Below are 57671 nucleotides of genomic sequence, written 5' to 3'. Positions count from 1 at the left end.
TCTTTTTGCATAGTTGAATAGTCATGCATCACTTCTCCGCGGAAATTACGAATCATTTTGTCTTCATGAAGCCCTATTATGGCATCTTCCCTGTCTGCGTTTAGGTCAAGTGCTTTGTTTATATCAATGTAATACCACCGTTTGATTTCCTTGTTTCTTGGGTCACGAGTCACTGCCGGCTTGCCGGAGAACAACGACTGAAACAATGATGTCAAACGCTGTTGACCATCTAATATAAGCCGTTCGGGTTCCGGGGGATTAGCTAAATTGACTCCCTCCACAACCCTAGGCTTAAACCGAACCTCTTCGTTTCCATTTTGTAGCATCATCACTGCTCCAATTGGGAAAGACAACGATATACTCGCCAGCAAGCTTCTAATATGCTCATCGTCCCAGACCCATCCGCGTTGGAAATCAGGAAGCTGCGTCTTGCCTTCCTTAATACTGCGGAGAAGGTCAAGGAGCGATTCTTTCGTACTATCAAATGTTGTTGCTGAGTTCATCGATTATTATCCCTCCGTTCTCCATTATTTCTTAACATATTTATCCGCAGGGGACGCCAATACCTCCTCTGAGCTGAAAAAAGATGGGCAGATATTCCCCTCCGTTAGCGGTCATTTATTACAACTTGGTCAGAGGTATATTCACAAGGACAGGCTCAACACAAATATATAAAGCTGTCATTCAGTAGATACCCGCGCTTCGCGCTAGCATGGTATCAAAATGCCTTTATATAGTTACATTTCCATATAAAATTCCCGGTGTACTAGGCGTAATGTTAAAGCATTTTTTACGCCGTTTGGTGCCTCACCCCTCATACAAACCTAGTTAGTTCCTTTATTGGAATCTATCTAGGTTTTTCATTTTACAGCGAGGACTTCTGAATGGTGAGAGGCGTTCAATTAGATTGGAGGTGAGAAATCTATGAAACAATTGAAACGGCTAATGCCGACTTTTAGCGCTTAAAGAGAAACTAAACAGCAAAGCAAACTTGAATTCAAACGAAGGCATGATTATGTCAAGCTTCTTGTCAAACTTGTCTTGCTAGAAATGGCAATTGAGTCACTTACACAAAAAAGTGCGCTACTAGGAGCACACCAAACAACAGCACACAACTATTTTAAATGAATCAATCAACGAAAAACAAGGAGGGGCGAAGAGCCCCTCCTGTTTCATTTTCAGGAGGGTTTTGGCCATGAATAATGTATACAATATTGCAGTCTTCAGAACATTGTTAGCGAACACCTTGCGTGAAAAAACCAATGGTTACTTGGTCAATGAACTTTTCAACCGTTTCTCATCGATTCAAGAGCTTTTGGATGTAACAGAAGAAGAGCTAATGGCTATCAAAGGTATCGGTCCAGTCAAAGCACAACAAATCATTGCTGCTTTGAAATTAGCCAGAATGCTTCCAGTTCCCTCAAAAGACACTTATATCATACGGTCGCCGCGTGATGTTTTTGAGTATGTCAAGGACATGCAGTTTTTAACTCAAGAACATTTCGTCGTAATAGGACTGAATACGAAGAATCAGGTTGTATTTAAGGAGACCGTCTTCATCGGCTCACTTAATAGCTCAATTGTGCATCCTCGTGAAGTCTTCAAACCATTAATTCGGAAAAGCTGCGCATCTGCTGTTGTAATTCATAATCACCCAAGCGGCCAACCGGAACCGAGTCGAGAAGATATTATTGTCACGGAACGTCTGCAAAAGGCCGGTGAAATTATTGGTATCGACATTCTCGACCATGTAATCGTTGGCTTCGAATGGTTCTATTCATTTAAAGAACAGGGGAGGATTTAAGATGATTGGTTTTGGTTGTTAAGATGGCACTTTGCACTCCCTTTTAAGAACATCCCAGTCCTACCGCGGTTTTAGATGTACTAAGCGGGTAGAATATACAAAATGGTTTGTACCATTTATTGAATCTCTTATATATACATTGAAATAATAGTTTTGTAACATATACCGTGTGGGTACATGATAATAAAGTGAACACCCAGCCCCCTTCCGTCCCCCAAAGGGGGAGACGCAGGGATTACCACCCCTGCACCCCTTCACTCGGCGTGAGCCAGCCCAGCAATGACTTGCTGGGAAATCAAAAGTGTCGGAGATATGATTCGCCTGTCAAGGCAAAGAACGTACCTTGACAGGCTTCCTTTTTTCTTGATTACTACATCGTTGTCGTCCGATGAAATCTATGAACCTCTGTAGAATTTCAACATTTCTTTCTTGTAGTCACGCCTCTTCTTGGTAGCGGTTCTCTCTGGTTCTAAATCTTTACGGTTAGCCTCCGTGTCCAAAAAATTCCGTTTTCGAATCTATGCTACTTATCTTGCTACAACAGCATCAAGGATTTTCTCTCTTATTTTGACATCACTGATTTCAATACAAGGAGTGTTCCTACCCTCTGGGATAGGAAAGATAATCCTGTACTCACCTGTGTTAAGGTTACGAAGCAATTGAATTCCCTTTATGGTTAAGCCATCTGTTTTCACTTGTGCTGTTGCCAGAATATTATGTTTAGGATTTAGCTCTGTAATTTTGGCTATTACACTCATTTATGCACAGCCTCCCTTCCTTGATGATATGCTTCTCATTTGGTTTTCATGGTTTAACCACTTATTAAGTTGGTCTTGAAATACGAGCGCAATGTTATTGTTTCCATAATTACTTTCGATTACTTTTACAAGTGCCTTTCTTTGGTAAGTACTCAAGCTTTTGAGTGTCTTAATCACACTATTTTCAATGATGGACTTTCCGAACTTCTTGAGACAAAATTGGAAATCGGGACTATTCACATTTACCAGATACGCGCCCTCGAATGGATTGTATGTAATCAGGGTCGAACAGAAGTCATTAAATGTTAATCGTTGACCTTTTTTAAACCGTTCACGCGTTTCAATCCTGGTTAAAACAAAGGGCAACTTTGATTCCTTCGTTTTGTTGTACACTACTCTTTGCCGCTTTCCTCGCCTACTCCCCATGTATAGTGTCTCGCCTGAATACCTTGAATCATCAAATTTTCTAAAGCCCGAGCACCAGAAACTGTTAATGCACTCACTTGTTTCGAAGCCTAGCATGTCTACTTTGAAATCCACCCTATAGACCAATACATTTTGTATATTTCCGCAAATTAAATCTAACCAATGGCTAATTTGCTCTAGTGTAAGACCAGCGTTTGATGGGTTAATCTTTATCATTACCTGCGGTATGTTTGTAAATCTTGGTCTTTGAAAGACACGTACTGGTCCCAGTGAAATACATTGGTCATACATTGACTTATTGCGGCAGTATTTATGATGGATTCCAAACTCACTTAGCAAAGCATAAAAATCAGACGCAACAGGGCCTTCAAAAAACAGCATAATTCCGTCAATAGGACTCTCCCATAATTCAGTCCTTTGTTCAAATAGTTTCCTGTACTTCATGTAGCCATGAGGATGTTGCTGCACCTTCTTATTCCAATAGGATGATACTTTCACATGAAATTACTCCTTCTGGGAGTAGCGATTAACCTTTTTATTGGTTATCTCCCCCGAAGGTGCAACAAGTATGGGGAAGTGGATTACTATTTCCATCCTCTGTAAATTTTAATATTTAGTGCTTATAGTTATGGGCGCAACTAAATTCCTCCTTATCAAGTTAGTGCTCAGTTAGAATTTAGACATCTTTTATCTACTTAGGTCACAATCACAGTATGATGTAAATTTAAAATCATACAATTTGTTATTTTATATTATCAAACCTGATATAAGTATGTAAAGTTAAATTCGAACATGATATAATAAATGTAGAGGTGATTACATTGAACTTGAGTCAAGAATTACGAAACCGTAGAAATGAACTTAATCTTACACTTCGTCAACTCGCAGAAAAAACAGGTGTTTCTCATACTCACATTTCGGAGATTGAAAATGGGAAATGTGCACCATCATTTGAAACAACTATGAAATTGGCTAAATCATTGGATATGAATCCAAATTCAATCGTTGTAGATACATATCAAAGTCAACTAAGACAGATGCTACTGGAATTTATTAAGGTGTGCCATGAAAACAATATTAGGATTCCTTATGAACAATGGGTAAAAACAAACCTACCGCTCCAACCGCTATCACTGGATGAAAATATTGTCCACGATGCGTCACTAGAAATTGCCACAAAGCTTTACCAACAAGCTGATAAGCCCACCGCAGAATTAAAACTTGCCTTGATAAAACAGCTTCTTGAAACGAAAACAGATGCCTCTGTGATACAACTTCTTATCAATTTGATTCAACCCTTATACCAAGCAGAACTACTACTTGGCAAGATTACAGTCAATGCTGAAACTAAAAAATTTATTGAGGAATTAAACCGCCTTCAACAAAATTCACTTAATAAATAAGGGAATGGAGTGGTAATATGGACCATTTATATCTATCAAAAGTGACCTATAACAGTAAAGTAAATCTTCCGACAAACATTGAGCAAGGTGAGAAACATAAAGAACAGTTCGTAAAGCAACTTGCCAGTATGGTCAATAAATTAAGTCAACAAACAATGAATAGAGAGGAGAAGGTTACATGAAAGAGCTTAGAGCAGCAATTTACGTGCGTGTAAGCACAGAAGAGCAAGTAAATGAAGGCTTTAGTATACAAGCGCAGCTTGCTGACCTACATCGTTATGCCGAAGTTCATAATATGGAGGTTGTGGAGCAGTATGTAGACGAAGGGTATAGCGGTAAAAGCATTGAGGGTAGACCTCACATGCAGCGTCTACTACAAGACAGCAGGCAGGGTAATTTCAATGTTGTTCTGGTATACAAAATTGACCGCTTGGCGAGAAAGCTTAAAGATGCTCTCGAAATCAACGATGAGTTAGAAAAAAACGGTGTCCAGCTTGTGAGTATTAATGAAAACATAGATACAACAACACCGATGGGGAGAATGGTCTTTCAAATGGTTGGTTCCATTGCAGAAATGGAGCGTAACACCATTGTAGGTCGGGTAAAAATGGGGATGACCGAACGTGCGAAACAAGGGAAGTTTAATGGAGGAATTTGCTTAGGTTATCACTCTGTAAATAAAACTCTAGTAGTAAATGACGAAGAGGCTCCTCTCATTCGTGAAATCTTCAACCTTGCTGAACAAGGTCTCGGGTATAAGGCAATTGTCGGTCATCTTAATGTAAAAGGCTATAAAACCAAAAAAGGCAACGCTTTTTCTGTGATTGCTGTTAAAGATATCTTGAGCAATCCTATGTATATCGGGAAAGTCCGCTTTAACCAGAAGGAGAACTGGTCAGAAAAACGGCGCAAAGGGAGAAACAAAGAATACTTAGTGGTGGAAGGTGAACATGAAGCCATTATTTCTGAAGACCAATGGGAGCGAGTCCAAAGTCTACGCAATAAACGCTCCTACAAACCATCGCGCTCAGAAAAACCATTTGTCTTAAGTGGTCTTCTCAAATGCCCCATGTGTGGTTATGGAATGGTTCCTGGCTATTCTCAAGGTTCAGAAGGTACTAGGTATCGCTATTATGTGTGCGGACAACACCACAACAAAGGGAAAACCGTTTGTAAGGCCAACTCCATACGTGCAGACATTGCAGAACAAGAAGTAATGTCCCACCTGTCCTTCCTTGTTTCAGACCCTGTGACACTAAAGATGATTGTTAACCAGGTTAACGCACAAAGAGCCAATGCAGAAAAGCCATTCTACCAAGAGCAGAAATTAGTTGAATCGAAACTAAAGCAAATTGACAAAAACACCAATAAGCTGCTTGAAGCGTTACTTGATGAATCCATGCCAAAAAACATTATCAGCAAAAAACTGAATGAGCTTGAAGAGGAGAAAACGCAACTGGAATCTCGTTTTCGACAACTTCAAACCGAGCTTTCTGATGCCGACACCAAACCAATTGATTATGAAGCGCTTCGCATTCTATTGTCTGATTTTCAAATGGTACTTTCCAATGTGGTACCCGAACAACAAAAAGCGCTCCTTCGCCTCGTAATCAAAGATATTACCGTAAGCAAAGAAGCGCCTCGGGGCATTGGTCGCCGAATCGAGAAAATCAATCTCCGCTTTGACTTCACGATTGATGCAATGGAAAACACCTATGAGTTGCTGAAACAGCTATATCCTAATGTTGAAGAACAGCTCCAACCTTGGAAAAAGCGTAAGTCGAGATACAACATTAACGTGGGGGAATTGTTTAATTCCCTCCCCATTTTACCCTTAACGATGATACGGTTCCCCCCGACTAATCCGAAACGCCCGATAAACCTGCTCCAACAACACCAACCGCACCAGCTGATGCGGAAACGTCATCTTTGAAAACGACAACAGCGCATCCGCACGCTTCAGAACCGTGTCTGCCAGTCCCAACGATCCGCCGATCACAAATGCCACCTGGCTGCGCCCGTGCAGGGCCAGCCTGTCCAGCTCCGCCGACAGCTTTTCCGATGACCACATCTGTCCCTCGATCGCCAGCGCGATTACGTACTGGTCCTGCTTGATCTGCGCCAGGATGCGCTCGCCTTCTTTGCGCTTCACCTGCTCCATCTCGGCGGCGCTCATTTCTTCCGGGGCCTTTTCGTCGCTGACTTCGATTACTTGCAGCTTGCAGTAGGCAGACAGGCGCTTGCTGTACTCGTCGATGCCTTCGCGCAAATATTTTTCCTTTAGTTTGCCTACCGTAATGATTGTGATTTGCACGTTCGTCTACATTCCTTTCTCTTTCAAAAGCGCAATCTGGCCTGGCTCGCCGCACACCCGGCAGCGCTTGTCTGCTGCATCGTCGTCAATTGCTTTTGCCGGATAGGTGTCCGGCGCTGCCTCGAAGTCGTTTACGTAGTCGTCCAGCTCCTGCTCCACATGCTCCATGCAAGAAAACCGCACCGGAAATCCCGCCTCCAACTCCACCTTTTGTCCATCTATTTGAATGCTCTCCATCATTTTGCCTTTGTCCATGTCCATTGCCTCTTTTCCGCGCATTTTCATGTCGTTTCCTATTCTACCCCAGAACGCCCGCAAAACAAATCCATCTGCTTCGAACCGAGCTAAGCTGACTTGTCATCGTGGACGCTCCGTCACGTCATAACCTAGCCCGTAGCCCGCGCCAGAGCACTGGACTCCCAGCACCTCCTGAACCATAAATAAAGATGCACGGAAGAACGCGAAGATACCCCAGCACAAACATGTTAAACAGCAAAAAAAGAGAGCGCCGATCTCAGCTCGACGCTCTTCAATGAAGGGATCTATTTAAAAATAGATAGAGGGGGGAACATATATGCAAACGGGACAAATTCGTCCCGGAATTGCCACCAATGATTGCTCGTCTTGCGGGCTTTTCATGCCGCCACAAGCCACCAGCACCAACATACTGCCTTCCTGCCGCAACGCTTACACTCACACGGCCTGGCTTACATATGCCATCTGTCTGTCTCGCTTGAAAGAGGAACGGCATCCGGCTTACATCTACCATCCGTCTCTCCTCGCTTGAAAGAGGAACGGCATCAGCTTACATCTACCATCCGTCTGTCCTCGCTTGAAAAAGGAGCGGCATCCGGCATACGTAAGCCATCAGCCGCCATAGCAAGCGCGGGTCATTTCACGAGTCATTCCAATCGATGCTTTGCCTCTACTTACTGCGGTGTTTTCGTCAACTTAACTGTAGCTGTCTTCTTAACACCATCGCGATAGTAGGTAATGACCACCGAATCGCCTGGCTTTTTGTTCAAGGTCAAGAATTTGCGCAACTGGGCGCCATTCGAGATGTCCTTGTTGTCCAGTTTGACGATGACGTCGTATTGCTTCAGGCCGACTTGCCCTGCTGGCGAGAATTTGCCTACTTCGCCTTGAACCACTACCCCTGCCTGCACATCGTCCGGCAGATTCAGTGTTTCTTTCCAATGCACTCGCGGCACGTTTGTCAGGTCGAATGGCTGCACGCCGAGGTAAGCTCGCTCCAGCTTGCCTTTTTCCATCAGTTCGCTGACGATGACTTTTACATCATTGATTGGGAGGGCAAAGCCCAAGCCTTCCACGCCTTCTTTGGAAATCTTCAAGGTGTTGATTCCGATGACCTGGCCTTCGATATTGACCAGTGCGCCCCCGCTATTGCCCGGGTTGATCGCGGCATCCGTTTGCAAAACGTCCAGCTCCCAGTCGTCCTGGCCGTCTTCGTTAAAGTCCATTGGCATCGAGCGTTCCAGCGAGCTGATGATACCTTGCGTCACTGTGCGGGAAAACTTCATTCCCAGCGGGTTCCCGATCGCGATGGCCGGCTCGCCTACTTGCAGCGTGGAGGAATCCCCAAGCTCAGCTACTGTCGTTACTTTCGCTCCATCGATCTCCAGAACAGCCAAGTCAGCGTACGGGTCGGCACCCAAAACCTTCGCGTCTACCTTTTCACCAGTTGGCAAAGCAATTTGCAGCTTCTGCGCCTGATCGATTACGTGGTAGTTGGTGATGATGTGGGCTTTTCCGCCCTTTTTCTCGAAAATGACGCCAGAGCCTTCGCCCTGCTCGACATCTTGTGTATTGCTGAACCAGTTGGTTCGAGTTCGTCCGATATTAATCACGCCGACTACTGCGTTCTCCACTTTTTTCACTGCGTTGACTGTACCCGTTTCCACCTTTACAGAGACAGGCTGGGCAAACAGGTTGGCTGCCGGGTTGCTCATGACATTCGTTGTCCCTGGCTTGACCATGTTGATATATCCGGAGTTGGAGAGAGTCGGCAGCATGAGCAGGACGACCATTCCCCCAATCACCGCTGACGTTACTGACGTCAGAACAGTACGACCGATTGAACCGCTTCGTTTTTTCCGCTCCACATGAGTCAAATCATCATAGTACCCCATGATTCACACTCTCCTTCTTCCTCTACTAATACTAGGGTTACAGGTTTGCGTTACTCCTATACACCTGTATCACAGGTTTGCATGTATGAGTTCTGGTTGACTGCTTCCTTTTGACACCCTTAGTATACGTCTTGGTTTCGGCAAAATCGCGTGAGAAATATGGAAAGGTTGTGGAATGCAAAAAGCCCTCGGAATATTTCACCGAGAGCCCGGATATGCTAGATTAGAAGCTTTTTACGACCCCATCCAATATGAAAGGGTTGATAGATATGAAAGAGGTACAGATCATCGCCAAGCTTGCCGATCTGCAAGAAACCGATTACCACAACACGCTTGTCCTGCACGCTCTCATCGATATCCTCGTTGCCAAAGGCTTGCTGACACATGACGAACTGACAGAAAAAGTGAACGAGCTGGATAGTCAACTGAGCTTTCAACTCGATACGATCGCCCAGCTTTCGAACGCCATCAGCCGTCGCCAAACCCAGACCAAACCGCTCCTATAGCTCTTCCAGCTTGGTCGGCCGATCAGGGTATGTATCGCGCAAATGCACATCGTTGCCGACCGCCAGACCTTTTTCCTCCAAAATGTTTTTCACCGTCAGTCTGGCGAGGTCGATCATGTTGTTCTCCTTGCTCAAGTGGGCCAAATACACTCGCTCTGCTCCCCCTGTGAGACAATCGATCAGGGCGTCGCCTGCCGCTTCATTGGACAAGTGGCCCACATCACTCAAAATGCGCCGCTTGATGCTCCACGGATATTGCGACATGCGCAGCAGCTCCACATCGTGGTTGGATTCAAATACGTACGCATCCGCACCGCGAATCGTCTCCTTGATCCGATCGCTGACATAGCCCAGGTCTGTTGCGACACTCAGCTTTTTTTTGCCATGGTAAAAGCAAAAGCCCATCGGCTCCGCCGCATCGTGCGAGATGCCAAACGATTCAATGCCCAAATCCTCAAGCTCTTGCTTCTCTCCTACGGCAAAGAGCCGCTTCTGGTCTTCCTTGATCGTGCCGATCTGCCCGTTCAGCTCTGCCCACGTTTTTTCATTGGCGTAAATCGGCAGATCGTATCGCCGCGCCATCACTCCGACCCCTTTGATATGGTCGACGTGCTCGTGCGTAACGAGAATCGCACTCAAATCGGCTGGATTGACGCCGATCGTCTGGAGCGCCGCCTCTGCCTGTTTGCCCGTAATCCCCACATCGATCAGCACGGAAACACGATCTGTCGCTACGTAAATGGCATTGCCTGTGCTCCCGCTTGCCAACACACTAAATCTCACCGAACATCCCTCTTCCCGTAACTTTCCCTGACAGTCTGTCTATATCTGCTACCTGTTCGTAACCATCGCGCGCTCCAGAGCACCTGTGAACGCATTGACAAAATGCTGCTTGCCGTCGTGAATGACTCGCCATACCGGAGCAAGCGCCTGAATGTCCGCGTCATATGAACCGTAATAGCCCAAGCTGACATTCTCGATCCGTTCTCCCGGCTGAATGATTTTCTTTTCCACCATCGACTGCAATGCTTTGTAGCCGGAGATGACCTGGCGCACGCCTTTTTGTTCCCGTACATGGAAAAAGGTTTGCCTGTATCCCAAAATCGTCCCGCTTTCCAAGTACACTTCCAAAGGGGCAATGTAGATCGGCATCTTTTCGTGAACTTGCCAGTACAGCAGACGTGATTGGTTCGACTGGTACGAATCCGGCCCGTACTGATCGGCGTACATCAGTTTTGGCCCGATCTGACGCAGCAACTCATTTGGCGTCAGCTGACCGCGAAGCTGAATCGGCGGATCAAGTCTTGCCGCAAGCGACATCTTTTCCACCGTAGCTTGAATCCCTGGTAAATCATGCAGGTTAATCGGATTAATCCCGACGTATTCAGCGTCCAAATAAGCCATCTCGGGCGTTTCCTGAGGCACTTCCGTGTCCAGGGAAATATTTTGCTGGTTGAGATACATCTCCATATTCCACTTCTCGCCCTGCGCCACTTCCTTGTCATTCCACAAGCTGATGCGCGTCACGTACACCTGGTAGCACAGAAACAGATCGAGCAGCAGGAAGGCCCAGATCAGAATGGTCTTGGTTCTACTCCAATCCATGCGTCTCTCCCCCTCCCTGCTTCACCCGTGCGAGAATATAGAGATTCCCCTGATTCGCCAGCTCAACGATCCAGGTTGGGATCAAGTCGACATAACCGTTTCCGATGACCGTTTGATAGGCGAGATACGCATTGGTGATTTGCTCCGTATCCGCCAGTTTTTTGTCCCTGATCAACTGATACAGCTCCGGTCCCGACAGGATGGTCTGCTCGCTGTTGCCAATATATTTGTCCAAATCGAGCAGAGAGCGATTCATTGTCACAACTTGTCCCGCTTCCGAAGTAATCTGGATCGTATCAATCTGAATCGGCACACTTGTGCTGACCAACGGATAGGCGCCCACATACTGCCGGAACGTAATCAGGTCCTTTTCATTGTAGCTTTTTTTGATCCGCTCAAAATGAAAGTCATCGAGCCATCCGAGATGCTTGTTGATAAAAGTAACTGCGCCTTGGACTTTTTCCTCGTCAGACAACTCTTGCGCCCGCTGCTGGTAAGCCGGGTCTGTAAAAGTAATCGCCTGCTGCTCTGCCCTCAACTGAATGGATCTGCTTCCGTCTGTAAAAATAACCGTCTTGTCCCGCTCCATGATTTGCCTCACCAGCGACTGGTCGATAAAATACGCTTCCATCAGACGATCGTTGGTGACTGGCACATAGCTGTAGCGGAATTGCTGCATGCGCGACTGATTTTTCGGCAAATAATACGTACTCCAAATCGGCGCTGGTCCTTCAATCGCTGTAAAAGTTCGCTCCGGTTTGACCACCTTCATGATTTGCTCCGGCATGGAGCTTCCGGAAGCCAGGTACGACTCTCGCAAATCTTTCGGACTGATCGACGTGCGGGAACGCATCATGCGGCCTTCCTCTGTGGAGAGAAATAGCGCATAGACGACATCCTCGTCTTTTTCGTAGTACAGCCAAATCCGGTCGATTCCTTTGATTTCGCGGTCATACTCGTCGCGAAACGTTACCAAGCGGCCAACAATCGACAAAGGAATCGTGCTGCGAAAGCGAACCTCGATCCCTAACTTTTCCCGGGCAATTTCCCCCCACTTGTCATTCGACAACGCATACGGAGAAAAATCGAGAAAAATCCACTTGGACATCTCACTCACGATCAAGCTGTACGGAGCATCTGTCGCTACTGCCCGCGTATGGCGTTCTTCCCCGTAATGAAAGACCACCGACTCCGGAGTGACCAGCTGCTCCAACGTCTTTTCCTTGACGGGCTTGGACTCTGTATATTGTGCAGGCTCGATAAATTGCAAATTGGGCTGGTTCGCCCACAGCATCGCTGTCAGGCAAAAGCTGGACACCACCAGCACGATAAGCAAGACGGTCTTGGCAGGCTCCAGCATCCGCTTCATCCCGCACTACCTCCTTGGGCAAATGGGACCCAGAACGTCACCGTCGTCCCCACGTTCCATTCGCTGGTAATCTCGATATCTGCGCCATGGGCCTGTACCAGTTCACGAGCGATAGCCAGTCCCAGACCAGTACCTCCCTGTCCCCGCGAGCGGGCTTTGTCCACCCGATAGAACCGTTCGAAAATCCGCTTCAAATCACGGGCAGGTATCCCGATCCCAGTGTCGCTGATGGAGATTTGCACACGGTTCAAGCTGCGGTTTTCTTTGGCAGAGAGCACGACCGTGCCGCCTTGGGACGTATACTTGATCGCATTGGACAACAAATTGTCCAGTACCTGATTGATCGCATCCAGGTCGATGTAAACAGGCGGGAGCTTGCTCGGCACATCAACGGCAAGCTGAACCTCCTGCTGCTCGCTGAAGATGGAAAAGCGATCCGCCGCATAGCGCAACAGTCGGCCGAGGTCCGCCTCCTTGCAATGCAGGCGCACACCTTGGGAGTCGAAGCGACTTAGCTGCAACAAGTCGTTGACCAGACGGATCATCCGCTCCGTCTCGGACATGGTGACTTTCAAGAAGCGATTGGACAGATCAGGCTCGTCCACCGCACCATCCAGCAAAGCTTCTACATAGCTTTTGATCGTCGTCAGTGGAGTGCGCAGCTCGTGCGATACGTTGGCGACGAACTCCCTGCGCTGTTGCTCCAGCCGCTGCTGCTCTGTCACGTCTGCCACTACTGCGATGATTCCGCCCTTTTTGCCGCTGTCGTGCTGCAACGGCGTAAACGTCACGCGCAAAATAACTTCTTCCTGATTGGGCAGGCGCATTTCAATGAAGAGCGGCTCCTCCTGGGCGTACAACGACATTTCGTCCTCAGGGGGAAGCCCCAGCAAATCAGCCAACGTTCTCTTTTTGCGCAGGACGTCAGCCATTCGCACTTGCAGCATCTCTTCCGCAGCGCGGTTGAACAAAATAATCTGATCGCTGCGGTTGGCGGCAATCACGCCATCTGTCATGTTGCTCAAAATACCGGCGAGCTTTTCCCGTTCTTCTTCCTGCTGCAAAATCGCTTCCTGCAACCGCAGCGTCATATGGTTGAAAGCCATCCCCAGTTGTCCGATCTCGTCGTCGCTGTACACGCGCACACTGCTGTTAAAATCACCATCGGCAACAAGCCTGGCCTGCTTCGTCATTTCCTTGATCGGCTTCGTAATGGTCCGGGCGAGCACCACGCCAAGCACCGCTGTGATGACGAGCGCAAACATCGTGCCCGTCGCCAAGATCCCGTTCATTTTGCGAATCGTCGTATAGGTTCCTTCCATGGAAGCCATCATGTAGACAGCGCCGTAGACAATCTGATCGCCTTTTACGGGCAGTACCAGCACTTTGACTCGCGCTCCGGTCCGCGGATCAATCCGCATCGATTCACTGCGCGTTCCGAGCAATGCCACCGTAACTTCCGGCTGCGAGGTGCGCTGGCCGATCGTGCTCTTGTCCTCTGTCGTGCTGACCACCGTTCCCGTCTGGTCAATGACTTGGACGTTGGCACCGTTTATTTTCACCAGGTTGTTGATGAGATTGTCGATGTCCTGGCGATTTTGCTCCACGCTCGGTTCTTTTCCGTCACGCGGCCGCAAATCGCTTTCCAGGAGACTCGCCAACAGACTCGCTTGAGCATTCAAAGCCTCTGAAAAGTTATTTATGTAATAGCTTTCCACTTCCCGAGCGAAATAAGCGCCGATGAACTGCATAGCAAGCAGGATCAGCAGCATGTAGATGACGACCATTTTCCACTGGATCGTTTTAAACAGCCGCCTCATCATCCAGGCGTGCCTCCCACTCCGGGATTGCGCATCGTGTAGCCCAAGCCGCGACGAGTGATAATGTACTTCGGCTGGCTAGGATCGTCCTCGATCTTTTCACGCAAGCGGCGAATCGTAACGTCCACTGTCCGCACATCGCCAAAATAGTCAAAGCCCCAAACAGACTGAAGCAGGTGCTCCCGCGTCATCACTTGTCCCTGGTGGCGGGCCAAGTACATCAGCAGCTCAAACTCGCGGTGAGTCAAATCCAGCAGCTCTCCCACTTTTTCCACCGTGTAGGAATTTAAATCGATCTCCAGCTCGTGTACCCGCAACAGATGCTGGCTGTCTTTCTCTTCGGCTTTCGGACGATTGCGGCGCAAGTGAGCCTTCACCCGTGCCACCAGCTCGCGCGTACTGAAAGGCTTCGTGACGTAATCGTCCGCCCCCAGCTCCAATCCAAGCACCTTGTCCAGCTCCGAGTCTTTGGCTGTCAGCATGATAATCGGGATATCATGTGTTTGACGGACAGCGCGGCATACATCCATCCCGTCCCTGCCAGGCAGCATGACATCCAGCAAAATCAGGTCCGGTCTCTCATCCTGCACGACAACGAGCGCTTCATCGCCATCGTAGGCGCACACGACCTGGTACCCTTCTTTTTCAAAAGTGAACTTCAATATATCTGCAATCGGCTTTTCATCATCTACCACGAGGAGTTTTGCCATCCCGCTCCCTCCTTTTCCTTATAACAATTCCACTTCGCACATCGCTATTCCTCTACAATACACCATGTCCGGGCTGCATAGAAACCCCTGCCAGACACTCCCTGCCCTTGTATGCAAAAACATCCTGATACGACAAAAAGGGCTCCTCCAAAGAGTCGCCCTTCTTCATCCAAAAATTACATGTCTATTTTAAGTAACGAATCGGGTTTTGAACTCGTCCATTTTGATGAACCTCAAAATGAAGATGGACACCTGTGGAGTCTCCTGTCGAACCCTTAACGCCAATTTTCTTTCCTTGTTCAACAACATCGCCGACTTTTACGCTGATCGTGTTCAAGTGACCGTACAGCGTCTCCATGCCATTGCCGTGGTCGATGATGATTGCTTTTCCGTAATCGCCGTCCCAGCCCGCGAATTTTACGCGGCCGTTGTCTGCCGCCATGACAGACCCTTGTCCGGCAATATCAATTCCTTTATGCAGTCTGCCCCAACGAGAACCGAAGCCACTGCTCACATATCCGCTGGCTGGCCAGCTCAAACGGCCTGTCCCGCGGGAAGGAATCACTTTTGTTCCGCGTTCCATGATCTTTGCTACAGGCTGTGCAACTACATCTTGTTTGATAACTTTGCGATCGACAACTTGTCCATTTTCTTTCACTACTTCGTATTGAACGAGCTTCGTACCGTTTTTACCTTCTTGAATAACCTTTGTTTCCCCTTTGGGAAGCTTCTCGTTGTTATTGATCTGCGTAGAGAACGCGATCATCTCTTGCTGGGATACTTCTTCCTTTACTCGCACGGTAACCAACGGACGAATCGCTGTCACATTGATTTCCTGACCGAGCTGCAAAAGTGTATTTTCCGTAATGCCCGGGTTGTTGGCATAGATGTCTTTTGAAGTAATGCCGTATTTTTTGGCGATGCAGCCGATGCAATCTCCTTCAACTACGGTGTGTTTCAAATCTTTGAAAGAGCCTTTGACCAAAAGTTCTTCCACTTTTTCGGCAGGCAAAATTTGAGCTGCAGCTACTGGTTCGGTCTGCAACTCTACGTTTTCTTTGAATGTTACTTCTTTTACCGGGTTTGCTTTCACTTCAGACATGGAAGCTGCTGCTACTGCCGCTTGCTTGCCAGTCAAGGCTGGAACGCCGGAATATTTTTGCTTCACGTCAGCCAGCACTTTGTCAGCTGATTCTTGATCAGGCAAGTAACCGACTACTTTTCCGTCAATGATCAGCTTCACTGCCTGAACTTTGATGTCTGCGATCGAAGCAAGTGCTTTGACAGCTGCATCGTTGTCGTAAGATGCTTTAAATTCACGCTCTTCCTGGAATGTTACATAATCAGCGAGCGTCAGGTTCAGACCTTTTTTTGCTTTTTCCTCTTCCAGCTTCGCTGTCGTCCAGTCATGAATGACTTTCGGGTCGTTCACCACACCGATTTCCTGTCCGTTGACGATGACATGATAAACGGATGTGACATTGCTCGTGTAGTAATATTGTGCAGAAGCTCCCGCTGCCACCGTAACGACCAATCCCGCTGCGATGGAAAGTGTCTGCTTTTTATGTTCTTGGATGTACGAGCTTGTACGTTTCATTGCGCGTTTCGCCAGATCGCTGCAATCTCGAACGATACGTTCTGACCGTTCTTGCAGCTTGGCCGTCCACTCAGACCATTGCATAACTTGTCCCTCCTGAAAACAGATACAACTATCTCGTTCCATTTCCGAAAATTTTAAAAATACCGACTAGGTCATATATCCCAAAATTTAGTTTCCAATTATCTGCCAAAATGCCCAAAGAAACCAACTATGTCGACTTTACCATAAGTTTCACGACAACATCAAGTGTAAATTGCTGTCGAATAAAAATTATGACGAGCGAATATTCACCAGATGGACAAACATTTGGGGGATATTTTCATTACTGGGAGAGCAATAGCCTGAGGCAAACAATAAACAGCCATCTTTCCTGATCGTACGGAAAGATGGCTTATTTCGTCGCGGACATCCAGACTTACACTTCTTGCATCGATGTTACATCTTTGAGTGCGAGTCTGCGAATCGTTGTCTTTTCAGCGTCATTTTGCTGCTTGTAAGTGGTGATGAAGCAAAGGTAACCGTTGTTGAAATGTGTCATGGTTCCTTTGATCACGACGCCGTTGATCATCTTCACCTGTACGTTTTTCCCAAGCAGCTTCTTGGCTTTTTGATCAAATCCCATCATCACGATCACCTCTCCATTTCTCCTTATGTCTAACCTTATGCCCAGAGGGTGTCGTTTCTTGTCTGTCCGTAAAAAAAGGAAAAGCTGCCGAATCATCGACAGCTTTTCTTATCGCCTCTCAGCACATGTACTGGCGAGGACGTATGCTATTGACGTGATGCTTATCCCCAAATGCCGCGTACAACAACGGTTTGCTCGCGATCTGGTCCTACGGAGAAGATCGACATTGGAATACCAGTCAATTGGGTGATGCGCTCAATGTAGTGACGAGCGTTTTCTGGCAGGTCGTTCAGGTTGCGAACACCTGTGATGTCTTCTGTCCAGCCTGGCAGTTCCTCGTAAACCGGCTCGCATTTTGCCAACAGGTTGAGGTTTGCAGGGAACGATTCGATGATTTCGCCGTTGTATTTGTACGCTGTGCAAATGCGCAGAGTCTCAATACCGGACAAAGTATCCAGCTTGGTGATCGCCAAGCCAGTAATACCGCTCACGCGACGAGCGTGGCGAACGACTACGCTGTCAAACCAGCCTACGCGGCGCGGACGACCAGTTGTGGTGCCGTATTCGAAGCCAACTTCGCGAATGTGATCGCCAGTAGCGTCAGTCAGCTCAGTCAGGAACGGACCGTCACCTACGCGCGTGGTGTATGCTTTTGCTACACCGATTACTTGGTTGATCTTGGTTGGTCCCACACCGGAACCGATTGTCACTCCACCTGCAATCGGATTGGAGGACGTTACGTACGGATACGTGCCTTGGTCGATATCGAGCAATACCCCTTGTGCGCCTTCAAAAAGAACGCGGTTGCCGTTATCGATAGAGTCGTTCAGTACAACAGAAGTATCAGCTACGTATGGACGAATGATTTCAGCCAGAGCGAGGTACTCATCCAGCACTTCTTGCAGTTCGAAACCAGTTGTATTGTACAGCTTTTCCAGCAGCATGTTTTTCTCTGCCAGGTTGCGCTCCAGTTTGCGAGCAAACTCTTCACGATCGAGCAAGTCAGCGATACGGATACCGATGCGAGCTGCCTTGTCCATGTATGCCGGGCCAATCCCTTTGCGGGTTGTACCGATTTTGTTAGCTCCGCGGCTATCTTCTTCCACGCCATCCAGCTTGATGTGGTATGGCATGATGACATGCGCACGATCACTGATTTTCAGGTTTTTCGTAGAGAATCCGAAGCTGTGAATGTACTCCAGTTCTTTTACCAATGCCTTCGGATCGATTACCATGCCGTTTCCGATTACGCAGGTCTTGTCAGTATAGAAAATTCCGGATGGAATCAGGTGCAGCTTATATTTGTTACCATCAAAAATAATGGTATGGCCTGCATTGTTACCACCTTGGTAACGAGCTACTACTTCTGCGCTTTCAGCCAAATAGTCTGTAATTTTACCTTTACCTTCATCGCCCCACTGGGTTCCGACGACAACGACTGTTGACATCGAAAAACACCTCCTGATATCATCATGTCCTTTTGGGCCTGAAACAATCTAAGTGTACTAAACCATTTCTTGCATGTCAACGGAAAATACGAACATTTAAATAGTGGAAAGATTATATGTTCGGCAATTCAATTTAGAAAACTTGGCCTTGTCAATCTTTTTGGCCAAGAAAAAAAGCCGGAATTTACTCCGGCTTCGGTTTTTCTCTTTCTTCTATTACCCTGCCTGGTTTCGGAAGCGCTGATCCAGGCTGACGAATTTGTTAAATTCTTTGAGGAACGCCAACTCAACTGTTCCGGTAGGGCCGTTACGCTGTTTGGCAATGATGACTTCAATCACGTTTTTGTTTTCCGATTCTTTGTCGTAGTAGTCATCACGGTACAAAAACGCTACGATGTCGGCGTCCTGCTCAATCGAACCGGACTCACGAATGTCAGACATCATCGGACGCTTGTCCTGCCGTTGCTCTACACCCCGGCTGAGCTGAGACAGGGCGATCACGGGCACATTCAGCTCACGAGCAATCCCTTTGAGCGTACGGGAAATCTCCGATACTTCCTGCTGACGGTTGTCGCCTTTGCCTCGACCATGAATCAGCTGCAAGTAGTCGATGAGAATCATGCCAAGGCCGCGCTCTGCTTGCAGACGGCGGCATTTTGCCCGGATGTCCTGAACGGTTACCCCTGGCGTATCGTCGATAAAAATCGGCGCTTTCGCCAGTGTCCCAATCGCCATCGTCAGCTTCTGCCAATCATCTTCCTCCAACGTCCCGGAACGCATGCGCGAAGCGTCCAGATTGCCCTCCGCACAGATCATACGCTGTACCAGCTGGGAAGCACCCATCTCCAGCGAGAAGATGGCGACTGTCTCTCCAGCTCGTGCAGCTACATTTTGTGCGACATTCAAGGCAAAAGCCGTTTTCCCTACAGAAGGACGCGCCGCCAAAATGATCAGGTCGCTGCGCTGAAATCCTGCGGTCATTTTATCCAAATCGGTGTATCCCGATGGAATACCCGTAATGTCTCCGCGGCGTTGACTCAAAAACTCGATCCGCTCATACGTTTCCAACAGGGCATCACGAATGGGTGTAAAACCGCCACTGTTGCGATTTTGCCCGATTTCCATGATGTACTTCTCGGCATCCGCGATGATCTCTGTTACATCGTCTTCGCGGGAGTAGCCGTCGTTGGCGATCTTGGTTGCCGTATGAATCAATCGTCTCAGCAAAGCTTTTTCTTCAACGATTTTGGCATAGTATTCGATATTCGCTGCTGTCGGAACGGAACTGGCGATTTCCGTCAAATACGTTACGCCGCCAACTTCGTCCAACAGCTTGTGGTCCTGCAAATCTGCGGTTACGGTAACCAGGTCGACTGGCTCGCCCTTCTCGTACAGGTCCACCATCGTTTGAAAAATACGCTGATGCGCTGTCTTATAAAAATCCTCCGGACGGAGAATCTCGATAGCCGTGATTAAAGCTTCCTTAGACAAGAACACGGCACCGAGTACCGATTGTTCCGCTTCCTTGTTTTGCGGCGGGACACGATCCAAAAACAGGTCGCTCACGTCACACCCTCCAAGTTTGCGTCATTATTCTTCCACCACGTGAACTTTGAGTGTCGCCGTTACTTCATTGTGCAGCTTCACTTTGATTTGGGTTACGCCAAGCGAACGAATCGCATCCATCTCCAGCTTGCGTTTGTCCAGCTTGATTTTGAACTGCTCTTCCAGCGCTTGTGCGACTTGCTTGCTGGAAATCGCTCCGAACAGTCGTCCACCCTCGCCAGCTTTTCCTGCTACTTTCACTGTCAGCTCGCCCAGCTTCACGCCAAGTTCTTGCGCTTCCAGTTTTTCCTGCTCCTTACGTTTCTCTTCGCTGCGCTTTTGAGCGTCCAATGTTTTCACGTTGCTATCTGTCGCTTCCTTTGCCAGTTTGCGCGGCAGCAGGAAGTTGCGTACGTAGCCTTCAGACAAATCTTTAATCTCGCCTTTTTTACCTTGGCCTTTTACATCTTGAAGAAAAATGACTCTCATCATCGTTTCCCCCTTTTCATATTGGCCTACACGACCGAATCAATCGCTTCTTTCAAACGTCGGGTCGCTTCCTTGACGGAAATGCCCTGGATTTGGGTGGCGGCCCCTGTCAGGTGTCCGCCCCCGCCAAGCAGCTCCATGATCGACTGTACATTGATGTCGCCCAAAGAACGACCGCTAATGACAATCGTATCATCGCCTCGCTCGGCAACGACAAAAGATGCCTGGATGCCAGAAAGTGTGAGCAGCTGTTCCGCTGCCTGTGCGACCTGGACTTGCGTATAGTTCTCGGCAGGATCACCCATGGCAATCGCCATGTTGTCTCTGTAGGTCTCTGTATTCATAATGATGCGAGCCCGTTTCACGTACTGGCTCAAATCTTCCTTCAGCAAACGTTGAACAGCAGCCGTATCGGCACCGTTCCGTCTCAGGAAAGACGCTGCTTCAAAAGTACGCGAACCCGTACGGAAGGCAAAGCTTTTCGTATCGACGACGATCCCTGCCAGCAGTGCCGTAGCGATCAGATTGTCAATATTCAAGCGCTCGCTCTGGTATTGTAAAAGCTCCGTAACCAACTCTGATGTCGAAGAAGCATACGGCTCAAGGTACAGAAGTACCGGCTCGATAAACTCTTCCGAACGTCGATGGTGGTCAATGACGACGATCCGGCTTGTCTCACCAAGCAGTTTCGGCTCAATGACCAAAGACGGACGATGCGTATCGACAACCACGAGCAGCGTTCTGCCCGTTACCAGTCTGATCGCCTGCTCCGGAGTGATGAATGTTTCTGCCAATTCTTCATTGGCGTAAATCTCCCGCATCAGTCGTTCTACAGAATTGTTGCCTTCATCCATGACGATATAAGCTGCCTTGTTGTGCAATTGCACAGCCTTCAGCACACCGAGAGAAGCACCGATGGAATCCATGTCCGGCTGCTTGTGGCCCATTACGATCACATGCTCAGCCTCGTGGATCAAATCACGCAACGCATGGGCAATCACCCGTGCGCGAACGCGCGTCCGTTTTTCCACGGCATTCGATTTTCCTCCGTAGAAGGTGAGCTTGTTGCCAATCTTGATCGCGCACTGGTCTCCTCCGCGGCCAAGGGCAATATCCAAGCTCGATTGGGCCATTTGCCCCAGCTCGATGTACGTAGTTGCAGCCGCTCCCACCCCGATACTGAGCGTAATCGGAATTTTGTTGTCGGCTGTCATTTCCCGCACCACATCGAGAATGTCAAAACGTGTTTCTTCTAATTTATCAAGTGCTTCCCGTTCCATCAGCGCCAAAAATTTGTCAGCCGTGATTCGGCGAAGGTATATGCCATGTTTGTTGGCCCACTCTGTAATCACGCCAGCCACACTCGTCGACAGCAGCGTGCGGCTCTGATCGTCCATGACTTGTCCAACCTCGTCCAGATTGTCGAGGTGAATAATCGCCAGAGCAGCCTTTTCTCGATGGTAACGCGTCGTTAATTCTTTAAAGTCCGTAATGTCCTTGAAATACAAAAGACGCTCATCGGACCGAACCATGACCTCGTATACCCGCTCATTATAAGTAAATTCCAGCCGTTTTTGTTCCGGCTTCCACACGAGTTGGGGAAATACCTCTTGAAGGCTTTTCCCGATCATCGACTCATCCCCGGACATATGTGTCATGAACGGGTTGACCCACTCGATTGCCTTTTCCTCGTTGTATAGGAGTATTCCGATCGGCAGCTCCTGAATAACGCCTTCTCCGGCCTTTTTCACCCGGTGTGTAACCGTCGCCAAATACAGGCGCAAGTCCCGCTGGAATCCTTTTTCCGCTTGAAGGGCGTATAGAATCAGGCCAATCAAGCAGATAATGCCGATCGCCCCGTACATCCAATGGTGCAGGGTCAAAATCCCCAACAACAGCAAGCTAAAGCTGAGTGCCAGGACCATATGCATCCCGTACCAACGCTTTAACAGGAATTTGGGCATTTCCTCAGCCCCTCTTCACTCTTGTTTCCAGTTTTTCACGCAAACGAAGCCCTAAGTCAAATATCCCTACCAGACTAAGTATAGTGCTTAAGAACGGAAAAATAAATAGACAGACAACAAGCACTGGAGTCAATCTCTTCCACCCGTACAAGTACGCGGCAAACAGGCAGAAGCTCAAGCCTTGAAGCGTAAAAATCGCATCCAGCATGACTTTTACGTTCATGATTGCGGTTTCCCAGAACGTTCCCTGCATACTGGCGCCGAAGACCAGAATACTGATCATGGCGATAAAATAGTAGTACATCAAAGATCTCGGGAAGCTCCATTCCCGGATCGGCTTGAGCAGCGGAATCGGCTTTTTAATCCGTCTTCCAATCAGGCCAGCCAGACCATGGGTAATGGCGCTGGAAATAAAGCTGAACATCACGATGCTCGTAGGCAACACCATCTTGACCAAAGCCAGCATCTGATCAAACTGTTCCTTGGTCACAAAGGAAGGGCGCATGCGGGCGGTTTCTTCCAGCATGTGCTGAAAGCTGAAGTTCATCCCGTACGCCATAAAAGCCAGTCCAAAAACGGTACTGAGGAAAACAACCGCCGCTCCGGCCACAATCGCGGGAAGCGCCTTTCCTCTTTTCGCATAAACAATCCCCATGGCAGAACCCCAGACCGCGCCCATCAATGCGATCGTGGCGGCAATCGGCCCTGCGAGAATCCACCCAAGGAAGGTGTATACGACTGAAATCCACACCATGTTGGACACGCTTCGGCTTACGGCCAGAAAAATAAAAGGCAGCGGCAAAAGGAAACTGACCAGTGATCCCAGCACGGTATATGTACTGAGGAACAACAGCACCAGTGCAATACCCAGCATCAGGGCATTTTCAGCCAATTGCTTTGTTTTGGAAGGCATGTCAGCACCTCGTTTGAGATTAGCAAAAAATATGGAAAAAAGAGGGCCACGCAATTGTGTCCCCCTTTTTATCACTTGTGTAAATTATTCAGCCGTGTAAGGCAGCAATGCTACTTGACGAGCGCGTTTGATCGCGATTGTCAGAGCACGTTGATACTTCGCAGAAGTACCAGTTACACGACGTGGCAAGATTTTGCCGCGTTCGCTGATGAATTTTTTGAGCAAGTCTACATCTTTATAATCGATGTGCTTGATTTTGTTCACTTTAAAGAAGCATACTTTACGACGCTTATTAGGACGTCCTTTGCGTGCCATGATAGTCCCTCCTTCTTAGGAATGTGAAAGTTGTACGATTCTTAGAACGGCAAGTCATCATCAGAGATGTTGATCGGCTTGCCTGCACTCGCGAAGGGATCACCAAACGGATCAAAGTCATTGTTTCTCTGACCGGATGGCTTGTTACCGCCACCAAAGCCCGGTCCTGGATCGTATCCTGCGTTATCTCCGCCGCCTTCATTGCCTCGTCCGCCCAAAAATTGAACGTTTTCAGCAACGACTTCCGTTACGTATACGCGTTTTCCTTCTTTATTATCGTAGGAACGCGTCTGAAGGCGCCCTTCGATGGCAGCTTGTCTTCCTTTGCGCAAGTAGCTTGCACAAAGATCGGCAAGTTTTTGCCAAGCGACAATATTAATGAAATCGGCTTCTCTCTCACCCGCCTGGTTAGTGCGAGGACGATTGATAGCCACGGTAAAAGTAGCAACGGCAACGCCATTTGGCGTGTAGCGAAGTTCAGGATCTTTCGTCAGGTTGCCGATGAGAATAACTTTATTCATCTTGGTTCCCCCTCTGACCGCGACAATGATTACTTCTCATCACGAACAAACATGAAGCGGATTACGTCGTCGTTGATTTTCATCAAACGCTCTGCTTCCGCAACAGCATCGGAGTTCGCTTTGAAGTTCATCAGAACGTAGTAACCTTCACGGAACTTATTGATCTCGTACGCAAGACGACGTTTACCCATTTCTTGAAGCTTAGAGATTTCGCCACCGTAGTTAGTCACAACTTCGCTGTAACGAGCTACATTGGATTTTACTTTCTCTTCTTCAAGGTCTGGACGCAATACATACATAACTTCGTATTGACGCATACCTTTTCACCTCCTTATGGACTTTGCGGCCCTGTTCGGGCAAGGAGCGAGTGCTAAAACGAAACGCATAACATGCACTCCATAAATACTCGCATTATCGTATTATAGCAAAATGCCTATGGCGAATCAACTATTTCGTACTAAACATTAAAGCGGAAATGCATGACATCTCCATCGGCAACAACGTACTCTTTCCCTTCAAGACGGTACTTTCCGCGCTCTCTCGCTGCCGCAACCGAACCAGCATCTACCAGATCGTTGTAGGCAATCACTTCTGCGCGAATAAAGCCGCGCTCGAAATCGGTATGAATTACGCCAGCCGCTCCTGGAGCTTTTGTGCCCTGGCGAATGGTCCATGCGCGAACTTCCTGTACCCCTGCGGTAAAGTAGGTAACCAAACCGAGCAATTTGTAGGCAGCGCGAATCAGACGGTCCAGACCGGACTCAGCCAAACCCAGCTCCTCCAGGAACATTTCTTTGTCTTCGCCTTCCAGCTCGGCGATTTCCGCCTCGACTTTGGCACTGATGACAACTACTTCTGCCCCTTCATTTGCCGCATGCTCGCGAACCGCTTGCACGTGCGGATTGGTGTCTGCGTCGTTGATGCCGTCTTCCGCTACGTTGCACACGTACAGCATCGGCTTGATTGTCAAAAGGTGCAGGTCGCGAATCCATTTGCGCTCTTCATCGTCAAGCTCTACGCTGCGTGCAGACTGACCTTCTTCGAAAGCAGCCTTCAGCTTTTCCAGCACGTCCAGTTCTTGCTTGGATTCTTTGTCACCGGATTTCACCTTGCGCGCGATGCGGTCGATCCGACGGTCAACGGAGTCCAGATCGGCAAAAATCAGTTCCAGATTGATCGTCTCGATATCGCTCAGGGGATCGACACGGCCTGCCACGTGCGTAATATTTTCATCCTCGAAGCAGCGAACCACGTGTGCGATCGCATCTACTTCACGGATGTGTCCGAGAAACTGGTTGCCGAGTCCTTCGCCTTTGCTCGCGCCTTTTACCAGACCGGCAATGTCCACGAACTCAAATGCAGTCGGAACGACTTTATTCGGAACCACGATCTCGGTCAGCTTGGTCAGACGCGGATCTGGAACTTCTACGATCCCCACGTTCGGGTCAATCGTACAGAACGGGTAGTTCGCCGACTCAGCGCCCGCTTGTGTAATGGCATTAAACAGTGTCGATTTCCCTACGTTGGGGAGACCAACAATCCCGCAAGATGCACCCATCTATATACACTCCCTTGTCATCATCCTAACATCCTTTTAAGTATATAGATTTGGTTTTAAGAATACAATTGTCTCCTTGTGGCAACTTTAGACCCTGTCTGGAAGCAGCTTGCGTGAAGTCCTCCCTCCTTTCAAGCTCTACGATAGCTGAAGCTGGTGGGACAAAAAAAGACATGCTAGACTTTACAAAAAGCACTTGACCCGATCACACGTTAATGAGGTGGATACATAATGAAGCTTCTGCTTCTCGGCGCAACAGGACGCGTCGGCAGCCATGTTTTGCAGCATGCATTGAAAGACGGCCATGAAGTGACCGTTTTGGTTCGCTCTGTAGACAAACTCCCTCACGATTTGCCCCAAACTGTGCGCGTACTTGCCGGAAACGTTTGCAACGAAAACGATGTCAAGCAGGCCATGTCGGGAGCCAGTGCAGTCATTAGCGCTCTCGGTACGGACGGAACCACAACTCTCACCGACAGCATGCCTTTCATCCTGGATGCCATGAAGCAGGAAGGCGTCAGCCGGATTGTCACGGTAGGTACGGCAGGAATTTTGCAAAGCCGGGTCTCCCCTGAACTGCTGCGCTACCAATCGAGTGAATCCCGGCAAAAACTGACCCGCGCCGCCGAAGAACACCACAAGGCATACTTGCTGCTTGCGCAATCCGGGCTGGACTGGACGATTGTTTGCCCGACTTACTTGCCAGATGGCAGCTATACAGGCAACTATCGGGTGGAAGCGCACCACCTGCCTGTAGACGGCATGCAAATTTCCGTTCCCGATACAGCCGAGTTTGCGTACAAGCAGCTTAATAGTTTGGGTTATTTGCGGATGCGGGTGGGGATTGCTTATTAGGTGTTGTTTTGGCTGGGAAGCTGCCATTTAGTGAACAAGGAGCATATCTGATACTGCAATGACGCACCACATATTCATTGAAACCTTTTCCTTTTTTTCCCGTTATAACGATTAGCCTATTCCTCAGACTTACGGTCTGGCTTTATCTGGAGGGAGCATGATGAAAAAGCTTTTGATGTATTGTGCTAACGCTGTCATTGCTGTTTGGTTCGTTGTTCTCTGGCTGTATAAGATGATGCTTTCCAGTGATATTCCCATGTCCATTTCTTCCGCTGAAATGCAGAATATGATTCTGACATTACTCATTTCCACAATCACAGTCCTGCTCTATGTTAAACTTTCGTCCAGCACTGAATTGTTTTATTTTCTTGTTTTCCCCGCTTTCCTATGGGGCTTTTCTATGGTCCAGTCTTTCATGAACAGTTACCATGAATACAATACGCTTATGGCTGTTTCTGGATTTTTTTGCATGTCATTGATTTTTGCAAGTTCATCATTAAACGCTAAACGTCTGTCAAAGTTACCGTGATGTTGTCTTAACGCAGAACGTCTACTCTCTGGCGAAAACTCATCATCAACAAAAAGCTCCCTGCCATCAACCAGCAGGGAGCCTTTGCTTTGTTTTTACACGATTTTACTTCTCGTTCACCAATTTCTCCAGCTCTATCAATGTTTCTTCGAAAATTTCCATGGCTTGCTCGATCGGCTTGGATGTAGACATATCTACCCCTGCCGCTTTCAGCACTTCGATCGGAGGTGCCGAGTTGCCTGCTTCCAGGAAGTTTTTGCGGATGCGGTCAACGGCTGGCTGTCCTTCGTCGATGATTTGCTTCGCCAGCGCCTGGGATGCCGCAAAGCTCGTAGAGTATTGGTATACGTAGTATTTATAGTTGTAGAAATGGGATACGCGCGCCCACTCCATGCCGATTTCCTCATCGGAAACCATGTCCTTGCCGTAGTATTTTTTGTTGATGTCGAGGTAGATTTTTTTGATCGCCTCGGCGTTGAGAGATTCTCCTGCCTGTTCCTTGTCGTGGATCGCTTTTTCAAACTCGGCGAACTGCGTTTGGCGGAACAAGGTCGAGCGGAAGTTCTCCAGATAGTGGTTCAGAAGATACATCTTCTCTTCTTTCGTCTTCGCCTGCGCGTACATGCTCTTGAACAGCAATGTCTCATTCATTGTCGAAGCCACTTCCGCCGTGAAAGTCGGATAGTTGGACGAGATGTACGACTGATTTTTGTTCGTGTAGTACGACTGCATCGCGTGACCCATTTCGTGAGCGATTGTGTATACGTCATCAAGCGTGCCCTGATGATTCAAAAGCACGTACGGATGCGTGTCATACGCTCCCCACTGGTAAGCGCCTGTGCGTTTGTCGTCGGTCGAGTAAACGTCGACCCAGCCACCGTTGAGTCCGTCAGACAGCACTTTCACGTACTCGTCGCCCATAGCCTTCAAACCGTCGGTGACGATTTTCTTCCCTTCCTCGAAGGAAATATATTTGTCGTCGGATGGAACGATCGGCACATAGATGTCGTACATGTGCAGCTCTTTCACTCCGAGCATTTTTTTCTTCAATGCAATGTAGCGATGCAACAGCGGCAAGTTGTCGTTAACGGTATCGATCAGCTCATCGTATACTTTGGTCGGAATGTTGTTCGGCGTCAGGCTTGCTTCCAGCGCAGAGTTGTACTTGCGTGCTTGCGCGTAGAAGTTGTCGCCTTTCACTTTTGCCGCCAAAGTCTGTGCAAAAGAATCCTGGAAGTCAATCAGGGCACTGTAGTACGCCTTGAACGCATCTCTTCTCACGCGTTGGTCCTTGCTCTCCATATACGAGATAAAGTTGGCCCGCGTAAGCTGGACTTCTTTGCCTTTTTCATCCTTGATTTTCGGGAACTTCACGTCTTTGGACAGCATGCTGTAAATGTTGGTCGGCGCATTGCCGAGCGGCGAAGACTTCGCCAGCAGCTCCTCCATCTCCTTGGACAACGAGTATGGCTTGGTGCGGAGCATGTCTTCAATGAACAGCTTGTACGGCGCAAGCGACTTGTCAGCGAGCAGGCTTTTGATTTTCTCATCCGGGATCGCAACGATTTCTGGCTGCACCCACGCGGTTTTTTCCGAGACAAGCGTGTACATTTTTTCAGCACGGTCTCCCAGCTTCTGCAAATCAGCATTTGCCGAGTTTACGTCGAGAGACATGTTGGCATACACATACGCCTTGTCATTGAGCCTCATCATCTCCACGTAATCATCAAAAGCCGCAAGCATGGCTGCCGAAGATGTTCCCAGCTTGCCTTGATGCTTGGTAAATGCATTCGCCAAAGCTTCCACCTTGGCTACGTCCTTTTCCCAATCCTGCACGGTTGGGTAAATATGATTCAATTTCCACTTGTACTCATCGGGAATGTCTGCGCGAGTCTGATAATTTGGTTTTTCAGCAGCAAAAGCGACTGCCGGTGTGCTGTACGGAATGAATGGTACCGACACAGTTGAAAGTGCAATGGCCAATGCAGTAACAGATGCAAATACTTGCTTTTTCAAATCCAAATCGCCCCTTTTCCTTCTCTATATAGCTTTTCCAATTTCTAGTTAGAGTAATTACGTTATTCCACCTTGAAACTCCTTCTTATTAATAAAAATATTTTAAATATTTATTAACAACAGTCAATTTATCCAGAGAAAATTCAGTTTTGTGGATAAGATTGTGGATAACTACCTATCCACAGCTACTCCGCTTTCAACTCGCCATTTTTTTCTACTTTTTTCGACAAAAAGTTGTCCACATTTTCTGTGGATACAGTGTGGATAACTTATTTTCGTCGGAACCAGGGCATTCGCCCATACCCATTTTCATGTTCCTACATAGCATGAGTATTGAAACTAGGGTAGGAGGTGTTAGCAAGTGGGTATCTTTAACGGCTTTGACGATTTCGCGCTGATCTTGGTTCTCTTCATTCTCCTCGTAATCGTAGGTTGTGACTGCAACTAAGCTTCCCGCTGCCATCCGGCCTATCTGAAGGTAAGCTTGCACAAGAGTGCATCTTACCTTCCCCATTCCACATAGATCATTAGCAGGCTATGCAGCCGATAAACAATGATCAGTCATAACCTTCGTACAATCACCGGGAGATACATCTGATCGTACAAAAGGAAAAAGGATGCGCCTCATCATAAGGCTGCATCCTTTTTTTCTGCTTATCCACAGTCCGTTTTCACTACTTCGCGCCACTCGTGAAACTGGACGATTGTGAGTTATTCACATTGCCCGCACGATCTTGCAGCAGCCCGCCAACGAGATGAACCTGATAGCTGGTGTACGGCTGCCATTTTCCTTTTGGCTTGACCGTCAGTGTCCGCTTGCTTTTGTTCCAGGTGACCGTATGCGGGACAGCCCTGCCTTGTTCATCTGTCACTCGCACCAATTTGCCCGCCGTTTTGCTGGATAGCGTCTCTCCGCTCACCAATGCCACCTCTTCGGCAAACTGAAGCGTCACCTTCTCACCGCTTTTCACCTGTTTGGCTCCATGCCCTGGCAAAATCACCGCCTGTGGCGCAATGTTATCCACGGGAGCCTTTGTCGCAAAAGCAACGGAAAGCTCAGGGTTCAGCTCTCCTCGCGCATCCTTTAGCTTCTTCGCCAAAAGGGTGACGCGATACGTCTTCCCCGCTTCCAGATTGCCCACAGGATCGATCACGAGGCTTTTCGCTGAATCGTTCCACTTGACTGCGAAAGCCACCTTCTTTTTCTTCTCATCCACCAGTTGGACGAGCGACAACCACGACTTGTCAGTGATGTCCCGAGAATTTTTCAACTGGATCGCCCCGGAAAAAGTCATCGTGATCACATCATCCACAGCGACTCCGACCGCTTTGTCCTCGGGCAAAATGTTCACTTTCCAGCTGCTCGGCTCCTTCGCCGCGGCTGAATGTGAAAACACCAGCAAAATCCCCAGCATCACTACCCATTGCATCCAAAACCGTCTGACATCCATCGCAAAAATCCCTCCCGTTTGAACGGTGCAGCTGCTTTTGGCCGTCATCACCGTTTACGGGCATTGTAGAAAAAGACAGACAGGTCCTTCAAAAGTTTTTCGCTATCGCCAATGCTATTGCTCCTGCGCTTCTTCCTCTGCGCGAACCAGTATTTTTTTCAGTTTGCGCTCGAACTCCAGCCGCCCAATCATTACGCTATGGTCGCATCCCGTGCATTTGATTCGTACGTCCATCCCCATGCGTATGACCTTCCACGCATTTGTGCCGCATGGATGCGGCTTTTTCATTTGTACAACGTCCCCCAGTCCAAATTGCTTCCTTTCCATCTCTCTTCTCCTCTCTGCTCTATGCTTGCCCCTGTGCCTTACCCGACATCGCAACGATTTTTGGATACGGAATCTGGATGCCGCGCTTGGTAAACTCGGTGCGGATCATGGCGCGCAGATTGCGGTTGACGCCGTGGTGGGTATTCGGCTTGCACTCGGCTGTCACGCGCATAACGACCTCAGACGGCCCCAATGCATGCACTCCGAGAATTTGCGGTTCTGCCACGATATCGTCCAGCTCGGTTTGCGCTTTTGCCAGCACTTCCTTCAAAACTTCTTCCACCTGACCCAGATTCTCCTCATACGCTACCGAAACATCCACGACAGCCAACGTATTTTGCAGCGAAAAGTTGGTTACTTGCGTGATCGTGCCGTTCGGAAAAATATGAACCTCTCCAGTCCAGCTGCGCACACGGGTAATTCGCAAGCCGATTTCCTGTACAGTACCTGTCATGTTATTGATCGTTACGACATCGCCAACCGCGAACTGGTCTTCAAAAATAATGAAGAACCCGGTGATGATATCACGGACAAGACTTTGTGCCCCGAAACCGACTGCCAGCCCCAACACCCCTGCGCTCACCAAAACAGGCTTCAAATCGATGCCGACCAGCTGCAAAATCATCAAAATCGCCAGGAAGTACAGCGTGTACTGGACGATGTTGTTGACGAGCACGCGCATCGTATCGACGCGGCGCTGATCCAGGTGTATCTTGGCTCCCTGACGATGCTGGAAAACGCGATTGACTGCTGTTTGCACCAGCGACACCACAATTCGCGATGCGATGATGATTCCAACGATTTTCAGCAGCGTCATCCCTATACCTACCCACATGTTTGCATCTGCTACGTAGTTGTAAATTTCACCGTATATTTTTTCAAAAAAGCTTTCTGTATTCATTCTGCCCTCTCCTTCTGGTTGCCGTTTTCGTCGACTTCCTGGTACTTGCCCAGGAACTGGCGAAAGTATCCCCGGATGACTACTTGCTGCTCTTCCATGACCGTTTTGGCACGAGAGTAATCAGGCAGAGGAAATTCAATGGAAAGGGCACAGCCGGCTGTTATCTCTTTTGGCGTCGGTCTTGTGTCAATATCAATATCTTCGTACTCCAGCAGCATCTCTGCACGTAAAGCTTGCTGCGTGGAATCAAACGCAATCAGTACAGTCTCTCCTTCCATCCATCTCCCTCCCGGATTTTTGCTTTCTTATTGGCAAAGCTTTTCCTTCGTGCACTTCTTATTTTACCTGTTCAAAATCCCGCTTGCCAGCTTCCCTGACTTTTCAAAACCTACACAACCTTCTCATTAGCAGGTATAAAAATGACGGATCGGTACTATACTGTGAATACTCTTCTATAACTTTTAAGCCAAGACCGCAAGAGTGGGGGTAGCCATGAGTACATTTGAAAATCTCAAAAACTGTTCTTTGCCACCTTTTAAAGTGGAATACCGCAGTGAAAACGCAGAGGATCATCTGGCTAGACACCTTGCGCAGCGCTTTCGCTTAAAACCGTATGAAGAAGACATTGTGATTGTATGTATTGGAACAGATCGGTCCACGGGTGACGCACTCGGTCCTCTTGTCGGAACCAAACTACAAGCGGCCGCACCAAGCCATTTGCAAATTTACGGCACGCTGGACGATCCGGTGCATGCGATGAATCTCAAAGAAAAGCTCGATTCCATCCAAGAAACTCACCCCAGATCTACCCTGATTGCCGTCGATGCCTGTCTCGGCCAATTCAGCCACGTAGGCAACATCAACGTCATCAGCGGGCCTCTAAAGCCTGGCGCTGGGGTTAAAAAGGAGCTGCCGCCTGTCGGTACGTTCCATATCACGGGAATCGTCAATGTCGGCGGCTTCATGGAGTATTTCGTTCTCCAAAACACCCGTCTTGCCGTCGTCATGAACATGGCAGAGATTATTGCTTCTGGTTTGGCCAAAGCCACTTCAATGGCTGCTTCGCCGAACCGTTTGGATAGTGTTTTGCACGACTGACCATCTTCCCTCGACCTTTTCAACATCTATACGTATTGCTTTGGCCTGTCTTACTCCCATGTGGATGACAGGTCCCTTTTTTATACAAAAATCGCTTGCTGATCCGGCAGCATTTTCATCTCGATCGGCGTTTCACCAACCAACTCTCCATCTGCATGAACCAAATACGGTCTAACGGTCTCAATCGTGATCTGGCGCCCTCGATAAAATGAAACTTTCGGATGATGAATATGAGAGCCAAAATAAATTTTCGCAAAGGCGCGCAACAGTTCCCCACAGCTCGCATTGCTGACGACGCAAATATCGGCCCAACCATCGTTTGCTACAGCCATGGGACAAATTTTCATTCCCCCGCCGTAATTCGGAATATTGGCAGCTGTTACGAGCCATGCTGCCTCCATCTTGATGACTTGTCCATCCACTTGCATGACGAGATTGCTGCGCTGGAATTTGCGCAGTTCACGCAACACGGAAATCACATACGCCAAACCGCCCAATCGCCACCGATTCAACCATGCCTTGTATTTTGCCTGATCAGTCGCTCTTGCTACCTGCGCATCAAATCCGGCACCAATCGAATTTGCCGCAACACGCCCGTTCATCCACATCAAATCAATTCGTTTTTCCGCTGTCTCTGACAAAACCCGCTCTACTGCCACGACAGGATTTGTGGCAATCCCGTGCGCTCTGGCAAAATCATTTCCTGATCCCGCCGGCACCAAGCCAAACTTGCATGACTGGCCCGATTGATAGATTCCGTTCAATACACCGTGAACGGTTCCATCTCCCCCTACGGCAATGATTTTATTTACTCCCTCTTTTTCAATCATCTCTTTTGCCAGTTTTTCAGCTGACCCGTCACCAGATGTCTCCCTGACGACAAAAACAGCTCCCAGACCACTTACAGCAGGCTCTATCCTCTCCCAGATTCTCTTCCCTTTGCCATTACCCGCCACAGGATTGACGATAAAACCTACCATTGACTTTCTCTCCCCATAACGCGCTTTCTGTTCTACTCGTCATTATCGCACGACATTTTCTTTTGATGATAGCGGTTTTTTATGTCATGCCGGCTCTTGCAAGCTTCTTAACATTTTTGGCAGTGCGCTTGCCAGTATTTCATCGACTCTTTTATTATCGGCATTTGTTCCTTTGCTTTTTGTTGCCCGTACCAGCAGGTCCGCGCCCACCCCACTGTTTGACTGCCTCAGTCCCATATGCAAAGCTGATTTTGCCTACAAAAAAAAGACTCTCCCGTTCAGGAAGAATCTTTTTCCACTCTCTTATAAAAACTTGGACAACCATTCGCTAAAAGGAACCCCGAGAGCCGCAATCAACAACGCTGGCAGCATATTCGCCACATTGATCTTTTTAATCTCCAAAATGTTAATCCCGATAGCGATAATCATCAAGCCGCCTACTGCCGTTACTTCTGCCAACATCGCATCGAGCATCGTCTGGCTCACAAAGTTGTAGATTTGCGTTGAGAGCAAGGTAAGCAAACCTTGGTACACAAATACAGGCACAGCCGAAAACATGACGCCAATTCCTAGTGTCGAAGTGAAAATGATGGCGGAAAAACCGTCCAAAAGTGCTTTGGTGAACAAAATATCATGGTTGTTCCGCAATCCGCTGTCCATGGCTCCGAGCACAGCCATCGCACCGATGCAATAGACCAAAGTCGCTGTCACAAAGCCTGTGGCAATACTTCCCTGACCTCCGCCAACCTTTCGTTCCAGCCAATGCCCCAGATGATTCAAGCCTTTTTCAATCCCAATCAATTCTCCTACGATTGCCCCCAACACAATACTGACGATCACCAACAAAAAATTCCCTGATCCAAGACTCATCTTGACTCCCAAAATCATGACAGCAAGACCGATGCCCTGCATGACGGTATGTCGTATCGAATCAGGAATTTTCGTCAGAAGCCTGCCCAACAAGGCTCCTACGATGATGGCGCCAGCGTTTACCAGGGTGCCTAACAAGATCACGATTGTGTCCCCCTATAGCTGCATTACGAAAACGCGGATGCTATCTCTCTCACGGCGTTCATAAGCGCTTCTACGTCTTTCTCTGTGTTGAAAATCCCAAAACTGGCACGCACAGCTCCACGCTGCTCGGTCCCTGCTGTTTGATGCCCAAGCGGTGTGCAATGATACCCTGATCTCGTAGCGATTCCATACTGCTGATCGAGAATAAACGAGACTTCAGAAGCATCCACTTCCCCGATATTGAAGGCGATGACGGCAACCCGTTCTGTCTCAATCCCTGGACCATACACCTGAACGCCGGGAATTTGCTGTAAACCAATGATCGTTTGCTTCGCCAGCTCCCACTCGTGCTCACGGATGCGATCCACCCCTCGTTCGAGAATGAAATCGACGCCAGCCTGCAAGCCAGCCAAACCAGCCGTGTTCAGCGTACCGCTCTCATATCGGTCAGGGCGTGTAGTCGGTTGATCAATCGCCTCCGACTGACTTCCTGTTCCCCCATGAATCAAAGGCTCCAGATCGATGTCGCCATGCACGTATAAACCGCCCGTGCCTTGTGGCCCATACAGCCCTTTATGCCCAGGAAACGCCAGCATATCGATCTTCATTTCCTCTACGTGAATCGGCAGTACCCCGGCTGTTTGGGAAGCGTCTACCAAAAAGGCGATACCTCTTTCTTTTGCCAGTTGCCCCAATTCAGCGATCGGCAAAATCACACCTGTGAGATTGGAAGCGTGGCTGACTACCAGCAAGCGCGTATTCGGCTGAATCGCCTTGACAAAGTCCTCTACATGAAAAAGGAAATCCGCTCTCGGCTCGACAAAAGTCGCTTCTACTTGATGCTCACGGCGCATATATTCAATCGGACGTCTGACAGAGTTATGCTCCACGGAAGAAGCAATCACATGATCGCCAGCTTTCAGATAGCCTTTGATCGCCTGATTGAGTGCTTGTGTCGCATTTAGATAAAAAAAGAGGTTATTCGGGTTTTGAATCCCAAACAACCGCGATAACTGCACGCGTGTCCGAAACACGGTCTTGCTCGCTTTCATCGCCAAGGTATGTCCACCTCGACCAGGGTTAGCGGCAAAATCTTCGATGGCCTCAGCCATTCGCTCCTTCACGCCTGGTGGCTTTGGCCAAGTTGACGCTGCGTTATCCAAATAGATGATCGCCATGACTACCTCCCGGACTTACTTCTCATCATTCAATATCTCAATGATTCGCTGCAAATCTTCCTGCGAATAAAAGTCAATTTCGATCTTGCCGCGTTTTGCGCCCTTTTTAATTTTGACGGCGGTTCCAAAGCGACTGCGCAACCGTTCTTCCATCTCTATCAAAATCGGCTCATTTTTTGCCGGCTTTTTTTTCTTTGTTTCACGTGAAACATTCAACTGCTTGACCAGTTCTTCCAATTGGCGGACGTTCAGACCTTTTTCCACGACATCCTTTGCCAACTGCATTTGCATGTTTTCATCCGATACACTCAACAGTGCACGGGCGTGCCCCATAGTCAGCTCTGTAGCTGCGACCAGCTTGCGAATGCTTTCGGGAAGCTGCAACAACCTCAGCATATTCGCTACGTGCGGTCTGCTTTTTCCGATCCGTTGTGCAAGCTGCTCCTGCGTGTACTCATGGTGTGCGATCAGCTTTTCGTACGCTTCGGCTTCTTCCAAAGGGTTCAGGTTTTCCCTTTGCAGGTTTTCAATCAGGGCGATTTCCATCAACTGCTGATCCGTATAAGCTTTGACCACTACAGGGACTTGTTTCAATCCCGCCAGCTTTGCGGCGCGCAAACGTCTTTCTCCCGCTACCAGCTCAAATCCCTTGATGCTCTTCCGAACAATCAATGGTTGGATAATGCCATGCTCCCGAATGGAGTGTGCCAATTCATCAATAGCCGATTGTTCAAATTCTTTACGGGGCTGATACGGGTTGGGACGAATCTCACTGACGGAGACTTCTTTCACTTGCTCCCCTTCTTCAATGAGATTGGAGGTAATAAGCGCATTCAGCCCTTTTCCCAAACCTCTACTCATACCCCAACCACTTCCTTCGCCAAGTCAGAATAAACTTCTGCACCACGCGAACGTGGATCGTACGTGATAATGGCTTGTCCATGTGATGGCGCTTCGCTCAAGCGAACATTGCGTGGAATAATCGTTTTGTATACTTTTTCCTGGAAATACTTTTTCACTTCTTCAATGACTTGCAGCCCCAAGTTGGTGCGTGCATCCAGCATCGTCAGCACGACCCCTTCGATCGACAACTGCGAATTGAGATGTTTTTGGACCAGTCGGATCGTATTCAACAACTGACTCAAACCTTCCAATGCATAGTATTCGCATTGAATCGGAATCAAAACGGAATCAGCAGCAGTCAACGAATTGACTGTCAAAATCCCCAAAGAAGGCGGGCAATCGATAATGACGAAATCGTATTTGTCCTTCACTACTTCCAGCGCTTTTTTCAAACGCACTTCTCTGGAAATGGTCGGAACCAATTCGATTTCCGCTCCCGCCAATTGAATCGTAGCCGGAATGATCATCAATCCTTCGATCTCGGTAGGCAAAGTCGCATCTACGGGGCTGATGTCATTAATGAGAACATCATAAATACAATAGCGCACATCGGCTTTGTTTACCCCGATACCACTGGTTGCGTTCCCTTGTGGATCAATATCCACCAGCAGCACCTTTTTCCCCAATGCGGCCAGACAAGCACTTAGATTGACGGACGTAGTCGTTTTTCCGACGCCGCCTTTCTGGTTCGCAACCGCAATGATTTTACCCAACTTCTCCACCTCATTCTCTTCGTGTAGGAATGCCGCTGATTATGCCATAAAACAATCGACAGCCTTCCGGAACGCCCATATCAATATCTATTTACGCTCATTGACTCATAAATGGATCATTTTCATTGCCTGGCCAGCTGCTTGTACAGCCTGAACGTTCAGTTCAGGGCGATGCTTGCCATTCGTGCAACAATCCCGCCGTCTGACACATAACGTACTCTGCAAACATCAGCCTGCTCCATCATGAAAAGTGATCCTCGTTACCTATAATTACGCACTCTTTCTGCCATCCGCTACATGGTGCCCAAAAACTCGTTCATCCTCTGGGCTATGGATACGAACAAACCGCAAGACGCCCTTCCATTTTACAGAAGTGAACAGCCATTAATCGCATGATCTGGCTCGGTAATACCCATGTTACCAGATTTAATGCTTGCCCGTACGCTGTTTTTTTGATATTGAGACAATTTGTCTTTAATTTTGCCCGAACAGTTCCAATTGACCCCTTTTTGCTGGAAAAGATGCGCCTGATTCTGACAAACGTTTACAGACAAATCGATTTTGAACAGAAAAAACTCCCTGCCCGCCTACCTGCTTTTCTCCTTTTGTCCTACCATCATGTTTTGCTACTTTCAACATTTGCCCAAAAAGAAAGGCGACCTTGTCGCCATCCCCTTGCTGCTTTTGCTATCTATGTTCTATAAAGACAGCGAAGACCCCCTCGCTGTCATCTGCTCCAATCTAAGCGGCATTCCTACTTGTTGTTTTTCGGAATCCGAATCGTAAATTGATAAAATTCATCATGGTCTTCTTCATTTGTCTCTACGGGCAGACCCGTCTGCATGACCATATCAATCGATTGCCGCACCGTATTGATGGCGATACGAGCGTCTCGGGAAAATGCCTTCCAACGCGGCTTCGACTCTTTTTCCGCTTTTGGATTTTCTGCTGCTTCCAGAAGCTGTTTGACTCGCACTTCTGTTTGCTTGACATTCCACTCTCGCTCGACGATCTCGGCCAGCACTTTATTTTGCAACTCCGCATCCTTCAACGGGATCAAGGCTCTCGCGTGTCTCTCGGTTACTTGTCGCATCAACAGCGCATCTTGAATCTCTTGCGGCAAATGCAGCAATCTCAGCTTGTTGGCAATGGTGGATTGTCCTTTTCCCAAGCGTTGAGCCAGGCTTTCCTGTGTCAGGTCGTGCAAATCAATCAGCTTTTGGTAGGCAACCGCCTCTTCAATTGCTGTTAATCCCTCTCGCTGCAGATTTTCAATCAAAGCAATGGAAGCTGTTTGCGCATCATTGAAATCTTTGATAATCGCAGGGATTCTTTCCATGCCCAGCTTTTTTGTTGCCCGTAAACGTCGTTCTCCGGCAATCAACTCATACTGACCATCTCTCAACCGTACAACAATCGGTTGAATAAGCCCGTGAGTGCGTATCGTTTGACACAGCTCATCGATTTTCTCGTCATCAAATACTGTTCGAGGCTGGTATGGATTCGGTACAATCTCCTCGACTGGTAATTGCCTGATCTCTTCATTCTCTGTCTTGTCCGTTAATCCAAAAATCCGAGAAAATGAATCCCTTACTGCCATAGAAAAATCCCCCACTTCTACCCGTTCCATCCGTACTATTGGTAATCCTTACGCTGCTGCTTGTGATTGCTTCTGGAAAAATCAACATCGCCAAGCTGTTCACAAAAAATCTTGCTGCTACAATGGCACGAGCTTCTTCATCAGTCATTCCAACCTCATTACCACGCATACTCGACCAGATGAGTCTTTTGAAACAATCGCCAGCAAAAAGCAAGCTCCTGGCAGCGTTTGCTGACAACACCCCAATCGTTTCGCGACATCATCTTTTCCATTCCCTTTTGCTTGGCGAAGGCGCAGACAATCCTCCACGTGAAAAAAAGGCCCTGTCTATGCATGATGCATACGACAGAATCTTTTCATGAAGCTATTTGTCTGTCTCTCTTATACATCGGCTGGAAGGGACTATTCACCGTATACCCAATTTCCTTGTGCCTACAGTTTGTCATCCCCGCTTCCATGACAAAATCCATCGGCGTGTACGCTTTCAAGGTTTTGCCAGAAGAGTACATGCTTACTGTGAATGACAACCATTCAGTCATGCACGGACCTGATCGAGTCTTTTCGAAAATGTTTGTGGAGATAGATGTTCTGTTCACACTGTGAAAGGAGGCTAGTTCTTCAGAGCTAGTTTCCGTCCTCCTCGCATTTCAAACCGTCAGCCACTTCCCCTCAGAAATGTCTCTTTCCCTCATTTCCTCCGTTCCCTTTAGAGGATAGCGCATAATTCTCGCTTACAAGGTTCTCAGGCCCTACAGACTGTCCTTCCTAAAAGACGCTTCTTGCCTATCCGATCGTTTTGAAAAATCCCCTTTGACCTATCGTCATTTTCTAGGCAAATGACTTCGGTTTTCTTTTATATAAGTAATTCTGCAAGCTTTGCCCAATTCCTGCTTGGGAAAAACGTTTCACGTGAAACATCAATCGTGATCATGGTCATAGAAATTGGCTCTGCCGCTGTGTTTGCCCCGCTCCTCTCCTCCTATGCTCTCATCGGTAGGATGTGAAATCTTGGTGACAGCAAAAAGCTTCGGAAACAGTCGATGAAAGTCCAAAGTCAGGTAGGCAAAGAAAGCAGCGACAATCGCCGTAATATACATTCCGGCACTAAACATCAATCCGATGGCAGACGCAACCCACATCCCTGCTGCCGTAGTCAAGCCTTTAACGGAACCGTTAAATTTGAGGATGGCTCCCGCTCCCAAAAAGCCCATGCCAGTCACCACCTGAGCAGCTACCCTGCCCGGGTCGTTGTTTACCCCGCTGGACTGAAAGCCGTAAATCGAAGCTAGTCCAAACAGACATGAGCCGAAGCAAACCAGGCTGTACGTGCGAAAACCTGCTCCTCGTTGTCTGCTCACATCCTTGATAAAACGCTCGCGTTCCCACCCCATGATGGCTCCAGCCAAAAAAGCGAGAAACAGCCTCAGCAATATGGTCGGAAGCTCTGATGGAAAAAGAGACACCCACACTTCTTCCATGTCTATCATCCTCTCAGAACGGTTGTCGTTCCCTGCAACGTTACTGGTATGTATATGCCCTCTGAAAGAGTTCCATGCTTGAAAAAGTAGATTCCTTTGCCCGATCACCATCGATCAATGACCGATACACAATCACAAACACCTTTCCCCTGCACACATCACAAGACCACCAAAAGATCTCTTTCCCTTTTGTCATGAGAAAAGCCCCGTTCGAGAAAAAAGACGGAAATACCCGTCACGTCATCAGCCCCAAAGCACTCACTCTCCTTGGCACAAGCTTTTTCCATGAAACGAAACCAGAAACCACACCGCCCATGACTGTTTTGGGCAATCAGCACTCAAGCGCATCTCTTTTTTGCAGCCAGACGCCAAGACTTTTGCCTACAAAACGGTCATGACCTGACCGTTTTGTTGACCGCGAGCGGTCCCATCCCATTTCATGAAAAACGTCGAGATTTTTTTCACAGAAAAAAAGACCGCAGCGTCCAACTGCGATCTTTCCATCGTTCCTTGAGCCTATACAGTCACTATACCAGCGGTTTTTTCGCAGGAACGCCTGCTTTGCGCGGATAGCTCTTGGGTGTAGCTTCTACCTTTTCGATAATCACGATGTTGCGCTCTCCTGCTTCCTCCAGCAGTTGGAACGTCTCGACCTTTCGCGTTTTGCCGCCCAGCGTCTTGATCGCCTTTTTCGCTTCGTTCAGCTCTGGCGTAATATCTGCCCCTTTGAGAGCGATAAAATGACCTTTTGGCTGAGCAAATGGCAAACAAAATTCAGAGAGCAAATTCAGGCGGGCTACAGCCCGTGCTACGACCAGATCAAACTTTTCCCGATAGTTGGCTTCCTGCCCGCGATCCTCTGCCCGTCCATGCACCGGATGAACATCTTCCAGCCCCAGTTCACTCGCTACATGCTGCAAGAAGCCCATGCGCTTGTTCAACGAATCAATAATCGTCATTTTCACATGCGGGAAGCAAATTTTCAGCGGGATGCTGGGGAACCCGGCTCCTCCTCCGATATCTACTACCGATTTTACCTGGTCAAAAGGAAAGTAGAAGGCAGGAGTGATCGAGTCGTAAAAATGTTTGACGTACACTTGTCCTTCTTCCGTAATGCCCGTCAAATTCATTTTTTCGTTCCATTCCACGAGCAAACGGAAAAAGTGGTCGAATTGCTCTTTTTGACGCTCTGTTAAGGAAATGCCTTGTGCGGCAAGCGCCTCGGCAAACTGTTCTTTAGTCATTTTGGCTAATCTCCTTACTCCGCTGCCCCTACGCGTTTATACTCCAGATACACCATCAATACCGAGATGTCCGCAGGAGTAACCCCGGCGATACGCGCAGCTTGCCCGATGTTCAGCGGGCGGATATTGGACATGTTCTCGCGGGACTCTTTGGACAAGCCGGAAATTTGATGATAGTCGATGTCGGCTGGTATGCGGCGTTCCTCCATTTTCTTCATCCGCTCTACTTGCTGCAAAGACTTTTTGATGTAGCCATCGTATTTAATCTGGATTTCTACCTGCTCTGTCACATCGTCCGGCAAAACTTCCGGGGCTGGCACCATCGCCACAATATGGCTGTAGTTGATCTCTGGACGGCGCAACAACTGAGCCAGCTCGATCACTTCTGTCAATTCCGGCGAACCGGCAGCGCGCAATACTTCCTGCACATGTTGCATATCAGGGCGTACACGCGTATTTTCCACACGTTCCTTTTCCTGCTCGATCAATCGGCGTTTTTCGTTGTAGCGTCTGTAGCGCTCTTCGCTGATCAAGCCGATTTCATAGCCGATATCAGTCAGGCGCAAATCGGCATTGTCATGGCGCAAAAGCAAACGGTACTCGGCCCGGGAAGTGAGCAGCCGATACGGCTCATGCGTTCCTTTTGTCACGAGGTCGTCGATCAGCACGCCGATATACGCCTCTTCCCTGCCCAAAATGACAGGCGGTTTCCCTTGAACGCGGCGTGCAGCATTGATCCCGGCCATCAAACCTTGGCCCGCTGCTTCTTCATAGCCAGATGTTCCATTAATTTGCCCGGCAGTAAACAATCCCGGCAATTTCTTCGTTTCCAGCGACGGCCAAAGCTGTGTCGGCACAATCGAATCGTACTCGATCGCATAGCCAGGGCGCATCATTTTGACTTCTTCCATTCCAGCCATCGAACGCAGCATGGACAACTGCACGTCTTCCGGCAAGCTCGTGGACAAGCCTTGTACGTACATCTCTTCTGTATTTCGCCCTTCCGGCTCCAGGAAGATTTGATGGCGTGGCTTATCGTTGAAACGCACCACTTTATCCTCAATGGACGGACAGTAACGCGGCCCGGTTCCCTCAATCATGCCGGAGTACATCGGAGCACGGTGCAAATTGCTATTGATCAAGCCATGCGTGTCTTCATTGGTATACGTCAGCCAGCAAGGCAGCTGGTCCATAATAAATTCTGTCGTTTCATAAGAAAATGCCCGTGGAACAGGGTCGCCAGGCTGAATCTCCATTTTGGAAAAATCAACGCTGTTTTTATGAACGCGAGGCGGCGTTCCCGTCTTGAAGCGAGTCATTTCAAAACCAAGCTCTTTCAAATGCAGCGCCAGGCGAATCGACGGGCGCATGTTGTTCGGCCCGCTCTCATACTGCAAGTCGCCAAGAATGATTTTTCCGCGCAAATACGTTCCGGTAGTCAACACGACGGATTTAGCCTTGTAGCGAGCGCCTGTCTGGGTGATGACCCCTACGCATACTCCATCTTCGACGAGCAGCTCCTCGACCATGGCTTGGCGAAGGATCAAATTTGGCGTATTTTCAATCGTTTTCTTCATTTCGTGCTGGTAGGCAAACTTGTCTGCCTGTGCACGCAAAGCATGTACAGCAGGACCTTTTCCCGTATTCAGCATCCGCATTTGAATATGCGTTTTATCCGTATTGCGTCCCATTTCGCCGCCGAGTGCATCCAGCTCCCGTACAACGTGGCCTTTTGCCGGACCACCTACCGACGGATTGCAGGGCATATAAGCGACCGCATCCAGATTGATCGTCAAAAGCAGCGTGTTGCAGCCCATGCGTGCCGCAGCCAAAGCTGACTCACACCCCGCATGACCTGCCCCGATTACGATGACGTCAAACGAGCCTGCTTCATACGCAGGTACAGCGTTCATTTTGTTTTCCCCCTTGCTCATAAGTGCTATCTCGCATCTAACTTTCTTTTCATCAAAACGATTGCGTCCTGCCAATACAGTACGACTTCTTTCTTGCCTATGCCGCGAGCTTTCCTCGCTCTAACCGACTACGCACCATCGCCATGCCTGCATCCCCTGCTTGCGGCAAATGACGAACTGTTTCTTTTCTATTACCAGCCTACTTGCCCAGACAAAATTGCGAGAAGATCTGATCGATCAAATCCTCACCGACACTCTCGCCGATGACTTCTCCCAACAGCTCCCACGACTTCTTGATGTCAATTTGAATCATATCGACTGGCATCAGATCGTCAATGCCGCCGAGCGCCTCGTCAATCGCTCTTTCCGCCTGGCGCAGCAATTGAATATGCCGGGCATTGCTGACATACGTCAAATCATCCTGCTGTACACGGCCGCTGAAGAAAATTTCTCCGATCGCCTGCTCCAGCAAATCGATGCCTTTTTCTTTGCGCGCCGACGTCATGATGAGCGGCTGCTGTGGAAAATGGCGTTTGATCTCTTCCAGGTCCACTTTTTGCGGCAAGTCGAACTTGTTCACAATCACGATGACCTGAAACCCTTTTGCCGCTTCAAAAATCGCATAATCATCAGCAGTGAGCGGTTCGTTGTAGTTGATCACGAGCAAGACGAGATCCGCCTTTTGCAAAAGCTGCCGCGATTTCTCTACCCCGATTTTTTCCACGATATCGTCCGTATCGCGAATGCCTGCCGTATCAATCAGACGCAACGGCACCCCGCGCACATTGACGTACTCTTCGATAACATCGCGAGTCGTCCCGGCTACATCCGTGACAATCGCCTTTTCCTCTTGAACAAGGCTGTTCAAAAGAGAGGATTTCCCCACGTTTGGCCGCCCGATAATCGCTGTCGACAAGCCTTCACGCAAGATTTTTCCTTGCTTTGCCGTCTGCAAAAGACGTTGAATCTCGCTTTTTACCTCCAGGCATTTTCCGCGCAGGAAGTTTTGCGTAAACTCCTCCACGTCATGCTCGGGATAATCTAACGTTACTTCTATGTGGGCCATGGCTTCAATCAAATTTTGGCGCAGCTGGCGGATCAAACGCGACAGCTTCCCCTCTACCTGATTCAGTGCCACCCTCATCGCTCTGTCCGTTTTCGCCCGAATCAGATCGATGACAGCTTCCGCCTGGGACAAATCAACGCGTCCGTTTAAAAACGCACGCTTCGTAAACTCGCCCGGCTCCGCCAGTCTGGCTCCGTTATCGAGAATCAGTTCCAGCACCTTTTCAACGGACACGATTCCTCCGTGACAGTTTACTTCCACTACATCCTCCCGCGTAAAAGTTCGCGGAGCCCTCATAACAGACACCAGCACCTCTTCCACCCGATCTCCTGTATGCGGGTCGTACAAGTGCCCGTAATGAATCGTATGGCTGTCCACAGTGGACAACCGCTGTTTTCCTTTATATATCTTATCCACAACTTCGAGCGCTTCCGCACCGCTTACCCGAATGACGGCAATGCCACCTTCCCCCATCGGCGTCGCAACCGCTGCAATTGTATCGAATTTCATGACCTTCACCTCAAGCTTTCCAATCAGACAAGTCAGCCACTAACTTATTAGCTTAACAGATCGCCTTGAAAAATTCCAAATGAAAGTGTAAATTTTACACCCTCTCTTCATCAACAGGAAAAAGCAACCCTGCCGTCCAAGGTTGCTGTCCGCTCTCGTTATCCACAGTATGATCTTTTTTCGAAAAGCTCAACCCTCGCTTTGATTTATCCACAGTGGACAACCGTTTGCTTCGACATAAGCTGCGCCTGCATGCGCAAACGTCGACTTTTGTCGATAACACGTTCCTTTTGACACAAAAAAAGAAGCCTAACGAGAGGCTTCTTTCGGTGCAATGACGATGTATCGGTTTGGCTCGTCTCCTTCGCTGAAGGTAACGACGTCCGCTCTTTTTTGCAAGAAGGCGTGAATTACTTTGCGCTCGGCAGCCGACATTGGCTCCAGCCGCACATCACGTCTGGTCGACAAAGCTTTTTTCGCCACCCGGTCAGCCAGCTGCTCCAGCGTTTCCTTGCGGCGCATCCGGTAATTCTCGGCATCCAATGTGATGCGTACGTGTTTGTCCGCATGACGGTTCGCTACGACGTTTACGAGATACTGTAAGGAATCCAGAGTCTGCCCTCTGCGGCCAATGATGATTCCAAGGTTGCTGCCCTGGATATCAAACAGGATGCCCTCTTCATTAGTACGAGTCTCCACTTTGGCGTTCACCTTCATGTTAGACAAAACATCTTGAAGAAAGTCACGTCCCTGTGCAACCGGGTCGTAGTGGTATTCCACTTCCACTTTGGCGTCCTTCGCCCCAATCAGGCCAAACAACCCTCTGCTTGGTTCCTCCAGGACGCGAATACTCGCCTTTTCACGCGGTACACCCAATTCCAGCAAAGCTTTTTGCACAGCATCGTCTATCGTTTTTGCCGTAGCTACCACCTTTTTCACTTGGAGGTTCCCTCCTTGGGAGTAAGCTTATTGCCTTTATCACGATACAGGAAATACGTTTGTACGATAGTGAACAGGTTACCGTATACCCAGTACAGGGAGAGCGCAGATGGCAAGGTTACTGCGATAGCCAAAATCATCAGCGGCATCATGATCAGCATCATTTGCATTTGCGGGTTGCCCTGTGTAGCCTGTCCCATCATTTTCGACTGCAAGTAAGTCGTAACTGCGGCGATGATCGGCAAAATGTAGAACGGGTCTTTTTCGCCCAACGTCAGCCACAGGAAGGTTTGAGTCTTGATTTCTTCTGTTCGGATGATCGCGTGGTAAAAGGCGATCAGGATTGGCATTTGCACCAGCATCGGCAAGCAACCCGCGAGTGGATTGACGCCGTTTTTCTGGAACAGAGCCATTGTTTCTTGCTGAGCCTTTTGCGGATCGTTTTTGTGCTTCTCGCGGATTTTTTGCATTTCCGGCTGAAGCTCTTGCATTCTCTTGGAACTCTTGATTTGCTTGACCATCAATGGCAGTACGATCAAACGGATGATGACCGTCGCTACCAGGATACCAAAGCCGTAGTTGTTGCCAAGGATCAAAGCGCTTTCTTTAATCAACCAGGACAAGGGATATACGAGATATTTGTCCCAGAAGCCGGTTGCGTCAGGCCCGATTGGTGCAGCAGTCGTCGGGTTACAGCCTGACAGAACAAGAACCAGCATAGTCAGCATAATTATGCTGAGGGTACGTCTACTCAAGGGTGGTCCTCCTTTTCCCCGCTTCAGTGAGGTATGCTATTTGCGTTGATCCGGAACTGGATCAAACCCGCCCGGGTGGAACGGATGACATTTCAGGATGCGACGAAGAGCCAGCCAGCCTCCACGCCACGCGCCAAATCGGCGAACCGACTCGATCGCATAGTGTGAGCAGGTGGGCGCGAATCTACATGAAGGAGGCTTTAACGGAGATATGAACAGCTGGTATCCCCGAATCAACCAAACCATGATTTTCGCAACCATCGTTTCACCCTCTTTTTCCATTATGTACGGGTGCCCGTTTGATCACTTTGGCCCGCTTCATCACATGCAACAAAGATTGCTCAATGGCTTCAAGCGACATGTTTTCCACTCCCGGACGGGCGATGATGACTAGATCGAGGCCGAGTGGAATGACTGACTCCAACCGCGCTACCGCTTCTCGGATCAGTCGCTTGACTTTGTTGCGGATAACAGCGTTACCAATTTTTTTGCTGACGGAAATTCCAGCGCGAAAAGCAGCTTGTCCCTCCTGCTTGGCTGAATACAGGACAAATTGCTTGTTGGCAGCAGAAGTTCCTCGTTGAAAAACCGCTTGAAAGTGCTCATTTTTTTTGAGCCGGTGTGAACGATGCAAGGTAAACAACCCCTAACATCACAATTATAGTAGAAAACGCAAACAGCATCTACCAGTATATCCTTGTTTCGTCCACTTTTTTCCCAAAGTACACATACTTTGCAAGAAATTTAGCCGATTTTCGCGATCAGCTCGGCTCTTGCGCTTCGCAGTTCTGCCGCCTTCGCCTGATCCATCTGGAAAAAGCCCAGCTCCAGCAGCGACTCCCCAAGCCCTGGCGGAAGCTCTTGTCGATGCTCCTCCCACCAGTTGTCGGCGTCTGTGCTCGAATACAGCCAAACCGCTTCGGAAAACAACAGGAACCCCGCTTCGACATACTGCTCCTTCTGCAAAAGTCTTCCCATCTTCTGCTGCAAAAGAACATCGTTTTCCGCTCCGAGTGCGAACGCCTCTGGACCAGCCTTCGTTTGCAAGTGGGCACGATAATCGGAAAGCACCGCCAGCCCTTCCATAAGCGCTTCTCTTGCAGCGTATCTCACGGAAAAGTGCCGCTCAAGCTCCGACCAGCCGTCCAACTCACTCACGAGCCGGAAAAGCGCACGATCGCTGAGCTGTCCTTGCGAGACGAAAGCAATCAGCTGCATGGCCTCCAACCACCCTGCCCATTCGAGCAAAGCAGCGGAGTACAAGCGCCCTTCTGCCAAAGCCTCATCTGCGATGCGCTCGTACTCCTCGACCGCCGCCCTCGCCTGTGCAATCATCTTCGCTTTTGCCTCTTCTGATTCGAGATAAGCACGCATCTGTGGAAACCAGTCTGCAAAGCGGCCAGTTGGATCTGCCACCAGCCGTGCTTCCTGCAAATAGCGCCAACGCCAAGGATTGTCGCGTACATCATCCGCAGTCGGCACAGGATGGACGTGCAGCTGAATCAGTTGACCGCGAAACGAATGATTTTCGCTGCGGTGTTCCCTCGTTCCCTCCACAAAAAGGTTCAAGTCGAGATCGCTGAAGGCGTCTGCCTCCCCTCTCCCAACCGAACCTCCTGCATAGGCGCAAACTAAGTCTGGCAAAGCCAGCTCATGGACAAAATCACGGCCTACCCCAATAAAAAAGTCGGTGAAATTCTCTTCATTAGGCTTCATCGTCCCTCCCGCTCTTTTCAAACAGCATGAATCAAGAACTTTTTTGGTAGCTAGGTAATGATTCTCCACCAAAAGGTTCCACGCCGCGGCGAGACTTCCTCTTCCCACCTAAAAAAAGAATTTTCCGACATCATCTGGCAAACAAAAAGGCCACTGGAAATGTGGCCTACGCGGAAAGAACTTTTCTACCTCTTTGACGACGAGCAGCCAAAATTTTACGGCCGTTTTTTGTGCTCATGCGCTTACGGAATCCATGATCCTTTTTGCGCTTGCGATTGTTAGGGTTGAATGATGGTTTCATTATCGTATACACCTCCGTCTAGCACAGACATTCTTTTGCATTATAAGGACATATATAAAAAAAGTCAAGCAGCGATGGAATTTCCTTTCCAAGGCAAATATCCCCACAAAACTATTTCCCGGGTCTGTGGATATCATTTTATCCACAAAAACAGGTTTCGACAACTTTATCTACAGCTTGTACACAAAATATAGATATGTGAATATGTGGCTAGTACCAGTGGTTGTGTTTGTGGATAAGTATGAAAAAACCATTGATGCCATGCCTTATATCTGTTATTATGTTTTTGTTTTGAAGCGTGAATAACTCCGATAGGCTAATCGGTTTTTCCACAGGGTGTGGATAAGTTTGTGGACAGATTCCTTCCTATGTGTATGTCGTTACACACAGGGATGAGGATAACCGTCTGCTTTTTTTCTCTTCTGCGAGCAGAATCCCTATTTTTCGACTTTTTTTATCCACAGTCGTCAAATACGACCGTGTTGACAATCGGGTCACACATATGCGGTTTTTGCAATTGTTATCGTTTATTTTTTATCGGTGATTTTTATTTTTCGGATGGCCCAAAAGGAGGGATTCTGGTTGGATGCAGCGATTAGCGAACTATGGCGCAAAGTTCTCGCCAAGATAGAAAAATCGCTAAGCAAACCAAGTTTCGATACCTGGCTCAAAGCAACCAGGGCAACCACCCTGGAAGAGGATGCACTGATCGTCGTGGCGCCCAATGACTTTGCGAGAGATTGGCTCGAAACCCGGTACGCTCAACTGATTACCGATACACTATATGAAGTGACAGGTATCAATATGAAGGTAAAATTCGTCGCCCTGCAAAATCAGGATGCCGCATTTGCCGAGGAACAACCTACCCCACGGGTGAAAATGAGCGCTCCGCCCACAGCAGCGGATGACCAGCCACCCAGCATTTTGAATCCCAAGTACACCTTTGACACTTTCGTTATCGGTGCGGGAAATCGTTTCGCTCATGCCGCTTCGCTTGCAGTCGCAGAAGCTCCTGCCAAAGCTTACAATCCCCTCTTCATTTACGGAGGAGTCGGACTTGGCAAAACCCACTTGATGCACGCAATTGGCCATTATGTTATCCAACACAATCCATCGGCAAAAGTGGTCTATTTGTCGTCCGAGAAGTTTACCAATGAGTTCATCAACTCCATTCGGGACAACAAGGCCGTCGAATTTCGCAACAAGTACCGGAGTGTAGACGTTCTTTTGATTGATGACATTCAGTTTTTGGCTGGCAAGGAATCGACGCAAGAGGAGTTTTTTCATACGTTCAACGCTCTGCACGAAGAGAGCAAACAGATCATCATTTCCTCCGACCGGCCTCCAAAAGAGATCCCGACGCTGGAAGACCGGCTTCGCTCCCGCTTCGAATGGGGACTGATTACCGACATCCAGCCGCCTGATCTGGAGACGCGGATTGCCATTTTGCGCAAAAAAGCGAAGGCAGAAAACCTCGACATTCCGAACGAAGTAATGGCTTACATCGCGAATCAAATCGACAGCAACATCCGCGAGCTGGAAGGTGCGCTGATCCGTGTTGTCGCTTACTCTTCCTTGATCAATCGCGACATTGATACGCAGCTCGCTGCCGAAGCTTTGAAAGACATCATTCCGTCTTCTCGCCCGCGCGTGATTACCATTATGGACATTCAGCGTGCTGTCGGAGAAGCTTTCAGTCTGAAGCTGGAAGACTTCAAAGCGAAAAAACGGACCAAAACCGTCGCTTTTCCTCGCCAAATCGCCATGTATTTGTCTCGGGAGCTGACAGACGCCTCCTTGCCAAAAATCGGCGACGAATTTGGCGGACGCGACCATACAACTGTCATCCATGCGCATGAAAAAATCTCGCGGGCACTGGCAAGTGATCCGCAGATGCAAACTACGATTCAGTCGCTCATTGAAAAGTTAAAAGCAAACCACTAAACCTGTGCATAACGCAAAAAGCCTATACACAACTTACCCACATGTGTATAGGCTATCTTTTACGTTATCAGTCCACATATCCACAAATCCACAGGCCCTATTACTACTTCTGTTAAAAAGATATATCCTAATAAGTTATGATAAAGACGCAGCCATTATGCATAGTCCATTAAAAAAATGGCGCAGATAGAGGGAGGATCACGTTGATGCATATTACCGTTCAGCGAGACAAGCTGTCTAACGCCGTGTCACATGTCAGTAAAGCCGTTTCCAGCCGAACAACCATTCCGATTTTGACCGGGATTAAGATAAAAACAGATGACGAGGGGCTTACTCTGACTGCAAGCGACTCGGATGTATCCATCGAAGTACAGATTCCTTTGGAAGAAGCGGGAGAATGGGGAGTAACGATCCATCAGCCTGGAAGCATCGTTTTGACAGCTCGCATTTTCAGCGAAATCGTCCGCAAGCTGCCAAGCAACGAAATCCATATCCAGGTAGACGATCGCCTTGTTACCCAAATCCGTTCCGGACAAGCTGAGTTCACCATCAACGGAATGGATGCCAGCGAGTATCCGCAATTGCCGCATCTGGAAGAGGATAAAGTATTCAGCGTTCCCTGTGACTTGCTAAAAGCAATGATCCGTCAGACTGTTTTTGGCGTATCCACTTCTGAAATGCGCCCGATTCTTACTGGATTGATGTGGTCCCTGGAACAAGGCAAGCTTCGTTTTGTTGCGACTGACAGTCACCGTTTGGCCAGCCGTACTGCCATGGTAGAATGCCCGGATGACCTTTCCTTCCACAACGTAGTCGTACCAGGAAAAAGCTGCAACGAATTGGTAAAAATCTTGGATGATGACCAAAATCCTGCTGATATCGTCGTAGCCGACAATCAAATTTTGGTGAAGTCCAAGCACATTTTGTTCTATTCGCGTTTGCTGGAGGGAACTTATCCAGACACGACCAGAATCATTCCACAAGGAAGCAAAACAGAGATCACTGTCAGCACCAAAGAATTTTTGCAGTCGATCGAGCGCGCTTCCTTGCTCAGCCGCGAAGGCAAATCCAATGTGGTCAAGCTCGTTACGCTGCCGGATGGCACTGTAGAGATCACCTCCAACGCTCCTGAAATCGGGAAAGTAACGGATATTTTGAGTCCGAAAGCGATGGAAGGCGAAGAGCTGAAGATTTCCTTCAACGCCAAATACATGATTGACGCTTTGCGTGCGATTGACAGCTCCGAAATCAGAGCCAGCTTTACTGGCCCGATGAGCCCGTTTGTCATTCGTCCGACGGACCACGATTGGATGCTGCATTTGATCTTGCCAGTCCGTACTTACTAGGGTTTTTTCGTAAAAAAGTTCTTTTTCGTAAAAGAAAGGAGCCAAGCCATGCGTGAGGTTTCCATCAACACCGAATACATTGCTCTCGGCCAATTTTTAAAGCTGGCTGACGTCATCGATACCGGAGGCATGGCCAAAGCTTTTTTGGCAGAGGTGCCGATTCAAATCAATGGCGAGCTGGACAACAGACGAGGCCGCAAGCTATATCCTGGCGATGAAGTGGCGATTGAAGGCCATGGCCGCTTTCAAGTGGTACGCCGCTGAGAGGAGAGCGTGATTCTTGTTTCTCAAGAACCTGTCGCTTACCAACTATCGCAACTATTCATCCCTGTCCTTGGATTTTGATGGCCCCATCCAGTTGTTTATTGGCAACAACGCCCAGGGGAAAACAAATGCACTCGAATCGATATACGTTCTGGCTCTGGCCAAATCCCACCGTACGCCCCGAGACAAGGAGCTGATTACGTGGGATGCCGATTTCGCCACGATCCGTAGCGATGTTCTTCGTCGCTACGGTTCTGTTCGTTTGGAGCTACAGTTGACAAGCAAAGGAAAGCGGGCCAAAATCAACGGGATGGAGCAGCAAAAGCTGAGCGCCTATGTGGGAGCCTTGAACGTAGTCATGTTTGCGCCGGAGGATTTGTCCATTGTAAAAGGGGCACCCGCTCAGCGCAGACGTTTTATTGACATGGAAATCGGCCAGGTATCGCCCACTTATCTGTATTATTTAAGCAATTACAACAAAGTGCTGGCGCAGCGGAATCAACTGCTGAAGGACTTGGCGATGAAAAAAAGCCATTCGCTGGAAATGTTGGCAATTTGGAATACCCAACTAGCCGATTTAGCGGTAAAATTGTTGAGGAAGCGGTTTGAGTTTCTGCGCAAGCTCCAAGTATGGGCGCAGGAGATCCATACGGGCATTACCAATGGCCGGGAGAAGCTTTCCTTGCACTATGTAAACTCATCGCCAGTTACGGAAGAAATGTCGGTCGAGCAGGCTGTTGATACAATGCTGGCTGCCTATGAAGAGGTTCGCGACCGGGAAATCATGCGCGGAAGCACCTTGATCGGACCGCATCGCGATGATTTTTCGCTCAAAGTGAACAACATGGATGTCCAAACGTACGGTTCACAAGGGCAGCAGCGCACGAGCGCACTGTCCATCAAACTGGCCGAAATCGAACTGATTAAAGAAGAAGTGGGGGAATACCCCGTTCTTTTGTTGGATGATGTCTTGTCAGAGTTGGATGAACATCGGCAAACCCTGTTACTCGAAACCATTCAGGATCGGGTTCAGACGTTTGTGAGCACGACAGGTGTGGAAGGCTTAAAGCATCAGGTTCTCCAGCAAGCCTCTCGTTTTTACGTGAAGGAAGGGACAATCTCGGGAGAAAGGTAGGGATCAGGGATGTTTATTCACATTGGTGGAGATACTGTGGTGAGCACAAAGGAAGTCATTTCCATCCTCGATCATCAAACCGTGAAATCCTCGAAGGTCAACAAGGCTTTCTTGCAGGAAAAGCGGAAGACGATCGTCGACCACAGCGTAGAAGAAACAAAATCGTATGTAATCACCAAGGATGCCATTTACTGTTCACCTATTTCTTCTCTGACGCTAAAGCGACGCGCTCAGTTCGTGGACAGCTTGGATCAGTTTCCCTTTGTACAAGCTGAAGTGGAGGAGTTGACAGAGTAGTGGATCAAGTGACGACGAACGATACAAACTATGATGCGAGTCAGATTCAGGTTCTGGAAGGGCTGGAAGCGGTTCGGAAACGTCCCGGCATGTATATCGGCTCAACCAGCAGCCGCGGTTTGCATCACCTGGTATGGGAGATTGTCGACAATGCCATCGATGAGGCGCTTGCCGGTTATTGCGACAACATCTTGGTGGTCATTCATCCGGACAACTCCGTATCTGTAACTGATAATGGCCGGGGAATCCCAACCGGCATCCACGAGAAAACCGGGAAGTCGACAGTAGAAACGGTTTTAACTGTCCTGCACGCCGGCGGAAAATTTGGCGGCGGCGGATATAAAGTTTCCGGCGGTCTTCACGGGGTAGGTAGCTCGGTTGTAAACGCGCTATCCGAGTGGATGGAAGTAGAAGTAAAGCAGAACAATCAAATTCACTATATGCGTTTTACGGTCGGCGCACCTGTTGCTGATCTTGCTGTTATTGGCGAGACAGAAGAGACGGGAACAAAAGTCACGTTCAAGCCAGACCCGACCATCTTTACAGAAACAACCGTTTTCGAATACGACATTTTGCAAAAACGTATTCGCGAGCTTGCTTTCCTCAACAAAGGACTGCGGATTACGCTGAAAGATACCCGTCCCGAACAGGAAAAGGAAGAATCGTTCCACTATGAGGGCGGTATTGTTCAGTTTGTGGAATATTTGAATAAAAACCGCGAAGCGCTGCACGAAGAAGTCATTTATTGCGAAGGGGAGAAAGACGGCCTGCTTGTTGAGGTTGCCCTGCAATACAACGACAGCTACGTGAGCAATATTTATTCTTTTGCCAACAACATCAACACGCATGAAGGCGGTACGCACGAAACCGGGTTCAAGACAGCTCTTACCCGCGTGATCAACGACTACAGCCGCAAATTCAATCTCCTCAAGGAAAAGGATGCAAACCTGTCCGGGGATGATGTGCGTGAAGGGATCACGGCGATTATTTCGGTGAAGATCCAGGAGCCTCAGTTCGAAGGGCAAACGAAAACAAAGCTCGGCAACTCGGAAGCGCGCAGCATTACCGAGTCCGTGTTTGGCGATCGTTTCAGCACCTTTATGGAGGAAAACCCTGGCGTAGCGAAAAAAGTGGTCGAGAAGGCTCTGATGGCTTCGCGTGCCCGTGAAGCTGCCCGTAAAGCCCGGGAAATGACTCGCCGCAAGAGCGCGCTCGAAGTCAGTGCTTTGCCGGGTAAATTGGCCGACTGCTCTTCCAAGGACGCTTCCGAATCCGAACTGTTCATCGTTGAGGGAGACTCTGCGGGCGGTTCTGCGAAGTCTGGCCGCGATCGTCACTTCCAGGCGATTCTTCCTTTGCGTGGAAAAGTGTTGAACGTAGAAAAGGCGCGCTTGGACAAAATTCTCGGCAACAACGAAATTCGCATGATCATTACGGCGCTCGGCACAGGGGTGGGCGAAGACTTCGACATCACCAAAGCGCGCTACCATAAAGTCGTAATCATGACGGACGCCGACGTGGATGGCTCACATATCCGTACGTTGCTGTTGACGTTCTTCTATCGCTACATGCGTCAGCTCATCGAAGCGGGGTATATTTATATTGCGCAGCCGCCGTTGTACAGCATCAAGCAGGGCAAAACGCTGCATTATGCTTACAACGACAGGCAGCGGGATGAAATACTCGCTACCCTGAAGACTACACCAAAGCCAAATGTGCAGCGTTACAAAGGGTTGGGTGAGATGAACGCAGACCAATTGTGGGAAACTACAATGGACCCAGAGATGCGTACACTCTTGCAAGTTGACCTGGAAGACGCCATGGATGCCGATATGGTGTTTGAGACGCTCATGGGCGATGAAGTAGAGCCGCGCAGAGAGTTTATTGAGCAATACGCAGCGACTGTCAGAGATTTGGATATTTAAGACCTTGATGGCTCCATATAGACATTGATTGCAGGAAGGCTCAGCTATGAAACAGGTGTGGAAAAGGCTTCTACCACGCTGTTTTGCGGATCGAAGCGGGTTTTTCGCTGGCTTTTTCGTAGCTGAGCCAGCCTTCTTGCAAAAAATTCACTTTTACCCGATAAAAAAATCAAAAATTCTATTGCAATGAATAAAAATCTATGCTAGATTAAAGATCCAGGAAGCGATACGGGCCTATAGCTCAGTTGGTTAGAGCGCACGCCTGATAAGCGTGAGGTCGGCTGTTCGAGTCAGCCTAGGCCCACCACTTACATAAGGCGATAGCAGCAAAATCAAGATCGCTTACCCATTTGAAAATGGGGCTGTAGCTCAGTTGGGAGAGCGCCTGCCTTGCAAGCAGGAGGTCATCGGTTCGATCCCGTTCAGCTCCACCATAGACTCCTAAAGGCAATTGGCCTGGATATTGTATTGTTCCTCGGTAGCTCAGTTGGTAGAGCAATCGGCTGTTAACCGATCGGTCGGCGGTTCGAGTCCGTCCCGAGGAGCCATATCACGCTCCTGTAGCTCAGTCGGTAGAGCGTTTCCATGGTAAGGAAGAGGTCGCAGGTTCGATTCCTGTCGGGAGCACCAGATTATTAAAAAGCACGGCCCGTTGGTGAAGCGGTTTAACACAGCAGCCTTTCACGCTGTCATACAGGGGTTCGAATCCCCTACGGGTCACCTATGAATCCCAACTACTTTGTTGGGTCCCTGACAAAAGTCGGGGAGTACGGAGGCTTAGCTCAGCTGGGAGAGCATCTGCCTTACAAGCAGAGGGTCGGCGGTTCGATCCCGTCAGCCTCCACCATTATTACAAAATGATTATTAATATGGAGCTGTGGTGAAGTTGGAGTTCACGCCGGTCTGTCACACCGGAGGTCGCGGGTTCGAGTCCCGTCAGCTCCGCCATTATTCAAACTAATGGTGGCATCTCATATGCACGAGGCTCGGTAGCTCAGTCGGTAGAGCAGAGGACTGAAAATCCTCGTGTCGGCGGTTCGATTCCGTCCCGAGCCACCATGAAATAATCAAATATGCCGGTATAGCTCAATTGGTAGAGCACCTGACTTGTAATCAGGGGGTTGTGGGTTCAAGTCCTATTGCCGGCACCACCTTTAATTTTCAGTTGATAATACTGATGCTGAAAAAGGACAAGATGGGGAGATAGTGAAGTGGCTAAACACGGCAGACTGTAAATCTGCTCCCTCCGGGTTCGGCGGTTCGAATCCGTCTCTCCCCACCATCTTTACTTCATGGCTATTGGGGTATAGCCAAGCGGTAAGGCAACGGACTTTGACTCCGTCATTCCTAGGTTCAAATCCTAGTACCCCAGCCATAATGAGAGCCATTAGCTCAGTTGGTAGAGCATCTGACTTTTAATCAGAGGGTCG

At 48.6% G+C, this 57671-nt stretch carries 59 protein-coding genes and 12 tRNA genes (2 of these 71 only partly in view); 27 read left to right on the top strand and 44 right to left on the bottom strand.

Going from position 1 to position 57671, the window contains the following annotated elements; translation table 11 throughout:
* On the bottom strand, positions 1-503 hold the 5' end (the start) of the coding sequence (locus tag IRJ17_RS04740; RefSeq protein WP_242773423.1) for a GmrSD restriction endonuclease domain-containing protein. 1324 nt of this gene lie to the left of the window's left edge; 503 of the gene's 1827 nt are visible here — the first part of the coding sequence; the start codon lies at positions 501-503; the stop codon falls past the left edge of the window.
* Positions 504-1195: 692 nt separating this feature from the next.
* Here IRJ17_RS04740 and radC point away from each other — a divergent pair.
* Positions 1196-1804, top strand: a complete 609-nt coding sequence (gene radC / locus IRJ17_RS04735) for a RadC family protein (protein ID WP_242773421.1) — start codon at positions 1196-1198, stop codon at positions 1802-1804.
* A gap of 527 nt (positions 1805-2331) precedes the next feature.
* Here radC and IRJ17_RS04730 read toward each other — a convergent pair.
* Both IRJ17_RS04730 and IRJ17_RS04725 read right to left on the bottom strand, forming a co-directional pair.
* Positions 2332-2562, bottom strand: a complete 231-nt coding sequence (locus tag IRJ17_RS04730) for a hypothetical protein (RefSeq protein ID WP_242773419.1) — start codon at positions 2560-2562, stop codon at positions 2332-2334.
* Positions 2563-3486 carry a hypothetical protein gene (locus tag IRJ17_RS04725; RefSeq protein WP_242773416.1) on the bottom strand — a complete coding sequence of 308 codons (924 nt, stop codon included), beginning with the start codon at positions 3484-3486 and terminating at the stop codon, positions 2563-2565.
* A 329-nt stretch (positions 3487-3815) separates the two neighbouring features.
* Between IRJ17_RS04725 and IRJ17_RS04720 the strand changes: the two genes are divergently transcribed.
* Both IRJ17_RS04720 and IRJ17_RS04715 read left to right on the top strand, forming a co-directional pair.
* A complete protein-coding gene (locus IRJ17_RS04720; RefSeq protein WP_242773413.1) occupies positions 3816-4391 on the top strand; it encodes a helix-turn-helix domain-containing protein in 576 nt (191 codons plus the stop codon).
* Between the two features lie 178 nt (positions 4392-4569).
* Positions 4570-6324: a recombinase family protein gene (locus IRJ17_RS04715; RefSeq protein WP_242773411.1), complete on the top strand. Its 1755-nt coding sequence runs from the start codon at positions 4570-4572 to the stop codon at positions 6322-6324.
* Here the strand turns inward: IRJ17_RS04715 and rlmH are convergent.
* Together rlmH and IRJ17_RS04705 are read right to left on the bottom strand one after the other, a co-directional pair.
* Positions 6226-6705 carry a 23S rRNA (pseudouridine(1915)-N(3))-methyltransferase RlmH gene (gene rlmH, locus IRJ17_RS04710; protein ID WP_242773410.1) on the bottom strand — a complete coding sequence of 160 codons (480 nt, stop codon included), beginning with the start codon at positions 6703-6705 and terminating at the stop codon, positions 6226-6228. The two genes, IRJ17_RS04715 and rlmH, sit on opposite strands and share 99 nt — an antisense overlap.
* A 6-nt stretch (positions 6706-6711) precedes the next feature.
* A complete protein-coding gene (locus IRJ17_RS04705) occupies positions 6712-6960 on the bottom strand; it encodes a CxxH/CxxC protein (protein WP_242773407.1) in 249 nt (82 codons plus the stop codon).
* Positions 6961-7279: 319 nt separating this feature from the next.
* Here IRJ17_RS04705 and IRJ17_RS04700 point away from each other — a divergent pair, with 319 nt between their 5' ends.
* Positions 7280-7492 (top strand): hypothetical protein, encoded by a 213-nt coding sequence (locus IRJ17_RS04700; RefSeq protein ID WP_173597203.1) that lies wholly within the window; start codon positions 7280-7282, stop codon positions 7490-7492.
* A 142-nt stretch (positions 7493-7634) separates the two neighbouring features.
* On the opposite strand, the gene IRJ17_RS04695 is transcribed toward IRJ17_RS04700, so the two are convergent.
* Positions 7635-8855, bottom strand: coding sequence for a S1C family serine protease (locus tag IRJ17_RS04695; RefSeq protein WP_122962257.1), 1221 nt, complete (start codon positions 8853-8855; stop codon positions 7635-7637).
* A 269-nt stretch (positions 8856-9124) separates the two neighbouring features.
* On the opposite strand from IRJ17_RS04695, the gene IRJ17_RS04690 reads away from it, so the two are divergent.
* Positions 9125-9361 (top strand): hypothetical protein, encoded by a 237-nt coding sequence (locus tag IRJ17_RS04690; protein ID WP_173597202.1) that lies wholly within the window; start codon positions 9125-9127, stop codon positions 9359-9361.
* Here the strand turns inward: IRJ17_RS04690 and IRJ17_RS04685 are convergent.
* The 16 genes from IRJ17_RS04685 to ychF all read right to left on the bottom strand — a co-directional run bounded on the left by IRJ17_RS04685 (position 9356) and on the right by ychF (position 25843).
* Positions 9356-10144 (bottom strand): MBL fold metallo-hydrolase, encoded by a 789-nt coding sequence (locus tag IRJ17_RS04685; RefSeq protein WP_063231647.1) that lies wholly within the window; start codon positions 10142-10144, stop codon positions 9356-9358. The genes IRJ17_RS04690 and IRJ17_RS04685 overlap by 6 nt on opposite strands.
* Before the next feature lie 48 nt (positions 10145-10192).
* A complete protein-coding gene (locus IRJ17_RS04680; RefSeq protein ID WP_122962254.1) occupies positions 10193-10966 on the bottom strand; it encodes a two-component system regulatory protein YycI in 774 nt (257 codons plus the stop codon).
* Complete coding sequence (locus IRJ17_RS04675; protein WP_242773404.1) at positions 10953-12335, bottom strand: YycH family regulatory protein; 1383 nt, start codon at positions 12333-12335, stop codon at positions 10953-10955. The genes IRJ17_RS04680 and IRJ17_RS04675 overlap by 14 nt, the downstream gene beginning before the upstream one ends.
* Positions 12332-14155, bottom strand: a complete 1824-nt coding sequence (gene walK, locus IRJ17_RS04670; protein ID WP_122962398.1) for a cell wall metabolism sensor histidine kinase WalK — start codon at positions 14153-14155, stop codon at positions 12332-12334. The genes IRJ17_RS04675 and walK overlap by 4 nt, the downstream gene beginning before the upstream one ends.
* Positions 14155-14865 carry a response regulator YycF gene (gene yycF / locus IRJ17_RS04665; protein WP_122962252.1) on the bottom strand — a complete coding sequence of 237 codons (711 nt, stop codon included), beginning with the start codon at positions 14863-14865 and terminating at the stop codon, positions 14155-14157. The genes walK and yycF overlap by 1 nt, the downstream gene beginning before the upstream one ends.
* Before the next feature lie 184 nt (positions 14866-15049).
* Positions 15050-16546, bottom strand: coding sequence for a M23 family metallopeptidase (locus IRJ17_RS04660; protein ID WP_122962251.1), 1497 nt, complete (start codon positions 16544-16546; stop codon positions 15050-15052).
* 334 nt (positions 16547-16880) lie between these two features.
* Complete coding sequence (locus tag IRJ17_RS04655; RefSeq protein WP_007780462.1) at positions 16881-17090, bottom strand: hypothetical protein; 210 nt, start codon at positions 17088-17090, stop codon at positions 16881-16883.
* Between the two features lie 161 nt (positions 17091-17251).
* Entirely contained in the window at positions 17252-18538 is a 1287-nt protein-coding gene (locus IRJ17_RS04650; protein WP_122962250.1) for an adenylosuccinate synthase, read from the bottom strand.
* Positions 18539-18754: 216 nt separating this feature from the next.
* Positions 18755-20104: a replicative DNA helicase gene (dnaB, locus tag IRJ17_RS04645; protein ID WP_122962249.1), complete on the bottom strand. Its 1350-nt coding sequence runs from the start codon at positions 20102-20104 to the stop codon at positions 18755-18757.
* Positions 20105-20128: 24 nt separating this feature from the next.
* Entirely contained in the window at positions 20129-20572 is a 444-nt protein-coding gene (gene rplI, locus IRJ17_RS04640) for a 50S ribosomal protein L9 (protein ID WP_122962248.1), read from the bottom strand.
* 26 nt (positions 20573-20598) lie between these two features.
* A complete protein-coding gene (locus IRJ17_RS04635) occupies positions 20599-22536 on the bottom strand; it encodes a DHH family phosphoesterase (RefSeq protein ID WP_063231664.1) in 1938 nt (645 codons plus the stop codon).
* 4 nt (positions 22537-22540) lie between these two features.
* Entirely contained in the window at positions 22541-23449 is a 909-nt protein-coding gene (locus IRJ17_RS04630) for a DUF2232 domain-containing protein (RefSeq protein WP_217021980.1), read from the bottom strand.
* A gap of 84 nt (positions 23450-23533) precedes the next feature.
* On the bottom strand, positions 23534-23764 hold the full coding sequence (gene rpsR / locus IRJ17_RS04625) for a 30S ribosomal protein S18 (RefSeq protein ID WP_005831740.1): 231 nt from the start codon (positions 23762-23764) through the stop codon (positions 23534-23536).
* A gap of 41 nt (positions 23765-23805) precedes the next feature.
* Positions 23806-24285 (bottom strand): single-stranded DNA-binding protein, encoded by a 480-nt coding sequence (locus IRJ17_RS04620; protein ID WP_063231668.1) that lies wholly within the window; start codon positions 24283-24285, stop codon positions 23806-23808.
* A gap of 29 nt (positions 24286-24314) precedes the next feature.
* Positions 24315-24602 (bottom strand): 30S ribosomal protein S6, encoded by a 288-nt coding sequence (rpsF, locus tag IRJ17_RS04615; protein ID WP_047070274.1) that lies wholly within the window; start codon positions 24600-24602, stop codon positions 24315-24317.
* A 140-nt stretch (positions 24603-24742) separates the two neighbouring features.
* Complete coding sequence (gene ychF, locus IRJ17_RS04610) at positions 24743-25843, bottom strand: redox-regulated ATPase YchF (protein WP_122962245.1); 1101 nt, start codon at positions 25841-25843, stop codon at positions 24743-24745.
* Between the two features lie 231 nt (positions 25844-26074).
* On the opposite strand from ychF, the gene IRJ17_RS04605 reads away from it, so the two are divergent.
* The gene (locus IRJ17_RS04605) at positions 26075-26698 is read left to right on the top strand and encodes an NAD(P)-dependent oxidoreductase (protein WP_242773400.1); all 624 of its coding nucleotides are present in this window, start codon (positions 26075-26077) and stop codon (positions 26696-26698) included.
* A gap of 160 nt (positions 26699-26858) precedes the next feature.
* Positions 26859-27227 carry a hypothetical protein gene (locus tag IRJ17_RS04600; RefSeq protein WP_229049782.1) on the top strand — a complete coding sequence of 123 codons (369 nt, stop codon included), beginning with the start codon at positions 26859-26861 and terminating at the stop codon, positions 27225-27227.
* Positions 27228-27332: 105 nt separating this feature from the next.
* Here the strand turns inward: IRJ17_RS04600 and pepF are convergent, their stop codons facing one another.
* On the bottom strand, positions 27333-29243 hold the full coding sequence (gene pepF, locus IRJ17_RS04595; RefSeq protein WP_122962397.1) for an oligoendopeptidase F: 1911 nt from the start codon (positions 29241-29243) through the stop codon (positions 27333-27335).
* Positions 29244-29604: 361 nt separating this feature from the next.
* Between pepF and IRJ17_RS04590 the strand changes: the two genes are divergently transcribed.
* Positions 29605-29691, top strand: coding sequence for a YjcZ family sporulation protein (locus tag IRJ17_RS04590; protein WP_016739383.1), 87 nt, complete (start codon positions 29605-29607; stop codon positions 29689-29691).
* Between the two features lie 226 nt (positions 29692-29917).
* On the opposite strand, the gene IRJ17_RS04585 is transcribed toward IRJ17_RS04590, so the two are convergent.
* The 4 genes from IRJ17_RS04585 to IRJ17_RS04570 all read right to left on the bottom strand — a co-directional run bounded on the left by IRJ17_RS04585 (position 29918) and on the right by IRJ17_RS04570 (position 32200).
* A complete protein-coding gene (locus IRJ17_RS04585) occupies positions 29918-30694 on the bottom strand; it encodes an Ig-like domain-containing domain (RefSeq protein ID WP_242773391.1) in 777 nt (258 codons plus the stop codon).
* Positions 30695-30808: 114 nt separating this feature from the next.
* Positions 30809-31021 carry a DUF951 domain-containing protein gene (locus IRJ17_RS04580; protein WP_063231675.1) on the bottom strand — a complete coding sequence of 71 codons (213 nt, stop codon included), beginning with the start codon at positions 31019-31021 and terminating at the stop codon, positions 30809-30811.
* Positions 31022-31040: 19 nt separating this feature from the next.
* On the bottom strand, positions 31041-31922 hold the full coding sequence (locus IRJ17_RS04575; protein ID WP_173597198.1) for a mechanosensitive ion channel family protein: 882 nt from the start codon (positions 31920-31922) through the stop codon (positions 31041-31043).
* A complete protein-coding gene (locus IRJ17_RS04570; protein WP_122962241.1) occupies positions 31919-32200 on the bottom strand; it encodes a putative Se/S carrier protein in 282 nt (93 codons plus the stop codon). The genes IRJ17_RS04575 and IRJ17_RS04570 overlap by 4 nt, the downstream gene beginning before the upstream one ends.
* Positions 32201-32414: 214 nt before the next feature.
* Here IRJ17_RS04570 and yyaC point away from each other — a divergent pair, with 214 nt between their 5' ends.
* Positions 32415-33020, top strand: coding sequence for a spore protease YyaC (yyaC, locus tag IRJ17_RS04565; RefSeq protein ID WP_122962240.1), 606 nt, complete (start codon positions 32415-32417; stop codon positions 33018-33020).
* Between the two features lie 80 nt (positions 33021-33100).
* Here yyaC and IRJ17_RS04560 read toward each other — a convergent pair whose 3' ends face one another.
* The 17 genes from IRJ17_RS04560 to rpmH form a co-directional block, all read right to left on the bottom strand.
* Positions 33101-34000, bottom strand: coding sequence for a diacylglycerol/lipid kinase family protein (locus tag IRJ17_RS04560; RefSeq protein ID WP_122962239.1), 900 nt, complete (start codon positions 33998-34000; stop codon positions 33101-33103).
* 303 nt (positions 34001-34303) lie between these two features.
* The gene (locus tag IRJ17_RS04555) at positions 34304-35014 is read right to left on the bottom strand and encodes a DUF554 domain-containing protein (protein WP_122962238.1); all 711 of its coding nucleotides are present in this window, start codon (positions 35012-35014) and stop codon (positions 34304-34306) included.
* Positions 35015-35037: 23 nt separating this feature from the next.
* Positions 35038-36192, bottom strand: a complete 1155-nt coding sequence (locus IRJ17_RS04550; RefSeq protein WP_122962237.1) for an aminotransferase class V-fold PLP-dependent enzyme — start codon at positions 36190-36192, stop codon at positions 35038-35040.
* A gap of 15 nt (positions 36193-36207) precedes the next feature.
* Positions 36208-37053 (bottom strand): ParB/RepB/Spo0J family partition protein, encoded by an 846-nt coding sequence (locus tag IRJ17_RS04545; RefSeq protein ID WP_122962236.1) that lies wholly within the window; start codon positions 37051-37053, stop codon positions 36208-36210.
* Positions 37050-37808 (bottom strand): ParA family protein, encoded by a 759-nt coding sequence (locus tag IRJ17_RS04540; protein ID WP_063231686.1) that lies wholly within the window; start codon positions 37806-37808, stop codon positions 37050-37052. The genes IRJ17_RS04545 and IRJ17_RS04540 overlap by 4 nt, the downstream gene beginning before the upstream one ends.
* 754 nt (positions 37809-38562) lie before the next feature.
* A complete protein-coding gene (noc, locus tag IRJ17_RS04535) occupies positions 38563-39408 on the bottom strand; it encodes a nucleoid occlusion protein (RefSeq protein WP_122962235.1) in 846 nt (281 codons plus the stop codon).
* A complete protein-coding gene (locus tag IRJ17_RS04530; protein WP_242775353.1) occupies positions 39350-39556 on the bottom strand; it encodes a hypothetical protein in 207 nt (68 codons plus the stop codon). Before IRJ17_RS04530 ends, noc begins: the two co-directional genes overlap by 59 nt.
* Before the next feature lie 769 nt (positions 39557-40325).
* Positions 40326-40886 carry an MgtC/SapB family protein gene (locus IRJ17_RS04525; protein ID WP_173597197.1) on the bottom strand — a complete coding sequence of 187 codons (561 nt, stop codon included), beginning with the start codon at positions 40884-40886 and terminating at the stop codon, positions 40326-40328.
* Positions 40887-41413: 527 nt separating this feature from the next.
* A complete protein-coding gene (gene rsmG / locus IRJ17_RS04520; protein ID WP_122962233.1) occupies positions 41414-42130 on the bottom strand; it encodes a 16S rRNA (guanine(527)-N(7))-methyltransferase RsmG in 717 nt (238 codons plus the stop codon).
* Positions 42131-42144: 14 nt separating this feature from the next.
* Positions 42145-44043, bottom strand: coding sequence for a tRNA uridine-5-carboxymethylaminomethyl(34) synthesis enzyme MnmG (mnmG, locus tag IRJ17_RS04515; protein WP_173598909.1), 1899 nt, complete (start codon positions 44041-44043; stop codon positions 42145-42147).
* Between the two features lie 199 nt (positions 44044-44242).
* Positions 44243-45619: a tRNA uridine-5-carboxymethylaminomethyl(34) synthesis GTPase MnmE gene (gene mnmE / locus IRJ17_RS04510; RefSeq protein ID WP_242773388.1), complete on the bottom strand. Its 1377-nt coding sequence runs from the start codon at positions 45617-45619 to the stop codon at positions 44243-44245.
* Positions 45620-45928: 309 nt separating this feature from the next.
* On the bottom strand, positions 45929-46558 hold the full coding sequence (gene jag / locus IRJ17_RS04505; RefSeq protein ID WP_122962230.1) for an RNA-binding cell elongation regulator Jag/EloR: 630 nt from the start codon (positions 46556-46558) through the stop codon (positions 45929-45931).
* Positions 46555-47313 (bottom strand): membrane protein insertase YidC, encoded by a 759-nt coding sequence (gene yidC, locus IRJ17_RS04500; RefSeq protein ID WP_122962229.1) that lies wholly within the window; start codon positions 47311-47313, stop codon positions 46555-46557. The genes jag and yidC overlap by 4 nt, the downstream gene beginning before the upstream one ends.
* Before the next feature lie 36 nt (positions 47314-47349).
* Positions 47350-47574, bottom strand: coding sequence for a membrane protein insertion efficiency factor YidD (yidD, locus tag IRJ17_RS04495; protein ID WP_122962228.1), 225 nt, complete (start codon positions 47572-47574; stop codon positions 47350-47352).
* 4 nt (positions 47575-47578) lie between these two features.
* A complete protein-coding gene (rnpA, locus tag IRJ17_RS04490; protein ID WP_063231695.1) occupies positions 47579-47947 on the bottom strand; it encodes a ribonuclease P protein component in 369 nt (122 codons plus the stop codon).
* A 110-nt stretch (positions 47948-48057) separates the two neighbouring features.
* The gene (locus tag IRJ17_RS04485) at positions 48058-49029 is read right to left on the bottom strand and encodes a nucleotidyltransferase (RefSeq protein WP_242773385.1); all 972 of its coding nucleotides are present in this window, start codon (positions 49027-49029) and stop codon (positions 48058-48060) included.
* Between the two features lie 166 nt (positions 49030-49195).
* Positions 49196-49333 carry a 50S ribosomal protein L34 gene (gene rpmH / locus IRJ17_RS04480; protein ID WP_217022156.1) on the bottom strand — a complete coding sequence of 46 codons (138 nt, stop codon included), beginning with the start codon at positions 49331-49333 and terminating at the stop codon, positions 49196-49198.
* Positions 49334-49912: 579 nt separating this feature from the next.
* Here rpmH and dnaA point away from each other — a divergent pair.
* The 18 genes from dnaA to IRJ17_RS04390 all read left to right on the top strand — a co-directional run.
* Positions 49913-51274, top strand: coding sequence for a chromosomal replication initiator protein DnaA (gene dnaA, locus IRJ17_RS04475; RefSeq protein ID WP_063231697.1), 1362 nt, complete (start codon positions 49913-49915; stop codon positions 51272-51274).
* A 206-nt stretch (positions 51275-51480) separates the two neighbouring features.
* Complete coding sequence (gene dnaN, locus IRJ17_RS04470) at positions 51481-52620, top strand: DNA polymerase III subunit beta (RefSeq protein WP_122962225.1); 1140 nt, start codon at positions 51481-51483, stop codon at positions 52618-52620.
* A gap of 48 nt (positions 52621-52668) precedes the next feature.
* Positions 52669-52884 (top strand): S4 domain-containing protein YaaA, encoded by a 216-nt coding sequence (gene yaaA / locus IRJ17_RS04465; protein WP_063231699.1) that lies wholly within the window; start codon positions 52669-52671, stop codon positions 52882-52884.
* Between the two features lie 16 nt (positions 52885-52900).
* Complete coding sequence (gene recF, locus IRJ17_RS04460) at positions 52901-54019, top strand: DNA replication/repair protein RecF (protein ID WP_173597195.1); 1119 nt, start codon at positions 52901-52903, stop codon at positions 54017-54019.
* A gap of 9 nt (positions 54020-54028) precedes the next feature.
* Positions 54029-54316 (top strand): extracellular matrix regulator RemB, encoded by a 288-nt coding sequence (gene remB / locus IRJ17_RS04455; protein ID WP_122962223.1) that lies wholly within the window; start codon positions 54029-54031, stop codon positions 54314-54316.
* A gap of 8 nt (positions 54317-54324) precedes the next feature.
* Complete coding sequence (gene gyrB / locus IRJ17_RS04450; RefSeq protein WP_370641116.1) at positions 54325-56241, top strand: DNA topoisomerase (ATP-hydrolyzing) subunit B; 1917 nt, start codon at positions 54325-54327, stop codon at positions 56239-56241.
* Positions 56242-56471: 230 nt separating this feature from the next.
* Positions 56472-56548 (top strand) — tRNA-Ile (locus IRJ17_RS04445).
* A gap of 51 nt (positions 56549-56599) precedes the next feature.
* Positions 56600-56675: transfer RNA gene (locus IRJ17_RS04440), tRNA-Ala, on the top strand.
* A 38-nt stretch (positions 56676-56713) separates the two neighbouring features.
* Positions 56714-56789: transfer RNA gene (locus tag IRJ17_RS04435), tRNA-Asn, on the top strand.
* 6 nt (positions 56790-56795) lie between these two features.
* Positions 56796-56871, top strand: a tRNA-Thr gene (locus IRJ17_RS04430).
* 16 nt (positions 56872-56887) lie between these two features.
* A tRNA-Glu gene (locus IRJ17_RS04425) sits at positions 56888-56961 on the top strand.
* Positions 56962-57012: 51 nt separating this feature from the next.
* Positions 57013-57088 (top strand) — tRNA-Val (locus IRJ17_RS04420).
* A gap of 24 nt (positions 57089-57112) precedes the next feature.
* Positions 57113-57189 (top strand) — tRNA-Asp (locus IRJ17_RS04415).
* 35 nt (positions 57190-57224) lie between these two features.
* Positions 57225-57300: transfer RNA gene (locus IRJ17_RS04410), tRNA-Phe, on the top strand.
* A 16-nt stretch (positions 57301-57316) separates the two neighbouring features.
* Positions 57317-57392 (top strand) — tRNA-Thr (locus IRJ17_RS04405).
* Positions 57393-57438: 46 nt separating this feature from the next.
* Positions 57439-57523 (top strand) — tRNA-Tyr (locus tag IRJ17_RS04400).
* Between the two features lie 18 nt (positions 57524-57541).
* Positions 57542-57616: transfer RNA gene (locus tag IRJ17_RS04395), tRNA-Gln, on the top strand.
* A gap of 6 nt (positions 57617-57622) precedes the next feature.
* Positions 57623-57671: transfer RNA gene (locus IRJ17_RS04390), tRNA-Lys, on the top strand (it continues 27 nt past the right edge of the window).

The organism is Brevibacillus parabrevis, assembly GCF_022701015.1.
Lineage (GTDB): Bacteria > Bacillota > Bacilli > Brevibacillales > Brevibacillaceae > Brevibacillus > Brevibacillus parabrevis.
The sequence above is the reverse complement of the archived record's forward strand: the minus strand, read 5'-3'. Positions and strand labels throughout refer to the sequence as shown.

Excerpts from the sequence above, each read along its gene's own strand:
- radC (WP_242773421.1), top strand. The coding sequence starts at position 1,196 with ATGAATAATGTATACAATATTGCAGTCTTCAGAACATTGTTAGCGAAC.
- IRJ17_RS04730 (WP_242773419.1), bottom strand. The coding sequence starts at position 2,562 with ATGAGTGTAATAGCCAAAATTACAGAGCTAAATCCTAAACATAATATT.
- IRJ17_RS04715 (WP_242773411.1), top strand. The coding sequence starts at position 4,570 with ATGAAAGAGCTTAGAGCAGCAATTTACGTGCGTGTAAGCACAGAAGAG.
- IRJ17_RS04705 (WP_242773407.1), bottom strand. The coding sequence starts at position 6,960 with ATGGACAAAGGCAAAATGATGGAGAGCATTCAAATAGATGGACAAAAG.
- IRJ17_RS04700 (WP_173597203.1), top strand. The coding sequence starts at position 7,280 with ATGCAAACGGGACAAATTCGTCCCGGAATTGCCACCAATGATTGCTCG.
- IRJ17_RS04695 (WP_122962257.1), bottom strand. The coding sequence starts at position 8,855 with ATGGGGTACTATGATGATTTGACTCATGTGGAGCGGAAAAAACGAAGC.
- IRJ17_RS04690 (WP_173597202.1), top strand. The coding sequence starts at position 9,125 with ATGAAAGAGGTACAGATCATCGCCAAGCTTGCCGATCTGCAAGAAACC.
- IRJ17_RS04680 (WP_122962254.1), bottom strand. The coding sequence starts at position 10,966 with ATGGATTGGAGTAGAACCAAGACCATTCTGATCTGGGCCTTCCTGCTG.
- IRJ17_RS04675 (WP_242773404.1), bottom strand. The coding sequence starts at position 12,335 with ATGAAGCGGATGCTGGAGCCTGCCAAGACCGTCTTGCTTATCGTGCTG.
- walK (WP_122962398.1), bottom strand. The coding sequence starts at position 14,155 with ATGAGGCGGCTGTTTAAAACGATCCAGTGGAAAATGGTCGTCATCTAC.
- yycF (WP_122962252.1), bottom strand. The coding sequence starts at position 14,865 with ATGGCAAAACTCCTCGTGGTAGATGATGAAAAGCCGATTGCAGATATA.
- IRJ17_RS04660 (WP_122962251.1), bottom strand. The coding sequence starts at position 16,546 with ATGCAATGGTCTGAGTGGACGGCCAAGCTGCAAGAACGGTCAGAACGT.
- IRJ17_RS04655 (WP_007780462.1), bottom strand. The coding sequence starts at position 17,090 with ATGATGGGATTTGATCAAAAAGCCAAGAAGCTGCTTGGGAAAAACGTA.
- IRJ17_RS04650 (WP_122962250.1), bottom strand. The coding sequence starts at position 18,538 with ATGTCAACAGTCGTTGTCGTCGGAACCCAGTGGGGCGATGAAGGTAAA.
- rplI (WP_122962248.1), bottom strand. The coding sequence starts at position 20,572 with ATGAGAGTCATTTTTCTTCAAGATGTAAAAGGCCAAGGTAAAAAAGGC.
- IRJ17_RS04635 (WP_063231664.1), bottom strand. The coding sequence starts at position 22,536 with ATGCCCAAATTCCTGTTAAAGCGTTGGTACGGGATGCATATGGTCCTG.
- IRJ17_RS04630 (WP_217021980.1), bottom strand. The coding sequence starts at position 23,449 with ATGCCTTCCAAAACAAAGCAATTGGCTGAAAATGCCCTGATGCTGGGT.
- rpsR (WP_005831740.1), bottom strand. The coding sequence starts at position 23,764 with ATGGCACGCAAAGGACGTCCTAATAAGCGTCGTAAAGTATGCTTCTTT.
- IRJ17_RS04620 (WP_063231668.1), bottom strand. The coding sequence starts at position 24,285 with ATGAATAAAGTTATTCTCATCGGCAACCTGACGAAAGATCCTGAACTT.
- rpsF (WP_047070274.1), bottom strand. The coding sequence starts at position 24,602 with ATGCGTCAATACGAAGTTATGTATGTATTGCGTCCAGACCTTGAAGAA.
- ychF (WP_122962245.1), bottom strand. The coding sequence starts at position 25,843 with ATGGGTGCATCTTGCGGGATTGTTGGTCTCCCCAACGTAGGGAAATCG.
- IRJ17_RS04605 (WP_242773400.1), top strand. The coding sequence starts at position 26,075 with ATGAAGCTTCTGCTTCTCGGCGCAACAGGACGCGTCGGCAGCCATGTT.
- IRJ17_RS04600 (WP_229049782.1), top strand. The coding sequence starts at position 26,859 with ATGAAAAAGCTTTTGATGTATTGTGCTAACGCTGTCATTGCTGTTTGG.
- IRJ17_RS04585 (WP_242773391.1), bottom strand. The coding sequence starts at position 30,694 with ATGGATGTCAGACGGTTTTGGATGCAATGGGTAGTGATGCTGGGGATT.
- IRJ17_RS04580 (WP_063231675.1), bottom strand. The coding sequence starts at position 31,021 with ATGGAAAGGAAGCAATTTGGACTGGGGGACGTTGTACAAATGAAAAAG.
- IRJ17_RS04575 (WP_173597198.1), bottom strand. The coding sequence starts at position 31,922 with ATGAATACAGAAAGCTTTTTTGAAAAAATATACGGTGAAATTTACAAC.
- IRJ17_RS04570 (WP_122962241.1), bottom strand. The coding sequence starts at position 32,200 with ATGGAAGGAGAGACTGTACTGATTGCGTTTGATTCCACGCAGCAAGCT.
- yyaC (WP_122962240.1), top strand. The coding sequence starts at position 32,415 with ATGAGTACATTTGAAAATCTCAAAAACTGTTCTTTGCCACCTTTTAAA.
- IRJ17_RS04560 (WP_122962239.1), bottom strand. The coding sequence starts at position 34,000 with ATGGTAGGTTTTATCGTCAATCCTGTGGCGGGTAATGGCAAAGGGAAG.
- IRJ17_RS04550 (WP_122962237.1), bottom strand. The coding sequence starts at position 36,192 with ATGGCGATCATCTATTTGGATAACGCAGCGTCAACTTGGCCAAAGCCA.
- IRJ17_RS04545 (WP_122962236.1), bottom strand. The coding sequence starts at position 37,053 with ATGAGTAGAGGTTTGGGAAAAGGGCTGAATGCGCTTATTACCTCCAAT.
- noc (WP_122962235.1), bottom strand. The coding sequence starts at position 39,408 with ATGGCAGTAAGGGATTCATTTTCTCGGATTTTTGGATTAACGGACAAG.
- IRJ17_RS04530 (WP_242775353.1), bottom strand. The coding sequence starts at position 39,556 with ATGACTGATGAAGAAGCTCGTGCCATTGTAGCAGCAAGATTTTTTGTG.
- IRJ17_RS04525 (WP_173597197.1), bottom strand. The coding sequence starts at position 40,886 with ATGGAAGAAGTGTGGGTGTCTCTTTTTCCATCAGAGCTTCCGACCATA.
- rsmG (WP_122962233.1), bottom strand. The coding sequence starts at position 42,130 with ATGACTAAAGAACAGTTTGCCGAGGCGCTTGCCGCACAAGGCATTTCC.
- mnmG (WP_173598909.1), bottom strand. The coding sequence starts at position 44,043 with ATGAACGCTGTACCTGCGTATGAAGCAGGCTCGTTTGACGTCATCGTA.
- mnmE (WP_242773388.1), bottom strand. The coding sequence starts at position 45,619 with ATGAAATTCGATACAATTGCAGCGGTTGCGACGCCGATGGGGGAAGGT.
- yidD (WP_122962228.1), bottom strand. The coding sequence starts at position 47,574 with ATGGTTGCGAAAATCATGGTTTGGTTGATTCGGGGATACCAGCTGTTC.
- IRJ17_RS04485 (WP_242773385.1), bottom strand. The coding sequence starts at position 49,029 with ATGAAGCCTAATGAAGAGAATTTCACCGACTTTTTTATTGGGGTAGGC.
- dnaN (WP_122962225.1), top strand. The coding sequence starts at position 51,481 with ATGCATATTACCGTTCAGCGAGACAAGCTGTCTAACGCCGTGTCACAT.
- yaaA (WP_063231699.1), top strand. The coding sequence starts at position 52,669 with ATGCGTGAGGTTTCCATCAACACCGAATACATTGCTCTCGGCCAATTT.
- remB (WP_122962223.1), top strand. The coding sequence starts at position 54,029 with ATGTTTATTCACATTGGTGGAGATACTGTGGTGAGCACAAAGGAAGTC.